This window comes from Streptomyces olindensis, from assembly GCF_040645895.1.
GTDB lineage: Bacteria > Actinomycetota > Actinomycetes > Streptomycetales > Streptomycetaceae > Streptomyces > Streptomyces olindensis.
Map to the genome: position 1 here is coordinate 1 of NZ_JBEYZD010000082.1, position 41562 is coordinate 41562.

At 70.8% G+C, this 41562-nt stretch carries 39 protein-coding genes and 2 pseudogenes; 24 read left to right on the forward strand and 17 right to left on the reverse strand.

Features of this window, described 5'->3' with window-relative positions; translation table 11 throughout:
- Positions 1 to 62: 62 nt before the first annotated feature.
- The 4 genes and pseudogenes from ABZ948_RS34895 to ABZ948_RS34905 form a co-directional block, all read right to left on the reverse strand.
- Positions 63 to 1571, reverse strand: coding sequence for a GMC family oxidoreductase (locus ABZ948_RS34895; RefSeq protein ID WP_359766471.1), 1509 nt, complete (start codon positions 1569 to 1571; stop codon positions 63 to 65).
- 91 nt (positions 1572 to 1662) lie between these two features.
- Positions 1663 to 1941, reverse strand: a pseudogene (locus tag ABZ948_RS41005) (putative antibiotic biosynthesis monooxygenase); the annotation flags it as partial.
- Between the two features lie 90 nt (positions 1942 to 2031).
- Positions 2032 to 3471 (reverse strand): aldehyde dehydrogenase family protein, encoded by a 1440-nt coding sequence (locus ABZ948_RS34900; RefSeq protein ID WP_359766473.1) that lies wholly within the window; start codon positions 3469 to 3471, stop codon positions 2032 to 2034.
- A 231-nt stretch (positions 3472 to 3702) separates the two neighbouring features.
- Positions 3703 to 6462 carry an ATP-binding protein gene (locus ABZ948_RS34905; protein WP_359766475.1) on the reverse strand — a complete coding sequence of 920 codons (2760 nt, stop codon included), beginning with the start codon at positions 6460 to 6462 and terminating at the stop codon, positions 3703 to 3705.
- 237 nt (positions 6463 to 6699) lie between these two features.
- Between ABZ948_RS34905 and ABZ948_RS34910 the strand changes: the two genes are divergently transcribed.
- From ABZ948_RS34910 to ABZ948_RS34920, 3 genes are all read left to right on the forward strand, one after another.
- Positions 6700 to 7437: a LamG domain-containing protein gene (locus ABZ948_RS34910; protein ID WP_359766477.1), complete on the forward strand. Its 738-nt coding sequence runs from the start codon at positions 6700 to 6702 to the stop codon at positions 7435 to 7437.
- Positions 7438 to 7492: 55 nt separating this feature from the next.
- The gene (locus ABZ948_RS34915; protein ID WP_359766479.1) at positions 7493 to 8029 is read left to right on the forward strand and encodes a RidA family protein; all 537 of its coding nucleotides are present in this window, start codon (positions 7493 to 7495) and stop codon (positions 8027 to 8029) included.
- A 151-nt stretch (positions 8030 to 8180) separates the two neighbouring features.
- A complete protein-coding gene (locus ABZ948_RS34920; RefSeq protein WP_435857733.1) occupies positions 8181 to 8735 on the forward strand; it encodes a DoxX family protein in 555 nt (184 codons plus the stop codon).
- Between the two features lie 66 nt (positions 8736 to 8801).
- Here ABZ948_RS34920 and ABZ948_RS34925 read toward each other — a convergent pair whose 3' ends face one another.
- Entirely contained in the window at positions 8802 to 9074 is a 273-nt protein-coding gene (locus ABZ948_RS34925) for a DUF305 domain-containing protein (RefSeq protein WP_359766480.1), read from the reverse strand.
- A gap of 399 nt (positions 9075 to 9473) precedes the next feature.
- Entirely contained in the window at positions 9474 to 10217 is a 744-nt protein-coding gene (locus tag ABZ948_RS34930) for an IclR family transcriptional regulator (protein ID WP_359766481.1), read from the reverse strand.
- Positions 10218 to 10308: 91 nt separating this feature from the next.
- Between ABZ948_RS34930 and ABZ948_RS34935 the strand changes: the two genes are divergently transcribed.
- Genes ABZ948_RS34935 through ABZ948_RS34950 form a run of 4 tightly spaced genes read left to right on the forward strand, consistent with a single transcriptional unit; the run spans position 10309 to position 14121 of the window.
- Positions 10309 to 11424 carry a cupin domain-containing protein gene (locus ABZ948_RS34935; protein WP_359766483.1) on the forward strand — a complete coding sequence of 372 codons (1116 nt, stop codon included), beginning with the start codon at positions 10309 to 10311 and terminating at the stop codon, positions 11422 to 11424.
- Entirely contained in the window at positions 11421 to 12257 is an 837-nt protein-coding gene (locus tag ABZ948_RS34940) for a fumarylacetoacetate hydrolase family protein (RefSeq protein WP_359766485.1), read from the forward strand. The genes ABZ948_RS34935 and ABZ948_RS34940 overlap by 4 nt, the downstream gene beginning before the upstream one ends.
- Positions 12254 to 12961, forward strand: coding sequence for a maleylpyruvate isomerase family mycothiol-dependent enzyme (locus tag ABZ948_RS34945; protein WP_359766487.1), 708 nt, complete (start codon positions 12254 to 12256; stop codon positions 12959 to 12961). The genes ABZ948_RS34940 and ABZ948_RS34945 overlap by 4 nt, the downstream gene beginning before the upstream one ends.
- 38 nt (positions 12962 to 12999) lie before the next feature.
- Positions 13000 to 14121, forward strand: coding sequence for an NAD(P)-dependent alcohol dehydrogenase (locus ABZ948_RS34950; protein ID WP_359766489.1), 1122 nt, complete (start codon positions 13000 to 13002; stop codon positions 14119 to 14121).
- On the opposite strand, the gene ABZ948_RS34955 is transcribed toward ABZ948_RS34950, so the two are convergent.
- Positions 14099 to 14251: a hypothetical protein gene (locus ABZ948_RS34955; protein ID WP_359766491.1), complete on the reverse strand. Its 153-nt coding sequence runs from the start codon at positions 14249 to 14251 to the stop codon at positions 14099 to 14101. The two genes, ABZ948_RS34950 and ABZ948_RS34955, sit on opposite strands and share 23 nt — an antisense overlap.
- Before the next feature lie 61 nt (positions 14252 to 14312).
- Entirely contained in the window at positions 14313 to 16259 is a 1947-nt protein-coding gene (locus tag ABZ948_RS34960; protein ID WP_359766493.1) for an alkyl/aryl-sulfatase, read from the reverse strand.
- 117 nt (positions 16260 to 16376) lie between these two features.
- Between ABZ948_RS34960 and ABZ948_RS34965 the strand changes: the two genes are divergently transcribed.
- Positions 16377 to 16934: a PadR family transcriptional regulator gene (locus tag ABZ948_RS34965; protein WP_359766495.1), complete on the forward strand. Its 558-nt coding sequence runs from the start codon at positions 16377 to 16379 to the stop codon at positions 16932 to 16934.
- Here the strand turns inward: ABZ948_RS34965 and ABZ948_RS34970 are convergent.
- Positions 16831 to 17577 (reverse strand): transposase, encoded by a 747-nt coding sequence (locus ABZ948_RS34970; RefSeq protein ID WP_359766497.1) that lies wholly within the window; start codon positions 17575 to 17577, stop codon positions 16831 to 16833. The two genes, ABZ948_RS34965 and ABZ948_RS34970, sit on opposite strands and share 104 nt — an antisense overlap.
- A 419-nt stretch (positions 17578 to 17996) precedes the next feature.
- On the opposite strand from ABZ948_RS34970, the gene ABZ948_RS34975 reads away from it, so the two are divergent.
- Entirely contained in the window at positions 17997 to 18563 is a 567-nt protein-coding gene (locus tag ABZ948_RS34975) for a hypothetical protein (protein ID WP_359766499.1), read from the forward strand.
- 460 nt (positions 18564 to 19023) lie between these two features.
- On the opposite strand, the gene ABZ948_RS34985 is transcribed toward ABZ948_RS34975, so the two are convergent.
- The 3 genes from ABZ948_RS34985 to ABZ948_RS34995 all read right to left on the reverse strand — a co-directional run bounded on the left by ABZ948_RS34985 (position 19024) and on the right by ABZ948_RS34995 (position 23739).
- On the reverse strand, positions 19024 to 20550 hold the full coding sequence (locus ABZ948_RS34985; protein WP_359766501.1) for an RICIN domain-containing protein: 1527 nt from the start codon (positions 20548 to 20550) through the stop codon (positions 19024 to 19026).
- A 121-nt stretch (positions 20551 to 20671) separates the two neighbouring features.
- Entirely contained in the window at positions 20672 to 22642 is a 1971-nt protein-coding gene (locus ABZ948_RS34990; RefSeq protein ID WP_359766502.1) for a ribosome-inactivating family protein, read from the reverse strand.
- Between the two features lie 170 nt (positions 22643 to 22812).
- Entirely contained in the window at positions 22813 to 23739 is a 927-nt protein-coding gene (locus ABZ948_RS34995) for a hypothetical protein (RefSeq protein ID WP_359766504.1), read from the reverse strand.
- A 344-nt stretch (positions 23740 to 24083) separates the two neighbouring features.
- Between ABZ948_RS34995 and ABZ948_RS35000 the strand changes: the two genes are divergently transcribed.
- Complete coding sequence (locus ABZ948_RS35000) at positions 24084 to 24392, forward strand: transposase (protein ID WP_435857736.1); 309 nt, start codon at positions 24084 to 24086, stop codon at positions 24390 to 24392.
- On the opposite strand, the gene ABZ948_RS35005 is transcribed toward ABZ948_RS35000, so the two are convergent.
- Positions 24346 to 25176: an ABC transporter ATP-binding protein gene (locus ABZ948_RS35005; protein WP_435857737.1), complete on the reverse strand. Its 831-nt coding sequence runs from the start codon at positions 25174 to 25176 to the stop codon at positions 24346 to 24348. The genes ABZ948_RS35000 and ABZ948_RS35005 overlap by 47 nt on opposite strands.
- 328 nt (positions 25177 to 25504) lie before the next feature.
- Between ABZ948_RS35005 and ABZ948_RS35010 the strand changes: the two genes are divergently transcribed.
- From ABZ948_RS35010 to ABZ948_RS35020, 3 genes and pseudogenes are all read left to right on the forward strand, one after another.
- On the forward strand, positions 25505 to 26038 hold the full coding sequence (locus ABZ948_RS35010) for a 2,4'-dihydroxyacetophenone dioxygenase family protein (protein WP_359766505.1): 534 nt from the start codon (positions 25505 to 25507) through the stop codon (positions 26036 to 26038).
- Positions 26039 to 26089: 51 nt separating this feature from the next.
- A pseudogene (locus ABZ948_RS35015) lies at positions 26090 to 26515 on the forward strand (MFS transporter); the annotation flags it as partial.
- A gap of 62 nt (positions 26516 to 26577) precedes the next feature.
- Complete coding sequence (locus ABZ948_RS35020) at positions 26578 to 27324, forward strand: phosphotransferase family protein (RefSeq protein ID WP_359766507.1); 747 nt, start codon at positions 26578 to 26580, stop codon at positions 27322 to 27324.
- A 177-nt stretch (positions 27325 to 27501) separates the two neighbouring features.
- On the opposite strand, the gene ABZ948_RS35025 is transcribed toward ABZ948_RS35020, so the two are convergent.
- From ABZ948_RS35025 to ABZ948_RS35035, 3 genes are all read right to left on the reverse strand, one after another.
- Complete coding sequence (locus ABZ948_RS35025; RefSeq protein ID WP_359766509.1) at positions 27502 to 27651, reverse strand: hypothetical protein; 150 nt, start codon at positions 27649 to 27651, stop codon at positions 27502 to 27504.
- Between the two features lie 124 nt (positions 27652 to 27775).
- Complete coding sequence (locus ABZ948_RS35030; RefSeq protein WP_359766511.1) at positions 27776 to 28357, reverse strand: glycosyl hydrolase 53 family protein; 582 nt, start codon at positions 28355 to 28357, stop codon at positions 27776 to 27778.
- 502 nt (positions 28358 to 28859) lie between these two features.
- Entirely contained in the window at positions 28860 to 29273 is a 414-nt protein-coding gene (locus tag ABZ948_RS35035; RefSeq protein WP_359766513.1) for a hypothetical protein, read from the reverse strand.
- A 405-nt stretch (positions 29274 to 29678) separates the two neighbouring features.
- Between ABZ948_RS35035 and ABZ948_RS35040 the strand changes: the two genes are divergently transcribed.
- On the forward strand, positions 29679 to 30965 hold the full coding sequence (locus ABZ948_RS35040) for an MFS transporter (RefSeq protein ID WP_359766515.1): 1287 nt from the start codon (positions 29679 to 29681) through the stop codon (positions 30963 to 30965).
- A 110-nt stretch (positions 30966 to 31075) separates the two neighbouring features.
- Here the strand turns inward: ABZ948_RS35040 and ABZ948_RS35045 are convergent, their stop codons facing one another.
- The gene (locus ABZ948_RS35045; RefSeq protein ID WP_359766517.1) at positions 31076 to 32032 is read right to left on the reverse strand and encodes a LysR family transcriptional regulator; all 957 of its coding nucleotides are present in this window, start codon (positions 32030 to 32032) and stop codon (positions 31076 to 31078) included.
- 139 nt (positions 32033 to 32171) lie between these two features.
- On the opposite strand from ABZ948_RS35045, the gene ABZ948_RS35050 reads away from it, so the two are divergent.
- The 10 genes from ABZ948_RS35050 (at position 32172) to msrA (ending at position 41486) form a co-directional block, all read left to right on the forward strand.
- The gene (locus tag ABZ948_RS35050) at positions 32172 to 33152 is read left to right on the forward strand and encodes a fumarylacetoacetate hydrolase family protein (RefSeq protein WP_359766518.1); all 981 of its coding nucleotides are present in this window, start codon (positions 32172 to 32174) and stop codon (positions 33150 to 33152) included.
- The gene (locus ABZ948_RS35055) at positions 33149 to 34117 is read left to right on the forward strand and encodes a cyclase family protein (protein ID WP_359766520.1); all 969 of its coding nucleotides are present in this window, start codon (positions 33149 to 33151) and stop codon (positions 34115 to 34117) included. The genes ABZ948_RS35050 and ABZ948_RS35055 overlap by 4 nt, the downstream gene beginning before the upstream one ends.
- 149 nt (positions 34118 to 34266) lie before the next feature.
- Positions 34267 to 35430, forward strand: coding sequence for an FAD-dependent oxidoreductase (locus tag ABZ948_RS35060; protein WP_359766522.1), 1164 nt, complete (start codon positions 34267 to 34269; stop codon positions 35428 to 35430).
- A complete protein-coding gene (locus ABZ948_RS35065; RefSeq protein ID WP_359766524.1) occupies positions 35427 to 36455 on the forward strand; it encodes an amidohydrolase family protein in 1029 nt (342 codons plus the stop codon). The genes ABZ948_RS35060 and ABZ948_RS35065 overlap by 4 nt, the downstream gene beginning before the upstream one ends.
- Positions 36456 to 36469: 14 nt before the next feature.
- Positions 36470 to 37408 carry a VOC family protein gene (locus ABZ948_RS35070; protein ID WP_359766526.1) on the forward strand — a complete coding sequence of 313 codons (939 nt, stop codon included), beginning with the start codon at positions 36470 to 36472 and terminating at the stop codon, positions 37406 to 37408.
- 121 nt (positions 37409 to 37529) lie between these two features.
- Complete coding sequence (locus ABZ948_RS35075) at positions 37530 to 38501, forward strand: fumarylacetoacetate hydrolase family protein (RefSeq protein WP_359766528.1); 972 nt, start codon at positions 37530 to 37532, stop codon at positions 38499 to 38501.
- A complete protein-coding gene (locus ABZ948_RS35080) occupies positions 38498 to 39247 on the forward strand; it encodes an SDR family NAD(P)-dependent oxidoreductase (RefSeq protein ID WP_359766530.1) in 750 nt (249 codons plus the stop codon). The genes ABZ948_RS35075 and ABZ948_RS35080 overlap by 4 nt, the downstream gene beginning before the upstream one ends.
- Positions 39248 to 39319: 72 nt before the next feature.
- Entirely contained in the window at positions 39320 to 39937 is a 618-nt protein-coding gene (locus tag ABZ948_RS35085; protein WP_359766532.1) for a TOPRIM nucleotidyl transferase/hydrolase domain-containing protein, read from the forward strand.
- Positions 39938 to 40036: 99 nt separating this feature from the next.
- Entirely contained in the window at positions 40037 to 40828 is a 792-nt protein-coding gene (locus ABZ948_RS35090) for a GNAT family N-acetyltransferase (protein WP_435857738.1), read from the forward strand.
- Between the two features lie 142 nt (positions 40829 to 40970).
- Positions 40971 to 41486, forward strand: coding sequence for a peptide-methionine (S)-S-oxide reductase MsrA (msrA, locus tag ABZ948_RS35095; protein ID WP_359766535.1), 516 nt, complete (start codon positions 40971 to 40973; stop codon positions 41484 to 41486).
- Positions 41487 to 41562 lie beyond the last annotated feature (76 nt).

Here is a 41562-nt window from a genome sequence, read left to right on the forward strand (position 1 = left end):
CTGCGCCGTCCTGCTCTCGCTCAGCGTCGCCCTGCCGCCGCTCACCCGTTCGGCCGACCGGCTCAGATCTGGCGTGCGATGTGTTCGGCCGCGGCGATGACCGTCAGGTTGGTGGCCACCGAGGGCACGTCCGGGAAGATCGACGCGTCCACGACCCGGAGGGCTTCCACGCCACGAACCGCGCCGAGGTGGTCGGTGACGGCGGTCGGGTCGTCGTCTGCGCCCATCGGAGCGGTCGAGGTGGGGTGGTGGTAGGTGTCCAGCGTGGCGAGCATCGTCCGCTCGATCGACTCGTCCGTGTCCGCCTCCGCGCCCGGGTTGAGCTCCTGACTGATCAGGCCGGACAGCGGTGCGGTGGCGCCGATGCGGCGGGCGAGCCTGATGCCCTCCACCATGCGCCGGCGGTCCTCGGGCTCGGCCAGGAAGTTGAGGTCGATGCGGGGGGCCGCCGCCGGGTCCCGGCTGACCAGGGTCAGGGTGCCCTGCGAGGCGGGGCGCACCAGGCCGACGGCGAGGACGAAGCCGACGCCGGTGGGGCTGGTGGAGTGGTCGAAGAGGTGGGTGGCGGTGACGTGGAGGTCGAGTTCCCCGGCGCCGGCCAGGGAGCTGGCGGTCCACACCTTGGCGCCGATGACCGGGAGGCCCTCGCCGATCCGCTCCGGGTCGGCCGCGTAGGCGTTGTAGTAGAAGGGGTGGTCCTGCAGACGCAGGCCTACGGGCAGGTCGGAGACGACCGGGATGCCGAGCGCGCCGAGGTCGTCGGCGGGACCGATGCCCGAGCGCAGCAGGATCGCCGCGGTGCCGTACGAGCCCGCCGAGAGGATGACCTCGCCCGCCCGCAGCTCGGTGCCGTCGGCCAGCACCACGCCCACCGCCCGGGGCCCGTCGAAGAGCACGCGGTCGACCAGCGTCTCGGCGCGGATCTCCAGTTCGGCGCGGACGCGGACGTCCTTGGTCAGGTAGGCCATGCCGGTGTTGATCCGCACGTCGCCGTTCACGTTCATCGGGTACATGCCCACGCCTTGAGGGTCGGGGCCGTTGAAGTCCTCGACGAACGGGATGCCGTGCGCGACGGCAGCGTCGACGAACGCGCGCTGCATGGCGCTGATGTCGTCGCGGCCGAGCTGCTTGATCGGCAGCGGGCCGGTGCGCCCGTGCAGGGCGTCATCGCCCGCGTCCGTGCTCTCCACGGCCTTGTAGACGGAGAGCAGGTCCTCGTACGACCATCCCTTGAGGCCGTGTGCCGTCCAGCGGGCGAAGTCCGAGGGCAGGGCGCGCAGCGTGCACGAGCCGTTGACGGCGGAGCTGCCGCCCAGCACCTTGCCCCGGTACGCGGCGACCGGGTGGCCGATGTAGCCGGGCTCGCTCTGATAGCCCCAGTCGTGCCCGGTGAAGGCGCCGAGCAGGCTTCGGTCCCGGACCGGAGCCGGGTATCCGTCGGGTTCGTACGACGGGCCGGCCTCCAGCAGCAGGACGCGCCGTGTGCCGTTCTCGCTGAGACGGGCGGCCAGCACGGCGCCTGCCGAGCCTCCGCCGACGATGATGGTGTCGAAACCGCTGGTGGTGGACATGGGGGTTGCTCCTTAGTGATGTTGTGCCGTCCTCGCGGATCCCCCGTTGGAGCCGGGCCTGGGGGCGGTCCGTCGGCGAACGGCAGCGACGCTACGGGCGTGAGGCGTCGTCGGAATCGGTCGAGGTATCGGTCGCACGAGTCGGGGAATCGGTCCGGTGACCGGTCACCGCGGGGCCGGTGGGCCGCAGCCGGCAGCGCAGCAGCCGACTGACGGCGGGCATCGCCAGGTAGGTCTTCGCCGCGCTGGACGGCACGGCGAAGACGGCGGTCCGTGCCGCCGGCGGGTGCCCGGTCAGGCGCGGCCCGAGCAGGCCGTTGCCGGGCAGGGAGATCCGGAAGATGCCGATGCCGGAACCGACGGCCGTCTTCCACCGGGGCGGAGTCTGTCCGGCCCGCCAGGACCGTCGGCTGCCGCGCGGTCAGGGGAACGCCGGTCACGGGGCTGTTCCTGGGTTGGATCAGGCGCGCGGAGCCGGGTGGACGAAGTGCTTTGTCTCCTGGAACTCCTCAAGGCCCCGCAGGCCGTTCAGGCGGCCCAGGCCGGACTGCTTGAAGCCGCCCTCCTCGAACTGGTCGTGCACCACGGCCCAGGTGTTGGTCCACACCGTGCCGGCCTTGATCTCCCGGCCGACCCGCAGCGGGCGGTCCACATCGCGCGTCCAGACCGACGCGGCGAGGCCGTACTCGGTGGCGTTGGCGCGTTCCACAGCCTGGTCCTCGGTGTCGAAGACCTCGAAGGTGGCGACGGGCCCGAACACCTCCTGCTGCACGATCGGCGTGCTGAGGTCGGTGACCTCGACCAGGGAGGGTCGCAGGAAGGCCCCGTCACGCTCGCCCCGGACGACGATGTCGGCGTAGGCGGCGGCGTCCGCGACCATGCGCTCGACGCGCTCCGCGTTGCGTTCGTCGATCATCGCGCCCATCTCGCTGGCCGGATCGTCGCCCGGGCCGACCTTGACCGCCTCCAGGGCCTGGGCGAGCCGTCGGCGGAGCTCGTCCGCGATGCCGCGCTGGGCCAGCACGCGGCTGCCCGTCATGCAGAACTGGCCGGCGAAGGTGGTGATCGCCTTGACGAGGACGGGCACCGTGACGTCGAGGTCCGCGTCGTCGAAGACGAGCATCGGGCTCTTGCCGCCGAGTTCCAGGGAGAGCGGCTTGAGGGTGGCCGCGGCAGACTCCATGATCTTCCGGCCCACCACCGTGGAGCCCGTGTAACTGAGGACGTCGACATCGGGGGACGAGACCAGCAGCGGGGCGCCCTCGTTGCCGGACTCGGTGAAGATGTTGAGCACGCCGGCGGGAAGGCTGCCGGTCTGCTCGACGAGTTCACTGATCAGGCCGCCCACCAGGCCGGTCTGGCCCGGAAGCTTCATGGCGACGGTGCAGCCCGCGGCGAGCGCCGGGGCGAAGGAACGCACGGCCAGCACGACCGGGGAGTTCCACGGAACGATGACGCCGGCGACGCCGGACGCCTCCCGCAGGGTCATCGAGTACATGCCGGGCCGCACCTCGGCCGCGCCGCCGTGGTCGGCCAGCGCGAGGGCGGCGTAGTAGCGCAGCTTCGGAATCGTGAGGTCGATCTCGAAGGCGGCCTCGCCCAAGACCTTGCCGTTCTCGCGGGCGAGCAGGGTGATGAACTCCTCGCGGCGGGCTTCGAGGCGGTCGGCCATCTCGAACAGCGCCTTGGCCCGCAGGTGGCGGTCACGGGCCCAGTCGGTGGTGTCGAAGGCGCGCCGGGCGGCGGCGACGGCGGCCTTCGCCTCCTCGGCACCGCCGTCGGCGAAGGTACCGAGGACCTCTCCGGTGCCGGGGTTCAGCGACTCGGTGTGCAGGGCGGAGTCGACCCACTGTCCGTCGATGTGGTGGCGGGCGTGCGGGAGGGGGGTGGAGGTAGCCATGGGGCGACGCTTCCTTTTCTCGTACGCGGGGCGCGGGCGGCACTCAGGGCCAGACCGGCCGGAAGGCAGGAACCGGGTCGGACCTGTGCAGCGCGGGCGGGCGGCTGCCGGCTGAGCGCGCTGGTCCCCGGTGGACCGGCCGGGTGGCCGGACTCGGCCACGCTACGAAGATCCACCGCTGCTGAAATCGGTCACCGTATCGGTCACCGGCACAGGCCGCTGATCAGCCCGTCAGCCGGTCATCCGCAGGTCGCCTTCGAAATCGACTCGGGCGAGGTCGGCGCGCGAGGCGATGCCGAGCTTGGGGAAGACGTTGGACAGATGGTGGCCCACCGTCCGGGGGCTGATCAACAGCTGCGCCGCGATCTCCCGGTTGGTGAGCCCTTCCGCGGCCAGTCGGGCGACCCGGAGTTCCTGCGGGGTGAGGATGCTCTCGCCGCTCTCGGGCCCCGGCCTGCCGCGGTGCAGTTGCTGACCGGTGAGTTCCTGCTCGGACAGGGCCCGGTCGAGCAGGGGTGTCGCGCCCAGGCGCCGGAACGTCTCGGCCGCCTCGGCGAGTTGGACACGGGCGTCGGTGCGGCGGCGCGAGCGGCGCAGCCACTCGCCGTACAGGAGACGGCTGCGGGCGAAGGAGAAGGGGCGGGACGCCGCGCCGGGGACCTCCAGCGCGCGCCGGAACCACTGCTCCGCGTCGGGACCGGGAGTGAGCAGAGCACGGGCGAGGTGGGCGGCGGAGCGGGCCCAGGGGGCGCTCGTGTGCTCGGCCCAGTCCCGCAGCAGTCGCGCCTGGGGTTCGGCGGCCTCGGGCTGCCCGGCACGCAGCGCGGCCTCCATGGTGTCGAGAGCGGCCAGGACGGCGAAGGTCGGGTGGGCCGCGTCGTGTCCGGGCTCGGTGAGCCGGAGCAGGCGGTCGAGTGCCTCATCGGCCCGGCCCGCGAACAGCGCCGACATGCCGAGGTACCAGTGGGCCGCCGCGCTCAGGGCGCGCACTCCGCGCGGGATGGAGTCGTCGAGGGTGTGGGCCGCGGCCTGGGTGACGGTCCGCTCGTCGCCACGCATCGCCGCCAGCCAGGCCAGGCAGTTGCGGCACTGGGAGGCAAGGTGGTCGGCGCCGATCTCCTCCGCCACCCGCAGACCCTCGGTCGCGTTCGCGGTCGCCTCGGCCCATCGGCCCTGGACGATGTCCAGGGTCGCGGTCTGGGCGAGAGCCAGCGCCAGCACACCCACCGCGTCCGTGTGCCGCAGCTCGTCGGTCTTGGCGCGCAGCGCGTCGGCCAGAGGCTGCTCCAGGCCCCAGGCCACTCCCAGCGGTGTGGGCGGGATCAGCCGCCAAGGGCTGGACGAGAGCCGGGCCAGAATGTCGTCGGTGAGCGTGGCCGGGGCCGACGCGGAGTCCGGGGTGCCACTGGTCCCGACGGTCCACCAGGTGCGCAGCACCGGCAGCAGGTCGGCGTCCGGGAACCGGCTGTGCCGAGCCAGTTCGCCGAGTCGGCACAACGCCGCGGCCTGTAGTTCGGGACGGCCGGCCGACCAGCCGGCGCGCACCGCGAGACAGCCCAGGACGAGCGCCCTGCCGGGATCGGGCAGCAGCTCCATGTCCTGCATCAGAAAGCGGTGGGCGCGTTCCTGATCCCCGCGGGCGAATTCGATCACTCCCCGCAGCCCGCCGCTGAGTTCGGCCACGGCGGACTCGGAGGACATCTGTTCCGCGCTGTGCAGCAGCTTCCGCGCCGTGCCGACCTGCCCGGCCTCCCAGGCCGCCTCCGCACCGCGGGCCAGTCGCCGTACGGCGTCACCGCTTCCGGGCGACAGCGCCGCCGCCTTGCGCAAGGCACGCGCGGCGGTGGCGCAGCCGCCACGGCCCCACGCACGCTCGGCCGAGCGCTCCAGCAGGCGGGCGACGTCCTCGTCGGCCTGCTCCGCGGCCGCGGCGAGATGCCAGGCGCGCAGCTCGTCGGCCTCGTCGCCGGTCACCGCCTCGGCGAGCGCCCGATGGGCGGCCCGGCGGTCGCAGAAGGGCGCCTCCTCGTAGACGGCGGCACAGATCAGCGAGTGCCGGAACCGGATCCGGTCGCCGTGCGCCGTGAGCAGGCCGGAGTCCAGCGCCTGCTCCCAGGCGAGGGCGTCGACGCCGAGGATGCCGCCCGCCCGGTGCAGGGTCGGGCCGTCGCCTCGGTCCTCGGCGGCAGTGAGGAGCAGCACGGTTCGGGTCTCGGGGGCCAGGGGCTCGATGCGGGCCCGGAAGGCACGGCGCAGCCTCGGCCCGACCGGGACCTGCTCGCTCAGCGGGGCGTGGGCGGAGGTGTCGGCTTCCGCCAGAGTGCAGGGCAACTCCTGGAGGGCCAGCGGATTGCCGCCCGCCGCGCGGACCGTGCGCTGGATCAGGGCCTCGTCCGCGCCGGGAGTGGCGGAGGCGGCGAGGAGGTGCCCTTCGGCATCGTCCAGTCCGCGGATCTCCAGGGACGGTACCCGCTCCCAGTTCCCCAGCGTCGGATCCGTGTGCGCGGTGACCAGGAGGGCCACCGGCTCGGCCTGCACCCTGCGGGCCACGAAGGACAGACACTGGGCCGTCGGCTCGTCCAGCCACTGCCCGTCGTCCGCCACGACGAGCACCGGACGCTCCTCGGCGAGCTCGCTCATCAGCGTCAGCACGGCGGCGCCGATCAGGAAGCGGTCAGCCGTGTCACCGCTGAAGCCCAGTGCGCCCCGCAGAGCCCGGGCTTGGGGCGGAGGCAGCGTGTCGATCCGGTCCGCGACCGGCCACAGCAACTGGTGCAGGGCCGCGAACGCCAGCTTCGACTCCAGCCGGGTGCCCCGGCAGGTGAGCACCGTGAACTCCGGCCCGGCGGCGTCGACCGCGTAGTCGAGCAGGGCCGTCTTGCCGATGCCGGGATCGCCCCACAGCACGAGGGCTGTTCCCTGCCCTGCGCGGGCCCGAGCGAGGGCCCGGTCGAGAACCGCCTGTTCCTGGTGCCGTCCAAAAAGGTCCATGTGCCGGAAAGGCTACGTGACCCACCTCTGGTCGAGGACGTCACCCCACGTGCCGTTCCGTATCGGTCACCGCATCGGTCAGCGTCGTGGCCATGGCGGTCGGCATGGGTGGTCCAGAGCGTGGATACAGCGTCACATTCTGTCACTCAGAAAAAGTTCTCCCGCTCACCAGAACACTTGGCAGTCTTGCAGTGGAGCTGACCCCCAACTCCCCGTCCAGACGGAGGTTTTCCGCACATGAAACGTCCCGGCCGACCCACGGCCTCCCGCCGCACGCTGCTCAAGGCCGGCGCCGGCGCCGCGCTGACCACCGCCGCGACCACCGGAGCCACCCTCGACAAGCCGACGAAGGGCCACACGGTGTCCGGCTATCACCTCTCGGGCGTCTCCCTGAAGAAGACCTTCTACAAGGGCCGCCCCGCTCATGTGATCACCATGCCGAGCTCGGAGTACCAGGACCCCGAGACGGAGGTCCTCACCGACCGGGACTTCATGGCCTGGCAGGAGCTCGACTTCGGCGACGGCACGATCGACGTCGACGTCGCGGGCGTCCTCGCGCCGGACGCGCCGTTCTACGCCCGGGGTTTCATCGGTGTGGCCTTCCGTATCGGCACCGACCCGGAGATGAGCTTCGAGAGCATCTATCTGCGCCCCACCAACAGCCGGGCCGAGGACCAGGTGCGACGGAACCACAGCATCCAGTACTGGGCCTACCCCGACCACCCCTTCGGGCGCCTGCGCCAGGAGTCGCCGGAGAAGTACGAGTCGTACGTCGACATCGAGCCCGACGCGTGGACGCACATGCGGATCGAGGTCCGCGGGGCGCAGGCGAAGCTGTTCGTCAACCACGCCGACCAGCCCTCGCTGGTGGTCAACGATCTGAAGCTCGGCGACCGGCAGCGCGGCGGCATCGGCCTGTGGATCGAATCGGGCACCGTCGGCTACTTCTCGCGGCTGCGAGTCAGGGAGGCCTGATCCTCGTACCGACGCCCATTCCTGGTGGCACCATCCCCCCTCATCTGGAGCAGCCATGATTGATCGTCGTCTCCTTCTCACCGGCGGCGGTGCGGCCGCTGTCGGTGCCGTCACCTCGACCGCCGTCGCGGCCGACGGCAGCCCGGCGTTATCTCCGGACGGGCAGGGCGTCCGTCCCGGAACACAGAGCGGCATCCACCACATCACCCACCCCGAGGGTCTCGCCCCGGGAGTCGGCTACAGCCACGTCGTCTGGGGCACAGGCCCCGTCGTGTCCATCGCCGGCCAGGTCGCGTTCGACGAGTCCGGCAAGGTGGTCGGTCCCGGCGACCCGGCCGCTCAGGCCCGGCAGGCGTTCGAGAACCTCCGCCGTTGTCTGCGCGCGGTGTCCGCGGACTTCCGCGATGTCCTGTCCCTGAACATCTACGTCACCGACATCGCCCACATGCCGGCGATCCGCGCGGCCCGCGACAGGGTGATCGACCCGCACCGGCCACCCGCCGCCACGGCGGTTCAGGTCGGCGCGTTGGCCCGGCCCGAACTCCTGCTGGAGATCCAGGCGCTCGCCCTCGCCGACGCGGTCACGGGATAACCCCGGCATCCAGCACGCCCACCCCCGTCGCGACCACGACCGGCAGCCATACGGCCGGCCAGGCCGGGTCGAACGGCTGGGGCACCGCCTCACGGCCCGGCTGCCCCAGCCGCACACGGCTGCCCGCTTCCCCGTAGAAAGGATCTCTCCAGTGAACCCGCCCCCTGGCACCGCCCCGGCTCTCGCCACGACGTCCACCACAGCGCTCGCCCCTCCCCGGCACCACACCTACGACACCGGCCTGTTACTGCTGCGTGTGTGCCTCGGCCTGACCATGGCCGGGCACGGCACGCAGCACCTGTTCGGCTGGTTCGACGGAGTCGGTCTGGAGGCGACCGGGAAGTCCTTCTCGGCCAGCGGCTATCCGGTCGGCGAGTTCATGGCCGTCACGGCCGGGGCCTGCCAGCTGCTCGGCGGGCTCGGTCTCGCGCTCGGCGCGCTGACCCCTCTGGCCGCGGCCATGGTGGTCGGCACGATGATCAACGCGACGGCCGCCAAGTGGGACGGCGGCTTCTTCCTTCCGACGGGAATGGAGTACGAGTTCATGCTCGCGGCGACCGCGGCGGCGCTGGCGCTGACTGGTCCCGGCGGCCTGGCCGTCGACCGATTCCTGCCCGGCCTGCGCGCCCATCGGGTGCGGTACGGAGCCGCCTCGGTGGCGCTGGGCATCGCGACAGGCGCGGCTGTCCTCCTGACGCGCACCTGAACGGGCATCGCCGTCCGGCCCCGGCCGCCGGACGGCGATGCCCGCTCCCCGCGTCCGGCCGCGCGATCACAGCCGTCTCACCGTCGCGCCGAGTGCCGTGAGCATGGCCGCCATCAGATCGAGCTCCGGCTGATGACCGGTCAGCATGCTTCGCGCCGACCGCGGTACCTGCTCCGCCCGGGCGGTCACGGCAGCCGCCTCGGACATCTTGGCACCGCCCCTGTGATGCTCGGTCATCAGCCCGAGGGACTTGTGTGCGGGACCATGCCCCATCCAGGTCATGGGCGGCTCCTGCGAGGACTTGGGCAGACCCCAGGCGTCGAGCCGGCCCAGCAGCATGCCGCGCCGGCGTGCCCACAGCGGCGACTCCCCACCTCCGCCTCGCAGCTGTGCCAGGCCCCGCTCACGTGCGCTGATGACGTGCCGTTCTGGTCCAGCTGTCCGAGGCGCCCGGGCACCGTTCGGCGCGTGCCGTGGTCTGCAGCCGCAGCGGACGCCCCCCTGGTCGACTCACTGGAGCGCCGGGGACTGGTCGCCCGGGAACGCAGCAGCAGCGACCGCCGCTCCTGGTGCGTCGTCCTCACCGACGAGGGGCTCGGGCCCCTGGACGACGCCTGGCCGCTGCACGCCGCCGGGGGTGAGAGACCACTTCGCCGCACACGCCACCCCCGAGCAGGCCCGGACCCCCGCCGACCGCGGCTCCCCACAGAGGGGGCGGTGGTCCCCGGTCGGCGGAGGTCAGGCCCGATTCTCCAACTCGTGCTCGATCGCCGAGGCCGTGGCGGACAGGGCGCTCACCCAGTGCGGGAGCCGGTCGCGGCGGAAGCGGGCCGTCGGCATGGCGAGTGCCACGGCCGCGGACAGGTTGTGCGAGGCGGACCGGACGCGGACGCCGATCGCGGTCAGTCCGGTCTCGGTCTGCTGGTCGTTGATGGCGAAGCCCCGCTTGCGGACCCGGGCCAGTTCGCGGCGTAGTCGGGGCAGGTCGACGGCGGTGTCACCGGCGTAGAGCGCGGTGAGCTCCTCGGCGGGCAAGGCGGCGAGGAGCGCCTTGCCGCCCGAGGTCAGATGGGCGCGCAGTGACCGGCCGGCCCGGGTACCCACCCGCAGGATCTGCGAGGACTCCGCCGTCGCCACGATCCGGGCCTCGGTACCGGCCTGCACGAAGAGGTTCACCGACTCCCCTGTGTCGTCGGCCAGTTCGCGCATGCGAGCGAGCGCCACCTCCCGCAGCAGCATCACCGGGGCCGCAGTGGTGACCGTGGGCCGCAGAACCCTGCCCGACTGATAACGCCGATCGGGCAGTTGCTCCGCGAAGTCCCGGTAGACGAGCATCGCCAGCAGCCGGTGCGCGGTGGACGGCGAGACCCCCAGACGTTCCGCGGCGTCGCTGACCCGCATGGGCCCCTCCTGCTGCAGCAGCGTCGCCAGGTGCAGCGCATGGTCGACCGAGGCGATCGGGTAGGGCGGCTCATTCTTCATGACAGAAAAACTTATCCCTGACAGCAGAAGCGCGGCAATGTTGCCGGTGCAAGCCGTCCCACTCGTACTGCTCAGGACTGGGAGTCCAGGCATGACCACCACCCCGTCTCCGGTGACCATCCGGACCACCGGCGGCCCAGGCCACCCCGAACCCACCCCCGAACTCCAGGCGCTCTACCGGCGGTTCGAGTCAGAACTTCTCGTGCCGCTGTGGGCCGAGATCGGCGAACTGATGCCCACCGAGCCCCGATCGAAGGCACAGCCGCACCTGTGGCGCTGGCGGAACCTGCTGCCCATGGCCGAGCAGGCCGGGGATCTCGTACCCGTGGGGCGCGGCGGTGAGCGCCGGGCCATCGCCCTGGCCAACCCGGGCCTGGGCGGGCACCCCTTCGCGACGCCGACGCTGTGGGCGGCGATCCAGTACCTCAAGCCGCACGAGGACGCCCCGGTCCACCGTCACACCCAGAACGCGTTCCGTTTCGTCGTCGAGGGCGAGGGCGTGTGGACCGTCGTCGACGGCGACCCGGTGGCCATGCGGCGCGGGGACTTCCTGCCGCAGGCCGGCTGGCACTGGCACGGTCACCACAATCGCAGCGACCGGCCGATGGCCTGGGTCGACGGGCTGGACATCCCGTTCCAGCACTACACGGAGGCCACCTTCTTCGAGTACGGGACCGACGACGTCGGCACCCGCGAGGCCCCGGAGTACTCCCGCTCGGAGCGGCTGTGGGCGCATCCGGGCCTGCGCCCGCTCACGCACCTCACGCCCTCGCCGGCCACCCCGCTGCTCGCCTACCGCTGGGAACACACCGACCGGGCCCTCGCCGAGCAGCTCGCGCTGGAGGCCGAGGGGGTCCCGGCCACCACCGAGCCGGGACACGCCGCCATCCGCTACACCAACCCGACCACGGGCGGGGACGTCCTGCCGACGCTGCGCACCGAGTTCCACCGGCTCGCGCCGGACACGGCGACCGCCGCCGTACGGGAGGTGGGCTCGTCGGTGTTCCAGGTCTTCGACGGCACGGGCGAGGTCACGGTCGGTGGGGCCCGCTGGACGGTCGAGCGCGGAGACCTGTTCGTCGTCCCCTCCTGGACCCCGCTCGGCCTGGCGACCGACACCGGCCTCGACCTCTTCCGCTTCAGCGACACCCCCGTCTTCGAACGGCTCCACCTCGACCGCACGTCCCAGGAAGGAACCCACGCATGAAGCTGGCTACCGTACGCACAGCGGACGGACTGCGCACCGCCCGAGTCGAGAAGGGACAGTACGCCGACCTCGGCCCCGGCGACGTGGGCGCCCTGCTCGCCCACGACGACTGGCGGACCCGCGCCGCGGCCCCGGGCGGAGCGACCCTGGCGGTCGAACCCACTGACCTCGCCCCGGTCATCCCGCACCCCGGCAAGATCGTCTGCGTGGGACTCAACTACCGCACCCACATCACCGAAATGGGCCGCGAGCTGCCCGAACACCCCACGCTGTTCGCCAAGTTCCCGGACACGCTCATCGGCCCCTACGACACCCTCACCCTGCCGCCCGAGTCGCCAACGGTGGACTGGGAGGCCGAACTCGTCGTGGTCGTCGGCAAGCGGGTGCGGCGCGGCGACCGAGCCGCCGCCGAGGCGGCCATCGCCGGGTACACCGTGATGAACGACGTCTCCATGCGGGACTGGCAGTTCCGCACCAGGGAGTGGCTGCAGGGCAAGAACTGGGAGGCCAGCACCCCGCTCGGCCCCTGCCTGGTCACCCCCGACGAGCTCGCCCCGGATGCCGCGATCAGCTGTGAGATCGACGGGGAGTCCATGCAGAAGTCCACCATCGCCGACCTGCTGTTCGACGCCGCCGATCTGGTCTCGTACATCTCGACCATCGTCACCCTCAACCCCGGCGACCTGATCGCCACCGGTACCACCGGCGGTGTGGGCCATGCCCGCAAGCCTCCCCGGTACCTTCAGGACGGCCAGACCCTGGTCACCGCGGTGGAGGGCATCGGCGCCCTGTCCAACCCGGTGCGGCGTGACCCGGAAGGCACCGCCGCATGATTACGGGCACACCGGCCCGCAGCCTGCGCTGGATGGCCGAGGGCCAGGCGTACTTCCTCACGCGGCTGGAGCCGGCCAGCGACGAGGAACTCCAGGGCCCCAGCCGCCTGCCCGGCTGGTCGGGCCGGCACCTGCTGTCCCACCTCGGGTACAACGCGAGGGCCCTGGGGCGGCTGGTCCACTGGGCGGCGACGGGCGAGGAGACACCGATGTACCCGGGGCCGGACGCGCGGGCCGAGGAGATCGAGGCGGGTGCGGTCTGGCCCGTGTCACGTCTGCGCGCCTTCGTCGCGGAGGAGCACGACCGGCTGGCCGCCGCCCTGAACCGGCTGACCGGTCCGCAGTGGGACGCCGAGGTCGTCACCGCCCAGGGGCGCACCGTCCCTGCGCGCACCGTCCCCTGGCTGCGCGGCCGAGAAGTGTGGATCCACGCCTGCGACCTGCCGTTCGGCGGCGACTTCGCGGACTTCCCGGCGGACTTCCTCGACGCCCTGATCGAGGACGCGCTCACTCGCCGCCGCACCGCGCAGGGCCTGCGGCTCCAGGTGCGGGCCACCGACCGGGGCAGCCGTACCGACGGCAGCACGGGCGTGGTCGAGGGCCCCGCCGCCGACCTGGCCCGCTGGCTCACCGGACGCGGCACCTCCGGACGACTCCGTACGACGGCAGGCGCACCGCTGCCCGAGCTTCCGCCGTGGCTGTGACCACGCGGGGCACGACCACCACCGAAGGAGGACCGAAGATGAACATCACCGCTGCCCTGGTGGCGGACGAGAACGCCCCTTTCGAACTCACCGAAGTTCGCCTGGACGACCCGCGCCCGGACGAGATGGTCGTCCGCATCACCGCCACCGGTCTGTGCCACACCGACCTGAGTGTGCGCCGCCAGGCCACGCCCTTCCCGCTGCCCGCCGTGCTCGGCCACGAGGGAGCGGGGGTGGTGGAGGCCGTCGGCTCGCAGGTCGGCGACTTCGCACCCGGAGACCGCGTGATCCTCAGCTACACCTCCTGCGGAGCGTGCGTCGGCTGCCGGGCCGGCCGCCCGGTCTACTGCGACCACTGGGTGCGGCTCAATCTGCTCGGCGGCGCGCGCCTGGACGGCTCGGCGCCCCTCTCCCGGCCGTCCGGGGACCCCGTCCACGGCCACTTCTTCGGCCAGTCGTCCTTTGCCACCCACGCCCTGGTGCACGCCCGCGCGGCCGTGAAGGCGCCGGACGACCTCGACCTCGACGTGCTCGCGCCGCTCGGATGCAGTGTGCAGACCGGTACCGGAGCGGTGCTGAACGTGGCCCGGCCGGAGCCGGGCAGCACCCTGGTCGTCTTCGGTGCCGGAGGCGTGGGCCTGGCCGCGGTCATGGGCGCGAGGCTCACCGCCGCCGCCCAGGTGGTGGCCGTGGACATCAACCCCGGACGCCTGGAACTGGCCCGCGAACTGGGCGCCACCCACCTGATCAACAGCGCGGAGACGGACGCCGCAGAGGCGGTCCGGGAACTGACCCGCGGGGCGGGTGCCGACTGTGCCGTCGAGACCAGCGGCCGCCCGGCCGTGCTGGAGACCGCGATCTCCTCGCTGGCGTCGGCGGGCGCCTGCGTGGTGGTGGGCGCGCCTCCGCTGGGCACCACAATTCCGGTGAACGTTCCCGACCTGCTCGGGCGGGGGATCCGCCTGCTGGGCACCAATCAGGGCGACGCCGACCCGCAGCGCTTCCTGCCGCGGCTGATCGACCTGCACCGCGAGGGGCGTCTTCCGTTCGACCGGCTGATCCACCGGTTCCCCTTCGAGGAGATCAACGAGGCGGCGGCACGGGCCCTGGACGGCAGCGTGATCAAGCCCGTCCTCGTCATGCCGCCGGTCGCCGGCTGACGTGCCGCCCCGTGCCGTGATGCAAACAGCGGTTCCCGCCGTCCAGCTTCACGTGGTCGTACGAGACCTCGCCGCCGTCGACTTCGGTCACGGACGCCGCGATGCGCTGCTTCTCTCCGTCCTCGGTCAACCTCGGGTTGTGCGCGGTGCTCGCCGTGGCGGGCGCCTTCCTCTCCTCCTGACGCTCCGGTTCATCGGAGGTTCGGGACGACGACCTCGAACGCGCCGGTGAACGTGTCGAGCAGGCCGAGCAGCGTGTCGAGGTCCGTACGGTCGCCGTCCACTCGTGCGGTGTCCTTCGCAAGCAGCTCGTCGAGGGTGGCCGCGCCGTACGCGAGGTCGGCGAGTGCGGCGTGGCGGATACGCAGGGTGCCGGTCGGCGTCTCGGTGAACGGCGGCCGCGCGTACCGCAGGATGCCGTTCTCGACGATCAGCAGGTATCGGTCTTCGGTCTGGCCGGGACGGTCGCCGCTGATCACGAGCCCGATGCGGAGCCGGGCCGCCGCGGCGCGCGGGCCGTTGAGGCGGATGGCCAGGTAGTCGAGGATCATCTCGGGAGTCATGCCGGTCACGAGGTCAGGGCTGGCGCCGCCGAGGGGCCGCCCGCTCGGGGTGCCGTGGCGCAGTTCCTGGGCGCCGACGAGGTAGAAGTTGCGCCAGGGCGCCGCCTCGGCCAGGTAGCCGAGCTGTTCGAAGACATCGGCCTGGAGCAGGCGTGCGGGTCGGTGGTCGGGGTCGGCGGCGAGGGCGTGCCCCAGCAGCTCGGCGGCCCATCGGTCCTCACCGGCGTCGTGGGCGGTGCGCGCATGGTCGACTACGGTGTCGATTCCGCCCATCAGCTCGACGTAGCGGCGGCCGGCCTGGGCGGGCGGCAGCGGGTCCAGATTGGCCGGGTTGCCGTCGAACCAGCCGAGGTAGTGCTGGTAGACGGCCTTGACGTTGTGGCTGGTGGCGCCGTAGGTGCCGCGATTGGCCCAATAGGCGTCAAGCGGTTCGGGCAGCTCGATCAGCTCGGCGATCTCGTTGGGCGTGTAGCCGTGATTGGCCAGGCGGAGCGTCTCGTCGTGGAGGTAGCGGTACAGGTCTCGGTGCATGCCCAGCAGCTCGGCGATCTGCTGCTGCCCCCAGACCGGCCAGCCATGGCCGATGAACATGACGTCCGAGGCATCCCCATACAGGCGCAGCGCCTCGTCGATCGCGTCGCTCCACGCGACGGCGTTCCGCACCGGGGCACCGCGCAGGGTGTACAGGTTGTGCATGTGGTGGCTGATCAGCTCGGCCATGCACAGCGCCCGGCGCTCGGGCAGATGGAAGTTCATCTCGGCGGGCGCCTCGGTGTCAGGCACGTACTGGAAGACGAACCGCACGCCGTCGAGCACCAGCTCCTCACCGGTACGGGTCACCTCGTGCGTGGGCCGGATCAGCGACTTCCGGCCGGTCGCCACGGCGGCGCAGCTGCCGTTCATGACATGCCCGCGGGCGCCCTTCGGCAGCGCACCACCGAACATGAAGCCGGAGCGGCGGCCCATCGCGACACCGGCCGAGACGTTCTCGCTGACGGCGTGCTCGTAGAAGCCGACGGGAGCCACCACCGGAACCCGCCCGGCCCGGACGTCCGCCTCGTCGACGACTCCCTTGACGCCGCCGAAGTGGTCGATGTGGCAGTGCGTGTGCACGACGGCGGTGACCGGGCGGTTGCCGAGGTGGCGGCGGACCAGGTCCAGGGCGGCCGCGGAGCTCTCGACACAGGTGAGCGGGTCGATGACCACATACCCCCGCTCGCCGGCCACCACGGTCATGTTCGCGGCGTCGTAGCCGCGGACCTGGTAGACGCCCTCGGTGACCTCGAAGAGACCGTGGTTGCGGTGCAGCTGAGCGATGCGCCACAGGCTGGGATGCACCGTTGCCGGCGCCTGGCCGTCGACGAAGTCGTACGTCGTCAGGTCAAAGACCACCCTGCCCGTGGAGTCCCGGATGACCGGGGGCTCGATGGAGGCGATCCGGCCACGCCGCACATCCTCGAACGCCCGCCGGTCTTCCCACGGCAGTCCGGCCACCGCGGCAGCGTGCCGTCCGGTCGTGGTCGAGCCGGCCTCACGTGCCGCACTGTCGGCGACCGGGTCGGGCAACTGCACCATCGTTCTCTCTCTTCTGCTTCACCAGGCAACTGGATACCTCGAAACAAGGTATCTGGTGTGATGTGACCGTAACACCTCGATACGTGGTACCTCGACGCACCGTGCGACGATGGTGGCGTGTTGGAGCTATTGATCCTGGGGCACCTCGCGCAGGGGCCGCTGCACGGCTATGAGCTGCGCCGCCGGGTGGAACAATTGTCTGGTCATACTCGGCCGGTCAGTGATGGCAGCCTCTACCCGGCGATCAACCGCATGGTGAAACGCGGCCTGCTGACCCGGCGCATCGAGCCGGGCGCGGTAGCCGCCCAGAGGTACGTGCTGACCCTGACCGACGCGGGCCGCGACGAGCTGCTGCGGCGCCTGCGTGACCCCGCCCAGCACGAGATCACCGACCACGCCCGCTTCTTCACAATCCTGGCGTTCCTGTCCCTGCTGCCCGATGTGGAAGAGCAGCACGCGGTGCTGCACCGACGCCTGGAGTTCCTCGAGACGCCCGCGAGCTTCTTCTACGACGGCGACCGTCCGCTGCGCGCGGAGGAGCTCGCCGACCCATACCGCCGCGGCATGCTGCTCACCGCCCGCGCCATGAGCCGCGCCGAACGCGCCTGGCTCCACGAGATCCTGGACGGCGAGCAGGGCATCGCGGCGCCCGCGCAGGCGGTGAGCAAACGGTGATCGGGCTGTCATTCGCCTCCCGGACGGCCTGATGAGCCGGTCGATCACGCTGGCCGATGGCTCCGGGTTCCGGCCCTCCTGCTGGCGGGGCAACTCCCGCAGAAGGCCGTTGAGTTGGGCGAAGATGCCGTCGGACTGCCACTTGGCGACGTAGCTGTAGATCGTGTTCGGGAAAGTTCGGAAAATCGTGCGGCAGGTAGCTCCACTGCACGCCGGTGCGGTCTACATACAAGATCGCGTTCATGATCTCGCGCAGGTCATGCTCCGGCGGCAGGCCGGCCGAAGCCCAGGGCCCGGCCGCAGCGCTCATGGCGCCAGGCGGAAGCAGCCGGCTCGACCGACCCCAGCGGGCATCGGGCAGATCACTCGGAGACGCGCGACGGTCGGTCATGACCTGGATGTACTGCCGGTCGGGGGCGTGCGCCCAGGCGGGTGTTCTGCCTCGCTGAAGCACGGAACGCATCCGGGCGTCCTGGGATGAGGCCGGCGCAGGTTGGGGATGGACCGGACGGGAAGCGGTTACGTTCACCCTGCTCGTGGGAGTTCTACATGTTGATGGCTGGCACCGGCGTCTACGCGGTGCACGCGGGAAGCGCTGTCTGGGTGGGGGGCACGGCCGTCGCGGGTCTGGGCGCCACGGCATGCCTCACCACATGGCTTGCCTTCCGCGGGAAGCGACTTCGAACACGGCCCTGACTTGCCCCACGTACGACTGCCCCTTCGTTGGTCGCCATAGGGTCGATCGCTCAAACTTCCCTACGTTGCTCTGCGGGACGCGGTGAGCCCTTCGTATGGTGCAGCCACCCAGGGGTGCCGGGTGTGGCTTTCAAACTTCTGCCGTTCGAGGCTTCCATCGACTGGCCACCCGGCGCCCCACGACGACTCGGCTGCCAATGAGGAATTGCGAATGATCGCTCCGTACGGCGTGTCCAGGACCAGCACCCGCGGGACGCGGCGGCAGCGGCCGGGCTGGCCCGCATCGAGCGGCTCACCCGCCGGGGCCCGCGGGCGGCGCTCGCCCGGCACCGTGCCGGTACGGCATTGGCCGCCGCGGTGTGCGCGGTGGCCGCCGTCACGGTGGGCGTGGCCGTTCTCACCGACGACGCCGACGGACAGCCGGGCCAGCACACCGCCGCACCGTCCTCACCGGCCGAACAGGCACGGCGGATCGCCGAGCGCCTCGCAGCCGAACGCGAGAAGGACCTGGCGGAGCAGCGGGAGCGGGAGACGGCCCGCCGGGTGGAGGCAGCCGAAGCGCTGGCCCGCGCGCTGCGGGCACCGGGCCTGCGCCCGACGGTCCACGGGGCCTCTGTGGAGGTTGCCTTCACCGAGGGGCTCTTCTCCGAGGGCGCCCAGCTCACCCCGGAGGGCACCGACCGGCTCGCCGCCCTCGGCGAGCGGCTGGCCGGACGCGAGATGAAGATCGAGATCTACGGCCACGCCGCCACCGTCCCTGGCGCCCCTCGCAGCGGCGGTTCGGTCACCTCCCTGTGGCGCGCTGGTCGCGGCCCAGGAACTCGGCGCTGCCAGCGGCAAACCCCTCACCGCGTTCACCACGGCCAGCGCGACGCGCCGTACGGGAGCGCGGCGCAGGACCGTACGGTCACCGTGATGATCACGCCTGACTGACGGCTCCCTTCTCCAGCAGTTGCCCGGCGAAGACCAACGCTCCCTGCACCAGCGGAAGTTCGGTGAGCACGGCGAACTCCTCAAGGGCCGACGTCCGCCCCTGCGGAGATCCTTCGGCGGACCGAGCGCGCACGCCCCCATGACCGAAGCCGCCGCTCGCGGCACCGGCCCCAAAGGGCGGGTGCGCGCCGCCGTTTGGAGCAGGTGCGGAAACTGCATGAGCACGGTCGCAATCAAGGCGGTCGAGGTGCGGGCCTCGGACTTCTTCGGGCCCGACATGACCGACGGCGGGCACCTGGCCGCGCGGGCCATGCCACAACTGCTGCGCGGCAAACGGTCTCCACGCTCGGGGATCCAGACGCCCCGCACAGCTGGAGCTGTCTCCCCGATGTGGCCAGGGCCCTGGTCGAGGTCGCGGGAGCACGGGCGAAGCGGGATGGCGCTCGTGCCTCTCGTCCGGTCAGCGACGGCTCCACAGCTGATTGCTGCCGCCCCAGCACCAGTACAGCTGGATCTTCGAGCCGTTTGCCGTACCGACGTCAGTCACGTCGAGACACTTGCCGGACAGGTCGTTGGTGATCGTTCCATCCGTCTTGAAGGTCCAGCGCTGGCCCGGTGTCGCGTTGCACGTCCACGAGACGACACGCGTGCCCTCGGCGGTGCCGTTGTTTTCCGCGGCCAAACACTTGCCAGCGACGCGCAGCTCACGAGCCGCGGTGTAGGTGTACTTCTGGTCGGGATCGTCGATACCGCAATCGCGAATCTGCTGTTGGGTGCCGATAGGCCCGTTGTCGGTGTTGTCGAGGCACCGGCCGGAGCCGCGTCCGACAATGCGGCTCGGGCGGGTACGCGCTTTGCCGTCTTTGGCCGGGGGCGATGGCGAGACGCTACGGGGCGCCGGGGTGGGCGACGGCGAGACGCCGGAGTCGGCATCGGCAAGCGGCGAGACGTCGCTGGGGACGGGCGTGGGCGTTGGAAGGGGCGGGGAGTCGAAGGGCCAGGCGGCATCGGGGGATGAGAAGGGGGAAGGGGAGATATCGCGTGCGGCCGACGTGGACGTCGGCTCCGACGGCGTGCTGCTGAGGTTGACGCCGACCACCGCCGTGACGGCCAGCAGGATCACAGCGCCCGCCGCCCAGACCGGCCGTCTCCGCAGGGGCGCTCGCCACCCCGCGATCTTGCGCTGGTCTTCCTGGTGCGCCGGCCCGGCCGGGTCCCGCTCCCCCGCGATCCTGCGCCGATCCAGGTACTCTCGCCCGCCCCAGCCCAAAACTCCCGTGGCCAGCACGACAGGCGACTCGTCGGACAGCGTCAGGCACGCCGCAGTCTCGCTGCACCGCGCACACCCCGCCAGATGCCGCTGCAGATCCTCCGGTGCCCACTCCTCCGGCGACCGCGTCGCTGCCTCCAGCAGTCCCAGGTAGCCACGGCACTCCTCATCCGAGTCCGCCACCTCGGCCGCGTACACTCCCTGGCAGCACTGGCGGAATGCTTCTCTGACCCGGGTGACCTCCCACTCCCTGGTCACCTCCCACGGCCTGCCTCCGGCGTCGCTCTTGGTGTGCAGTCCCTCGACCTCCGCCGCCCAGAGCAGCTCCGCGTCCGCCGTCGGCATCTGCTGCAGTGCCCGCAGCGCGAGCGGCGGCTGTTCCGGGGCGATGTGCTGCTGCGCCACCCGCTCATACAGCCAGATGCTCAGCTCCGTGCTGAGAGGCTCACCTCGCCCCTGCATCTGCCACCTGCCCGCCATCTCGAGCACGGCCATCAGCAGCAGTGGCAGCCACGGCAGTTGTTCGCCCTGCCGCCGCCACTCGATGCCCAGCGTGAATGCCTCGTACGCCAGCTGCACGGCCTCCGCGGGGCTCGTCGTGCACAGGGTGGCGTAGCACAGGACCGCTTCCCGGTACTCCTCCAGGAGCTCGTCTTCGGGGCGCGCCCCCTGCACCGAGACCTGCGGCACTGCTGGCGGCAATGACTGGTTGGCCATGGAAGTACCCATTCTGGAAACGCACATCGACTGTGTTCGCAAGGGCGCAATCGGTCGGCGAGGACGCCCGCTGCCCTACCTGTCGGGACTGTGCTGGAGGGGTGGGGCAGCGGGGTCGGGATCAGGCGCCGAACAGCCCGGCGATCAGGGACTTGTACCGTTCGTGCCCCTTGGCGTTGGGGTGGTACGCGTCGTGGAACGCGGGGGCGACGGAGATCGGCTCGGTCAGGAAGGGGTCATTGCCGCAGATGCCGTGTCCGTCGAAGACCGGCTGGACATCCACGAACTGGATCGATCGCTTGGTCTCCCCGCCGACCTGCGCCACCACCTTCTGGATCGTCTGGTTGAGCTCCACGGCAGCGTCGTTCATCGCCTTGCGCGCCTGCGGGGTGGGGTTGAAGTTGCCCTGGACTATCTCGCACTGGCCTTGCTCATCGAACAGCTTGGGATATCCGAGGACGACGACGCGGGCATTCGGTGCGGCGTTCAGGACCGCTTCGTAGGTCTGCTTCAGCATCCCTCCCAGGGCGGTGCGCATGATCAGAAAGGACCGGTCCAGCGCGGTGCCGCAGGTGGGCGATGCCTCCCCCGGGGGACCGACATGGGGCTTGACGCACTCGGTCATCGCGTTGGCGAACTCGACGTCGTTGCCGCCGATGGTGAGCGTCACCAGGTCCGTGTCCGGGGTCAGTGCCGCCAGCTGCCCGTCACGGACGTTCTGCGTGACCGCTCCCTGGCACGCGGCGAAGGTGAAGCTGCCGATGAAGCCCTGCGGCCCGCCGTATTCCTTGGCGGCCAGAGCGCCGTAGGCCTGTTCACTGCGCTGGCAGTTGTCGTTGTGGTTGACCGAGGCAGGCGGGTTGATCACTTTCAGGTCGGGGCCGGGTGGCGTGATCGTTTTGTCGTTGGGCAGGTACGGCGCGGCGCCGGTGCCTGCCGAGTAGGAGTCGCCGAGGGCGACGTAATCCATTTTCGTTGCTGCCTGCTCCCGCGTGCCGTCAGAGATGCAGTCGGGCGTCTCTCCGTCCGTCAGGCAGCGACGCGGGGGGTCGCCCTGGGGCGGCCGGCGCGGGGCCTCGCCGCCCAGGGGCGGCGTGGCCGGGCCGCCGAGGGCCACCTGCAGGACTTGCGCCGCGGTCCCGGCGTTGTCGACTATGCGGTTTCCGACCTGGCGGGAGCCGCCCCCGTTGTTGCGCAGGATCTCGCTCAGCTTGCCCCAGTCGTGAATGGACTCATCGTCCACGCCGGTGAGTTGATACTCCTGGCCGCCCGACCAGGCGTTGTAGACGTTGCGGCTGAGATCGCGGAAGCGCGTCGCTTCCGAGATGCCGACGATCAGGGTCTGGATCGCCCGCGCCGGCTCCTGGGCGTTGGTGCTTTCGTCCACGTTGACGGTGCTGCACAGGGTCTTCACCGCGCTGTCGAAGGCCGTGGCCCCGAGCTGGACGCCGCCGAGAGCACGGTTGGCATATCCGGACGAGCCCAGGGTGTTGTAGTCCTCGGGGAAGTTGCGGGACCACTGCCAACGGTTGTCCGCGGCACGCTGCTTGAACTCCTCTGCGAGGTTGTACTTCAACGGCTTGTCGCCGAAGGGATCTGCGCAGTAGAACTGCGCGACGTACAGGTTGCTGAGGCGGACCACCGCATGCAGCTCCTGGCCCTCTGGGGCCGTGATGACGATGTCGGCGAACTTCTTGTTCTGCCCGGGGTCGGTGAAGTCGACGGCCAGCGTGGGGACTTTGCCCCCTCGTCCGGCTCGGCTGGGGTCGGGAATCTGCTCGCGTCTGCCGTTGGCGTGTGTGGTGATCGTGTCCCGCAGGGCTCTGATGAAGGCCCCGTAGCTGTCAGCCCCGGGCTGCCCGTAGTCGAGGTCCCAGGTGACCGAGGAGTAGCTCTCGTCCGGGGCGGCCCACTTCGGGGGGTCGGCGGCGTTGGCCTTGTCCTGGAACTGGGGAACCACCAAGGCGGCGCCGCCCAGCAGCGTGGCCCCGGCGAGGGAGAGCGTCAGAAACTTGGCGCTCAGCAAGCGGGAACGGCGTTTGCGCGTACGGCTGTCGGGCGCCGGCCCGGCAGCGGGGGAGGTCAGGTTCATCGGTCCCTCCGTGGAACCTCGAGTGAGCGTCAGGATCGGTCCTGTGCCGACCGGCGCAACCTACGCGCGCCTCTGCCCGGCTCGCCTCGGCCTGCAGGCCGACGGCTCGCCTCGGCCTACAGGCCGATACCCGGCTGCGACGTCAATTGATAGATGCCGGTTCCGATGGCTCAGCGGCGGTTGCAGGTGTTCGGGTCCAGGTTCCGCTCCCTCTTCGCCTCTCTGCCTGCGGGCACGTCGGTGTCAAGGATCACGTCGGCGACGGCCTCGATGTAGTAGCCCTCCGAGTAGATCTTGTTGTAGTCCCGGCCGCGCCAGGTGTTCACGGGGGGGTGGACCACGGGATCGGGCTTGCCGACAGAGAAGTTGAAATCGCCCCTCCCGGTGGCCCACTGGTACGACTCGACCTCGAAGATTGGGGCCACCCGCACATGGCGCTCCCGCGGGACCCAGAACGTGGCGAGCTCCGTGCACGGCGCAACGGGTTGCCTGAACGTCTCCGTGCGAGTCTTGGTCTTCTCCCAGCCCCACTCCCGGCTGAAGCTGCCCTTGACGCTGGCCGAGACGATGCCGTAGGAGACGTCGAAGCTGACCTCGGCTCCGACGGTGTTCGTGGCGTGCCTCTTGCTGGTGTAGGTGTTGGTGATAGTCCGCTCGTCCGTTTGCGAACCGTGGTTGGAGTACCAGGTGGAGGACTGGACCTCTTGGCCATCTGCGTCCCAGGGGTCACCGAGCTGCGGGTAGCTGCACCGCCCGCTGAAGATCTCCCACTTCCCATAGGGCTTCCAAATGGTGTACTTCAAATTGCTCTTCATCGTGGGCCCGGGATAGACGGTTTCCATGTAGTCCTTCTGGAACTTCAACTCGCCGGTCTCGACGTTGTAGGCGGCTGCGACGAGCCCTTCCGGCTTGTTGCCGCACAGATGGTGCAGCAGCCAGTCGGTGTTGCCGGGATCCACGCCCTTGATGTTGGTCGCGCCGCCCGGGGTGTTGGCCGAGGCGAAACCGGCGACGGTCAGCAGGCCGGACGCGGCCAGGGCGGTGGCGCCGACGATCAGGGCGCTCTTCTTGAGGGTCGACTTGCGAATGTGTCTCATGGGACAGGCATTCCTCGGATCGGGAAGTCAGGGGTTGTGTGAGGCGGTGCGGGAGTGGGGCCTCGGAACAGAACAGTGCTCCAGTGCGTTGGAGGCCGTTCCTCTGAGGTGGGTGTGATTCAAGACTCGCTCCGGTTAGGGCCCCTCCAGCTGACGTACAGGAGGCAGCCAAGACGGATCCAATTCACGTACTGTGGCGACCTGATGACACGGATTCGATATCCGTGTTGACTGACCCTCAGTGGGCGGTTTGTGAGTTTTTATGTGGCTCTGTCATCGCCTGATGGTGTGGCGGCGGGGCGGAATCTGCCGGTCCGGAGTTGTTGATCTGGTGATGTGACCGGGTGAGTGAACGCAAGCCGTACCCGAGTGACTTATCGGACGAGCAGTGGTCGTTGATCGAGCCGGTGATCACCGCATGGAAGGACCGGCACCGCTCGGTCAGCGGCCACCAGGGCGCCTACGACATGCGGGAGATCGTGAACGCGATCCTGCACCAGGGGCGGACCGGCTGCCAATGGGCCTATCTCCCGCACGACCTGCCGCAGAAGAGCGCGACCTACTACTCTTCGCCGCCTGGCGGGACGACGGGACCGACCAGGTCATTCATGAACTCCTGCGCTGCCAGGTCCGGGAGCACGCCCGCCGATTAGAGGACCCGACCCTGGTGGTCCTGGACACCCAGAGTGTCCACGCGGCCGCCGGAGTCCCCGCCGCCACGAGTGGCCACAGCGAGCGCAGCCTGCCGGCCTCGGCGGAGGCGACCTTCACGCCGCCGCCGCTCGCCTCCCGTGTGAAGTCGTCGACGGTGGTGTCCGCGAGCAGCCGCCCACGGCCGATGATCACCAGATGGTCCGCGATCATCGCGGTCTCGCTCATCAGGTGCGAGGAGAGCATCACCGCCCGGCCCTCGTCGGCCAGCGAACGCAGCAGATTGCGCACCCACAGCACGCCCTCTGGGTCGAGGCCGTTGACCGGCTCGTCGAGCATGACGATCGCGGGGTCGCCGAGCAGGGCCGCCGCGATACCGAGCCGCTGGCCCATGCCGAGCGAGAAGGCCCCGACCCGCTTACCGGCCACGCTGGTCAGCCCGGCCAGTTCGATGACCTCGTCCACCCGGCGCCGCGGAATGCCGTGCGTGTACGCGAGCGCCATCAGATGGCTGAACGCGCTGCGGCCGGGGTGGACGGACCTGGCCTCCAGCAGGGTGCCGATCTCGCGCAGCGGTGCCATGTGCTTCGCGTACGACTTGCCGTTGACCGTCACCGAGCCCTTGGTGGGGGAGTCCAGGCCGACGATCATGCGCATGGTGGTGGACTTGCCGGCACCGTTGTGGCCGAGGAAGCCGGTGACCTCACCGGGCTTGACGGTGAAACTCAGCTCGTCGACGACGGTCTTGTCGCCGTACCGTTTGGTCAGCTCACGCGCTTCGATCACGGGTGTGGGCCTTTCCCTCGGACTCGGCCGGGCGAGCGCCGCGGCCTGTGCACTCGACGTTAGAAGCGCGGCCGGCCCGAGCCCTGGGACCACGGGGGACACTTGACCGCCCGAGTGGTACGGCGGTGCCACTCGCCGCTGATCACCGGTACGCCTCAGGTAGGACACCCCGGCGGGTAGGCGGGGGAGCCGGCCCACCGCCGCGCACTGGAGGTCGTGGAGACGGCGCATGTCCCAAACAGGCAATCCGCCATGTCTCCCACGGGAAAGACCTGGCCACGGCTCTAGGGGTTCACTGTCGGCCACCTCGACGAAAAGGAGCCGAAACATGCCCGAGGAAGCCAGGTCGGAATTCTGGAAGGGCCTCAAGCCGATCACCGACTCGGTGAAGCCCGACGCGCAACCGGAGGTCTATCTGTCCCAGGTGACCACCGACGACGACCGGTACTACGCACCGCTCAGCGAGACCGTCGGCTCGCGCCCGCTGTGGATCAACGTCAAGGACAACTCCTGGGCCGACATCCTCTGCGCCAAGCAGGCCGGACTCGTCAACCGGCACTACCACCCGCACGAGGTCTTCGCGTACACGATCTCCGGCAAGTGGGGCTACCTGGAGCGGCCCTGGACCGCGCGGGCCGGTGACTTCGTCTACGAGGCCCCCGGCGAGGGACACACGCTGGTGGCCTACGAGAGCGACGAGCCGATGAAGGCGTTCTTCATCGTCAAGGGTCCGTTGATCTGGCTGGACGAGGACGGCAACACCACCGGCTACTTCGATGTCCACGACTACATCGAGCTGTGCAGGAACCACTACGAGAAGGTCGGCATCGGTGCCGACTACGTCAACTCACTCTTCCGGTGACCCCGGCCCTACCGCTCGAACGAGGTTTCGATGCCACGTATCCGTCCCCGCATGCGGCCCGAGGCAGAAGCGTCCGCGGCCACCGGCACCACTGCCCGCCGCTATGAGAACCGGCTGCTGCTGATCCTTTTCCTGGCCTTCGGATTCGTCTTCTTCGACCGCCAGGCGTTGCCGTTCCTTGCCCCGTTCATCAGCAAGGAAATCCATCTGTCCAACACCGAGCTGGGCACACTGTCCGGAGTGCTGGCACTCACGTGGGCACTGTCCGGGCTGGTGGCCGGCCATCTGTCGGACAAGCTCGGCAGACGCAAACCCATTCTGATCGCCGCGGTGGTCCTCTTCTCCTGCTTCTCCGCGGCGGGCGGGCTGATGACCGGCTTCCTCGGTCTCCTCGTCGCCCGGGCCCTGATGGGCGTGGCGGAGGGAGCCGTGCTGCCGCTGGCCCAGTCACTGATGGTGGAGGCCTCCCGGGAGAGCCGTCGCGGGGCACGCGACAAACCCGGCGACGTCGGCGATCATCCCCGGGATACTGGTCGCCCATGGATGAGGTCGAAGTCGTCGTCGCCCATTCCGAGCGCGCGACTCTGCGCGTCGGCGACGTGTTCTTCAAGGTGGACGCCGATCAGGCGCGCATTGACGTCGAAGTCGAGGCGATGTCCCTCGCGCCGGTCCCGACCCCGGAGGTCCTGTGGCGCAAGCCGCCCGTGCTCGCGATCGCCGCACTCCCGGGGACGACGCTTGGGCGCCTCGGCGGGCCGTCGGCCGGGTCGCCGGCGGCGTGGGCCGCGGCGGGCGCCGCCATCCGGAAGCTGCACGAAGCGCCGCTGCCGCCCCGGCCGGGCAGGGCCGGCCGGAGCATCGTCGCGCTGGCGGCGGAACTCGACGACGAGTGCGAGTTGCTCGTGACGAACGGTGTCCTGCCCGCCGACCTGGTCACCCGAAACCGCCAGGTCGCCGAGGCCGCGCTCCGGCCGTGGACTCCGGCGTTCACGCACGGCGACCTGCAGATCGCGCACGTCTTCGTCGACGGCGACGAGGTCACGGGCATCATCGACTGGTCCGAGGCGGGCCAGGGTGATGCCCTGTACGACCTCGCCACCTTCACGCTCGGACACGAGGAGCACCTCGACGACGTCATCGCCGGCTATGGCCAGGAAATCGACCTCGACGTGATCCACGCGTGGTGGTCGTTGCGAAGCCTGCTGGCAGTTCGCTGGCTGATCGAGCACGGCTTCGACCCGTTCGCGCCGGGCTGTGAGGTCGACGTGCTGAGATCCCGGATGTGAAACCGAACTCGAACTGCTGGTTGGGGCACTGTTGGCGGTCCGCTGTACGAGCCCTGCGCCGGCGGTGGTGGAGGCCCCGTTGATCTCGGCGGCCTTGCCGCTGTGCCGGGCCAGCAGGATGTGGGGGCCCGGGCCGCTGGGTGATTCGCCCAGCTGGGCCTCCCACCTGGTGTTGGATCAGCGCACGCCGACCGCGAACGGCGTGGTCGGCGCCGTGTCCAGCGGCCCGGCGGTGGCCGGTGCCTGTCCCGCGCCGAGCAGGGACAGGCCCACGCCCGTCGCTCCGGCCGCGCTCAAGCTGAGGAACGTCCGTCGTTGCATGGTCACGGGATGACTCCTGGGTGGGGGATGGGTGGAGCGTTCGGCGTTCCCCGCAGTTGCCTCGGACCGCGTGCCAGGTGGAGTGCGGAACACCACCCGAAGGGCCGGCGCGACCGGGAAGCGACGGAGGCTATGAGATGGTCGAGTCGTATGCGCCGCGTGCGGGAACGACGTCGATGACCGCCGTGACCGGTCCTGTGCGGGTCGTCCCGGTGACCGTCACCTCACCCGGCCTGTCGGTCGCGCCGGGTGGCAACGGCTGCCATCGGACCGGGACGCTGGTGATCCTGTTGTTGGCGGTGGTGAGCATGCGGATGGAGGAGGGCAGCCTCGGAGCGGCACCCACCACGGTGGCGGTGTAGAAGGTGTCCTGGAGGATGTGCTTGGCGCGGCTGGCGTTGAAGACGTTGATGGACGCGTGCGGCTCCCACGTGTTCGCCAGTCCGGGCACGGCCCGGAACATCGGCTGGTAGCCGGCCGGCTCCCACACCAGCACGCCTGAACCGCGGTTGTCGACCACGTCGTTGGCGGCCTGGAACACTCTCCGGATGGCGTCCGCCTGGCCCTGGATCGTTCGGGGGAACGGTGAGTTGGGCACTGGCGAGCCCTCACCGCCCGATGCGGGGTAGGCGGTTTCGGCTACGTCGATCTCGTAGCCGGGATGGGTGGTGGCCATGGCGTTCAGATTGCGGTCCAGCGCCTCGGGGGGCAACTGCTTGTCCCGTGCCGAGCAGGTACATGCCTACGCCCGCGGCTTCGGCTGCGCTCAGGGGCAGGAAGCTACGCCATTGCAGGGTCATGAAGGCTCCTGGTGTGGGGGTGTGAGGAGCGTTGCTCGATCAGGCGCCGGAAAGGGGAATCGGTGATGCTGCGGCGGTGACGCTGACCGAGGTGGTGGGGGGAGTGACCGTGGGGGGTGGTCAGGTCGGCGTTTTGCGCACAGTGGAGGACGTACCGGCCTTGCCCGTGGCAGCGACCGCGGTGGCGATCGATGTGGCGTGGTCCTGCGAGCGGAGGCACGGCGAGCCGGTGAACACCGGCCGACCGGTGACTCGATCATGGCGAAAGCCCCTCGCGCCCATCTGATGGGGGATGAGAATTCCGCGGAAGCGCCGCAGAGGTGCTTCTCCTTTCACTCGTCGTGCGCCGGGGTGCTTTTGGGAGCGTTCCCATGGGGCTTGCAACAGTCAGAGTCCCGATCGGGTGCCTATCTGTCAATCATCGGAGCCCAACTCTGTTGCCTTCGACGCGCATTCGACAGATCGCAGTGCGGCAGGCGCTGTGTGGTGTCTCCGCGGTCCGCCCGGTCCCGCCCGCGGCGGTCCGTCGTCAGCCGTGACCGACGCCTGGTAGTGCTCGGCGATGCCCGGCAGGTCCCAGGCCTGGAGCGGGTTGCGGTCAGCCTCCGTGTCCAGATCCTGCTGCCGCGCGCGGAATACGGTCACCGCTCCCCGCGCCAGGTCTGCCACCTCGATCCACCCCTTGGGGGTCAGGGGGTGCGGCGACACCCAGAGCGCGTCGTACAGCGGCGCGAATCCGCGCCAACGCAGCGCGGTGCGCAACGCGCGCCGCCGCGTGCTCTCCCGTTCCCGACGGAGAAGGCGATCAGTGTCCACTGTCCGTCCCATGAGTCGGGTTGCGTCGTGAATGCGAATGCCGTCGGCGGCAATGGAGCGCGCTGCGTTCCAGACCGACCGGCACCGAGTCAGCACTCCGTCAACCCCGTGCTGGTTCCGTGCTGACTTCGAGGGCCGGGGACGGGCCGGTGTCGGAACACCGTAGGAACGCGCAGGTCAGGGGCACATGTGGTGGGCAGCCCATTCACGGCATGGATGGTGCGGATACGGGATCCCGATCGCGCAGAGGATGGCGACCGGGCACCCGGCTGTCCATAGTCGTCCCTACCCGCACGCCGCTGTCCGGATCAGCCGCCGCATGCGGCTCTCCGCCGGCATGCCGAGCACCGTCGGTGCCTGTGAAAACGCGTGCCCTCTCCCTTACACCGTCCCCGGTACACCGTCCCTGGAGTCGCCATGCCCGGTTCCGTCCCCTCGCCGTCCTCCGCCGCGGCCGACGACGCCGTTCCGTCGCCCGTCACTGTCTCGGGCCCGGCCCATCTGTTGCGCGTGATCCTGCTGATGGCGGGCAGCTGTCTGCCGATCCTCGGAGCGGTGCTGATCGCTCCGGTGCTGCCGAAGATGGAGGACCACTTCGCGTCGGTCCCGGGGGCCAAGGCGCTCGTTCCCCTGGCGCTGACCGTCCCGGCGCTGTCACTGGCACTGCTGGCGCCGTTCGCCGGGGTGATCGTGGACCGGCTGGGCCGCAAGCGCCTGCTGATCGTGGCGACCGCCCTGTACGCCGTGTTCGGCACGGCACCGCTCTGGCTGGAGTCGCTGGGCGCGATCATCGCCAGTCGCGCCCTGGTCGGTGTGGCCGAGGCCGCCATCATGACCTGCTGCACCACCCTCATCGGCGACTACTACAGCGGTCGGCAGCGGGTGAAGTACCTGACGCTGCAGACCATGTGCGCCTCGATGTCGGCCACCGCCTTCTTCGTGCTCGGCGGCGCCGTCGGCTCGGCGGGCTGGCGCATGCCTTTCTGGATCTACGCCGTGAGCCTGCTGATCGCCCCGCTGATGGCCGTCGCCCTGCCCAACCCGGCGGCCGGCCCAGCCGCCGACGGGGCCCCGGCCGCCGACGAGGCCCCGGCCCGGGCGGAGACCCGCCGGGCGTTCCCCTGGCGGCAGTTGGCGGGCATCTGCGCCCTCACCTTCTTCGGCGCGATGGTCTTCTACACCGTCCCGGTGGAGATGGCGTACCTCCTCGACGACGTCGGGGTGGAGAGCTCCGGTGTGATCGGCATGGCCACGGCTGCCGCGAGTGCTGCCACGGTGGCCGGTGCGATGTCCTTCGCCCGCCTGAAGCGCTCTCCGGAGCCGGTGCTGCCCGTCGTCTTCGCCCTCTGCGCGGCCGGTTTCAGCGTGATGTTCCTCGCGGGCAACGCCCCGCTGCTGGTCGTCGGAGCGGTGATCAACTGCCTGGGCACCGGCATGTTGTTGCCGGCCCTCCTGACCAGTGCCATGTCCCGGTTGGCGTTCGAGGACCGGGGCCGGGGGACCGGTCTGTGGACGGCGGCCTTCTTCGGCGGGGAGTTCGTCTGCCCGCTGGTGCTGCTCGCCGTGGAGTCGCAGGTCGGCAGCCTTTCCGGTGCGGTGGGTCTGCTGGGGCTGGCCGCCGCCCTCGTCGCGGCGGGACTGGTGGCGGCCCGCCGCCGCGCGGGCGCCGCGGCGCCCCGGCCGCTGCTGGAACAGTCGTCCTGAGGGGCGGATACTCCCGCCTGCCGCCTGCCGCCTGCCGCCTGCCGCCTGCCGCCTGCCGCCTGCCGCCTGCCGCTGCCGGCCGGGGGTGGCGGCAGCGGCACGGTGCCCGGTCACCCGCCCTCCGCACCGGGTGCGGCCGTCGCCCCGGCGGCCGTCGCCCCGGCGTTCGTCAGCGTCGCGCCCACCTCCGCGGCCTTCTGCCGCAGCCAGATGTGGGCCGCGTCCTGGGTGTGTACGGGATGCCACCACAGTGCTTCCCGGACCGGAACGGCCTCGAAGGGGCAGGGCAGGACCCGCACCGCGGCGGAGCTGACCGCTGTCCGGGCCAGATGTTCCTGGATCATCGCGACCCGGCGGGTGCCCTCGACCATGTGCGGCAGCAACTGGAACGTCTGCACCGAGACCTCCACCCGGGGGCTGATGCCGATCATGCTGAGCTGGCGTGCCACCGGTGCGTCGTAGGGGCGCTGGTAGACGGCCCAGGGAAGGCGTGACAGCTGGTCGAGAGTGAGTTCGTCGCCGATCTCGGGATTGTCGTCGGCGACCAGGCACAGCCAGCGGTCGCTGAAGAGTTCGACGGCGGGGAGGCCGTTGATGACGCCGTGCGGCATCAGCAGTCCGTCGGCCGTGCTCAACACCGTCGCGGGATTCTCCACGACGGAGGGTGCCGGGTGCTGGAAGGTGAACCGGATGCCGGGTGCCTCCCGGTGCACGGCGCGGGAGAGCGCGGCGCCGAACACGGCCACCCCGTAGTCGGAGGCGAGGAGCGTGAACTCGCGGGTCTCGGCGCCCGGGTCGAAGTCGGCCTGACTCGAGAAGACCCGCTCCAACAGGTCGCAGGCGGTCGCGCTGCGATCGCGCAGGGCGGTGCCGAGCGGCGTCAGCTCATAGGAGTTGCCGGTGCGGGCGAGCAATTCGTCGTCGAAATGGCGGCGCAGCCGGGACAGCGCCGCGCTCATCGCCGGCTGGCTCAGACCGATGCGCTCCCCGGCCCGGGTGACATTGCGTTCCTCCAGCAGCGCGCGCAGGGCGACGACCAGATTGAGATCGAGTCGGGACAGATTCACCAGACACCACCCAGCAGCAAACGGGACCATCCACCGCGTGGGGCCATCCACCACGTGGATATATCAGATCCACAGGATTGATCTCCGTGATTCGTCGATGAGCGTCAGAGTAGACCGCAATTCAGCGGGAGGACATCTCATGGCAACACTCGCGCGCCCTGCCGGCCCGTTCGCGCTCGGCACGTTCTCGGCCCCGGACGGGGAGCCGTTCCCCGGCCTGCTGACCATGGACCGGGTCCTCGACCTGAGCCGGACCCTGGCCTGGGAGCCGTCCGGCATACGCGCCGTTCTGGAGCGGTGGGAGGAGGCCCTCCCGGTCCTGCGCACCCTCGCGCACGAGGATGCCCTCGACTGGCGGCCTCTGGACGGCCTGCGGGTGCACGCACCGGTCGAGCCCCGCCAGATCTTCCAGTCCGGTGCCAACTACCGGCAGCACGTGATCGATCTGGAGGTCGCCCACCGCGCCCCCGACGACCCGCGCAGTGTCGAGGAGGCCCGCGCGGAGATCGCCGCCGTCATGGACCGGCGGGCGGCGGAGGACCTGCCGTACGTGTTCATCGGCCTGCCCAGCACCATCGCCGGCCCGTACGACGACGTCGTGCTCCCCTCCTGGGCGAAGAAGCCGGACTGGGAGCTGGAGCTGGCGGCCGTCATCGCCAAGCCCGCCTACCGGGTGTCCGCCGAGGAGGCCCTGGAGTACGTCGCCGGGTACACCATCGCCAACGACCTCACCGACCGCGCCACCGTCTTCCGCCGGGACATGCCCGCCATCGGCACCGACTGGCTGCGCTGCAAGAACGCCCCGGGCTTCACCCCGCTCGGCCCCTGGATCGTCCCCGCCGAGTCCATCACCGACCCCGGTGACCTGCGAGTCACGCTGAAGCTCAACGGCGAGACCATGCAGGACGAGTCCACCAAGGACATGCTCTTCGGCGTCGCGCGGCTGGTGTCGTACATCTCCCGGACCGCCCGGCTCCTGCCCGGCGACCTGGTGCTGACGGGCTCCCCGGCGGGCAACGGCATCCACTGGGGGCGGCTGCTGCGCGAGGGCGACGTCATGGAGGGCTCCATCACCGGTCTCGGTGTGCAGCGCACGCGTTGTGTGGAGGAGAAGGCATGACGCCGGACCGCACCGACCCTGAGGGCGCGATCGCCGAGGCCGCCAAGGAGTACTCCAACTGGGGCCGTTGGGGTGAGGACGACGTGCTCGGCACGCTGAACTTCCTCGACGAGGCCAAGCGGCGCGAAGGCGCGGCCCTCGTACGCCGGGGCGTCAGCTTCTCGCTCTCGCAGCGCTTCGACATGAACGGCCCGCAGAAGGGCTGGCGCCGCCGCACCAACCCGGTACACACCATGCTCGACACGGGCACCGACGCCGCCCTGGGCAACCAGGGCTTCCCGCACGGCATCGGCGGCGCGGACGACGTGATCGCGATGCCGTTGCAGTGCTCGACCCAGTGGGACGGGCTCGGGCACATCTTCGACCACGGCAAGGCATGGAACGGACGGGACGCGGAGAAGGTCGTCACCTCCGACGGCGACCTGGTCACCGGCATCGAGCACATGGCGCCTCACGTGGCCGGTCGTGGCGTGCTGCTGGACGTGGCCAGGGCCATCGGCGGCGACGGCTCCCCGGAGCTTTCCGACGGTTTCGCGATCACCGAGGAGCACCTGACCGCGACCGCCGAGGCCCACGGCGTGCGCGTCGGCCGCGGGGACATCGTCCTCGTCCGCACCGGGCAGCTGGCCCGTGCCAAACGCGACGGCTGGGGCGACTATGCGGGCGGACCCGCGCCGGGCCTGTCCTTCACCACCGCCGGCTGGCTGCACCGCACCGAGATCGCCGCGATCGCCACCGACACCTGGGGCTTCGAGGTACGGCCCAACGAGTTCGACCACGCCTTCCAGCCCCTGCACCAGATCGTCATCCCCAACATGGGCCTGCTGATCGGCGAGATGTGGGACCTCGACGCGCTCGCCGAGGACTGCGCGGCCGACGGCGTGTACGAGTTCTGGCTCACCGCCGCGCCCCTGCCCATCACCGGGGCCGTCGGCTCACCGGTCAACCCGATCGCCGTCAAGTAGCCCTCGCGGCCCCCGGACGCGCTCCCTCGGACAGCGACGGAGCATCCGGCCCGCACCCCACCCCCCACCTTCTGGCCCGCGCCCTCGGCGGGCGAGCCGCACCCAGCCGCCCCGCACCGCGCGGCCCAACCCCGGGAGGTATCCCCGACATGGCTGACAACCCCACCCTCTCCCAGCCTCCGGCTGGAGGGAGTCCCTGCGTCCTGGTCATCGGCGGGGGCGCCTCCGGCAGCGCCGTCACCATCCTGCTGCGCCGCGCCGGCATCGCCGTCGACCTCATCGAGGCGAAGCCCGACTGGAACGCCACCACCGGCTCCGGCATCACCCTCCAGGGCAACGCCCTGCGGGTCCTGCGCGAACTGGGTGTGTGGGAAGAGGTGGAGGCCTCCGGATACCCCTTCGGCTCGCTGGGCGTGACCGCACCCGACGGCACCGTCCTGTTCGTCGCCGAGGACATCCGAACCGGCGGCGAGGACCTGCCCGCCACCCTCGGCATGCAGCGCCCCCGGCTCCAGCAGATCCTCATCGACGCGGTCCGCGCCTCCGGCGCCGGCGTTCGCCTCGGCACCACCGCCGTCGCGCTGGAGCAGGACGCCGACGGCGTCGCGGTGCGCTTCAGCGACGGCGGCGAGGGCCGCTACGACCTGGTGATCGGCGCCGACGGCCTCAACTCCGCCACCCGAGCCGCGATCGGTATCACCGACAAACCCGAGCCCACCGGCATGGCGATCTGGCGCGTCGCCGCCCCCCGCCCCGAGACCGTGACCCGCACCGACCTCGCCTTCGGCGGGCCCGCCTACATCGCCGGCTACTGCCCCACCAGCGAGAACACCCTCTACGCCTATGTCGTCGAGGCATGCCGCGACCGCGCGTCCATCGACCCGTCCAGCTACGCCGACGAGATGCGCCGCCTGGCGCGGGCCTACGGCGGGGTCTGGCGGGAGATCACCGAGCACATCACCGACCCGGAGAAGGTCAACTACACCTGGTTCGACCGCCTGCTGGTCGAGGGCTCCTGGCACCGGGGCCGGGTCGTGCTCATCGGCGACGCCGCCCACTGCTGCCCGCCCACCCTCGCCCAGGGCGCGGCCATGTCCCTGGAGGACGCCTCCGTGCTCGCCGAACTGCTCACCAGCGGACGCGACTGGGACGGCGAACTGCTCCAGACCTACCACGACCGCCGCGTCCCCCGGGTGCGCACCGTGGTCGAGGCGTCCGTGCAGATCGGTCAGTGGCAGTTGGACGGCGTGCGCGACGCGGACATGGCCGGGCTGATCGGCCGCACCATGAACCTCCTCAAGGAGCGCCCATGACCACCGAGGCATCCTGCGCGCCGACCATCGACGTCCACGCCCACCTCCTGCTCCCCGAGGTCGAGGAGGCCGTCGCCAACCATCCTGGCCTGGGCGAGGCCCGCGATCTCGACGTCCGCCGCAACGGCCACGCCGCCCTGGCGGTCAGCGGTCCCATGGTCGGCGAGCGGGTGCCCCGGCTGACGGACGCCGCGGTGCGCCTGGCGGCCATGGACGAGGCCGGTGTGGACGTCCAACTGGTGAGCCCCTCACCGAACCACTACCACTACTGGGCCGGGCCCCGGCTGGCCGAGCGGGTGTGCGGGCTGGCCAACGAGGGCACCGCCGCCCACTGTGCCAAGGCCCCCGACCGGTTGCACGGCCTCGGCCTGGTCCCGCTCCAGCACCCCGACCTCGCGGTCGCTCTCCTCGACCACGCACTGGACCAGGGACTGAGAGGCGTGGAGATCTCCTCGCACGCTCCAGGGCCCGGCGGGACGCGGGAGGTGGAACTCTCCGACCGGCGTCTCGGGCCCTTCTGGACCCGCGCGGAGGAGACCGGCGCCCTGGTCTTCCTGCACCCGTTCGGCTGCACCCTCGACGAGCGCCTGGACCAGTGGTACCTGTCCAACACGGTCGGCCAGCCCACCGAGAACGCCGTCGCGCTCTCGCACCTGATCTTCTCCGGTGTCCTGGACCGCCATCCCGGGCTGAAGCTGATCGCGGCACACGGCGGCGGCTACCTTCCCACCCACATCGGCCGCTCCGACCACGCCTGGCGGGCCCGCCCCGACGCCCGGGCCTGCGCCCACGAGCCGAGCAGCTACCTGGAGCGGCTGTACTTCGACTCCCTCGTGCACGACCCCCATGTGCTCCGAGCCCTGATCGGCACCGTCGGAGCCGACCGGGTGCTGCTCGGCTCCGACTTCCCGTTCGACATGGGCACCGAGGATCCGCTGAGCGCGCTGCGCGCCGCCGATCTGCCCGACCAGGACTTCCACGCGGTGCGGGGCGGCAACGCCGCCGCCCTGCTCAACCTCGTCTGAGGAGGAACCCCCCCATGAGCAACCGCCTGCTCACTCATCTCCGGCACGTCGACCTCGCCGTGCCCGACTACGACAAGCAGCTCGACTTCTACGCCGGCGTCTGGGGCCTGACCAAGGTCGCCGACGACTCCGGCATCTCCTTCCTCGCCGCCGAGGGCAGCCCCGAACAGTACGTCGTACGGCTGCGCCAGGCCGAGGAGAAGCGCCTCGACCTCGTTTCCTACGGAGCCGCGAGCGCGGCCGACGTCGACACGCTCGCCGACCAACTCCTCACGGGCGGCGTGCAGTTGATCTCTCAGCCGGGGAAGCTCGACACCCCGGGCGGCGGTTACGGCTTCCGCTTCTTCGACGTCGACGGCCGCACCATCGAGGTCTCGGCCGACGTCGAGGCCCGGCAGCACCGCAGGCTCGAGGAGAAGGAGTCGATCCCGGTCCGCCTGTCGCACGTGGTGCTCAACTCTCCCGACCTGAACAGGACGAGGGAGTGGTACGAGACCCACCTCGGCTTCCGCCTCTCCGACACGCTCAGCTCGCCGCACATGGGCGAGGTCATGCACTTCATGCGGATCAGCAACCAGCACCACTCGATGGCGATCGCGCAGGGCCCGCACACCGCGCTGCACCACGTCTCCTTCGAGATGCGCGGCCTGGACGAGTACATGCGCGGCTCCGGCCGGGTCATGCGGGCCGGGTTCAGGAAGGTGTGGGGCCCCGGCCGCCACATGGCGGGCGACAACACCTTCACGTACTTCCTCGACCCGCACGGCAACACGGTCGAGTACACGACCGAGCTGGAGGAGCTGGACGAGGACACCTGGCACCCGCACGTCTACGACTTCTCCCAGCCCGAGGTCACCGACCAGTGGGGCACGGCGAACCCGATGAACGAGCTGGTCGCCAAGGAGTCGTTCAACGACCCTGACCGCGGCTGCTTCGTCGCCCCGCCGGTCTGACCGGCGAGACCCCCGGTCTCCGGTCTCCGGGGGCGCGGTGGCCCCGTCCACCGCCTCGACTCCCCGCGCCGCGCCCCCGGCCTCCGTCCCCGCCCCTCACGCCGACGACAGGAACATCGCCATGCGTTTCGCCTCGTACGAGTACCAGAACCGACGACATGCGGCGGTCGTCGCCGAGGACGGCACGCTGCGCCCGCTGCCCGGTGTCCGGTCCCTGACCGGACTGCTCGCCGAGGGAGGCGGCCTGCCGCACCTGCTCGACGCGGGCGCCGCTGCGATCGGTGCGCCGGCCGGCCCCCACGTCTCCGACGTACGACTGCTGCCCCCGCTCCAGCCGCCCACCGTGCGGGACTTCGTCACCTTCGAGGAACACGTCGAGGGCGTACGGCGGTCCGTGGACGGGGCCGCCGGAGTCCCGGAGCGGTGGTACGCCGCCCCGACGTTCTACTTCGGCAATCCCTACGCGGTGTACGGCCCGCACGACGACATTCCCATGCCGCCGGGGTCGAGCGTGCTCGACTTCGAGCTGGAGGTCGCCGCCGTGATCGGCACCGAGGGCCGCGACCTCACCCCCGAGCAGGCCCGCGACCACATCGTCGGCTACACGGTCTTCAACGACTGGTCCGCCCGTGACCTGCAGTCCGCCGAGATGAAGGTCGGCCTCGGCCCGTGCAAGGGCAAGGACACCGCCACCACCCTGGGCCCGTACCTGGTCACCGCCGACGAACTGGAGGAGCACCGCGACGCGGACGGCTTCCTGCGCCTGGCGCTGACCGCCGGGATCAACGGCGAGGTGGTCGGCGAAGACCTGCTGTCCAACATGAGCTGGACCTTCGAGGAGATGGTCGCCTACGCCTCGCGGGGAACATGGGTGCGTCCCGGCGACGTCCTCGGCTCGGGCACCTGCGGCAACGGCGGCTGCCTCGCCGAGCTGTGGGGCGTACGGGGCAGGCAGGACCCGCCGCCGCTCCAGCCCGGCGACACGGTCACACTCACCGTCGAGGGCATCGGCGCCGTCTCCAACACCGTGGTGACAGGGCCGGATCCGGTGCCGGTCCCGGTCGCCCGGCGCCGCCCCCGGGAGCGGCCGTGAGCGCCCTTCGGTCCCGGCGACTCCTCGGCAAGCTCGTGGTCGTCACCGGCGCGGCCCGTGGCCAGGGTGCCGCGGAGGTCGAGACGCTGACCCGCGAGGGCGCCCGCGTCATCGCCACCGACGCGACCGAGGCGCCCGGTTGCCGCCGCCTCGATGTCACCAGCGAGAAGGGCTGGGCGCGGCTCGCCGCCGAACTGCGGGAGGCCTACGGACAGGTGCACGGCCTGGTCAACAATGCGGGCGTCACCTGGCGCGCCCGCATCGACGACGTACGCCCCGAGGACATGGCCCGCGTCCACGCCGTCAACGTCACCGGTCCCCTCCTGGGCATCCAGCACCTGCTTCCGCTGATGCGCGCGGGCGCGTCGATCGTGAACGTCGGTTCGTCCGCGGCGCTGACCGCCCACTACCCGGTCGCCTACACCGCCAGCAAATGGGCGCTGCGCGGACTGTCGAAGACCGCCGCCATGGAACTGGGGCCGCGCGGCATCCGCGTGAACACCATCCACCCCGGCTTCATCGAGACGGAGATGACCGCCTCCGCCGCGCCCGCGTTCCGCGAGGCGAACCTCCGGGGGACGCCGCTCGGCCGCACCGGAACCGTCGACGACGTCACCCCGCTCGTCACCTTCCTCCTCTCGGACGACGCGGCCTTCATCACCGGCGCGGAGATCCCCGTCGACGGCGGCCTGACCGCGCACGGCGGCGCCAAACCGATCTCGGACGCCCTGCGCGGGGACGCCTGAACCCGGGCCCAAGCCGAGGCAACGCGCGGAAATTCCCTCGCGCTGTGAGGCGAACTGACTGAGACTCGCCCCATGGCTGACATGGGGGCGTTCCGGGACGCGGTCACCGCGTGGGCGGCGGGTGGCCCGGAGGCCCCCGCGTACGAACTGGCCGCGCGGCTGCCCGTCCGGACGGTCGTGCTGCTCGAAGGGCTGAGCGACGTCGCGGCGGTCGACGCCCTGGCGGAGAGGCGCGGCCGCGACCTGGCGGCGGAAGGCGTCTGCGTCCTGTCGATCGGCGGTGCGATGAGCGTCGGTCGCTACGCCCGGCTCCTCGGTTCACCCGGTCTGGGTCTCCGCCTCACGGGGCTGTGCGACGAGGCGGAGCGTCCCTACTACGCCCGCGGCTTCGAACGGGCGGGTGCGGCGCCCCAGGGCTTCTTCGTCTGCGCTGCGGACCTGGAGGACGAGCTCATCCGCGCGCTCGGCGTGCCACGGGTGGCGGAACTCGTCCAACAGCAGGGCGATCTGCGGCCCCTGCGCACCTTCCTGCGCCAGCCGGCCCAGCAGGGCCGCGCCGCGGAGCAGCAGTTCAGGCGCTTCCTCGGAACGAAGAAGGGCCGCAAGATCCACTACGGCCGTGTCCTCGTCGAGGCGCTCGACCCCGACCGCGTTCCCGCTCCACTCGACGACCTGCTCTGCAGCCTCTGAAGGCCGACGGGCGGAGTCCGAACTTCCGGCGGGCATGGAGCGTTGTACCGGACGCGAGATCGCACACACGACACAGCGAGGGGGTTTGCCGTGACGGACATGACGGCCGCGGTCGAATCGGTGGAGCAGCTCTGCACGGGCTGGCGCGCCATGGTGCTCGACCGGGACGAGAACGCGGACGTGCGGGACCTCCCGGGCATCGCCGTCCGCTGGGCCGACTGCCGCTTCGCGTTCTGGAACGCGGTGACACTGACCGACGTCGGCGCGGACAGGGCGTTACTCGAACAGCGCCTCGGCCAAGTGGCGGACGTCATGCGCTCCAAGGAACAGCCCGGTTTCCTGTGGCTCTTCGAGGATCTGCTCGCGGACGACGCACGCGCGGCGCTGGACGAGGCGACGGAGCGCGCGGGCCTGGCCTACGCCTTCCCCGGCACGGGCATGGCCGGCGACCTGCTGCCGATCCCGGAGCCGCACCATCCCGACCTGACGTTCGAGCGGGTCAGCACCGACGAACAGCTGCGGGCCTACGCGGACATCAATGCGCGCGCCTATGGCTTCCCCCTGGAGGAGGCCCGCGACGGCATCGCGGGCTCCACGCTGTGGAAGAAGGAGGTGTACGCCTACCTGGCTCTGCGCGACGGCGCGCCGGTCGCCTGCGCGGCGACGGTCGAGGCGGAGGGCCGCCTGTTCGTCGTGCTCGTCGCCACCGAGCCGGACGCGCAGCGCCGGGGATACGGCGAGGCCGTGACCCGCAAGGCGCTGTACGAGGGCGCCCGCGCCACCGGACTGGCCCGGGCCACCCTGCACGCGACCGCCGCCGGAGCACCCGTCTATCCGCGGATCGGCTTCGAGCCGAACACCCCGATGCGTTTCTACTCACTGGCCGGCTGAGGGGCCGAGCCGCACGCACCGTGCCGACGGCGGGAGGTGCATCACCTGTCAAGATGGTGACAAAGGGCGTGGCCGGCTCTGTGTGCGAGGCTGGTTCCGCTTGGACATACGCCGACATACGCCGAGAGAAAGGTGGCGCGTCATGAGCGACGTCGAGGAGAGGGCGCTGCTGGCGGGTGGCTGCTTCTGGGGCATGCAGGAGCTGATCCGGTCGCTCCCCGGGGTACTGCGCACCCGGGTGGGCTACAGCGGCGACGACGACAAGCCCCGCCCCACCTACCGTGACCACGGCAAGCACGCGGAGTCGATCGAGATCGTCTTCGATCCCACGGCCACCGACTACCGCACGATCCTGGAGTACTTCTTCCAGATCCACGACCCGACCACGAAGAACCGGCAGGGCAACGACATAGGCCTCAGCTACCGCTCCGCCATCTTCTACCTCGATGAGGAACAGCGCCGCGTCGCCCAGGAGACCATCGCCGATGTCGAGGCGTCCGGGCTGTGGCCGGGTTCGGTGGTCACCGAGGTCGTACCGGCCGGCCCGTTCTGGGAGGCCGAACCGGAGCACCAGGACTACCTCCAGCGCTACCCGGACGGCTACACCTGCCACTTCCCGCGCCCGAACTGGCGCCTGCCCAAGCGCGAAGAGTCCTGATCATCGGGCGAGGGCGGTGCCGCCGGCACCGCCCACCCGGAGGCGATCTTCACCCGCGTCGCCAGCTTCCCCGTGC

What these genes read in the sequence shown, in the direction of transcription:
- ABZ948_RS34895 (WP_359766471.1), bottom strand. Translation starts at nt 1,571, where the DNA reads ATGTCCACCACCAGCGGTTTCGACACCATCATCGTCGGCGGAGGCTCG.
- ABZ948_RS34900 (WP_359766473.1), bottom strand. Translation starts at nt 3,471, where the DNA reads ATGGCTACCTCCACCCCCCTCCCGCACGCCCGCCACCACATCGACGGA.
- ABZ948_RS34905 (WP_359766475.1), bottom strand. Translation starts at nt 6,462, where the DNA reads ATGGACCTTTTTGGACGGCACCAGGAACAGGCGGTTCTCGACCGGGCC.
- ABZ948_RS34910 (WP_359766477.1), top strand. Translation starts at nt 6,700, where the DNA reads ATGAAACGTCCCGGCCGACCCACGGCCTCCCGCCGCACGCTGCTCAAG.
- ABZ948_RS34915 (WP_359766479.1), top strand. Translation starts at nt 7,493, where the DNA reads ATGATTGATCGTCGTCTCCTTCTCACCGGCGGCGGTGCGGCCGCTGTC.
- ABZ948_RS34925 (WP_359766480.1), bottom strand. Translation starts at nt 9,074, where the DNA reads ATGCTGCTGGGCCGGCTCGACGCCTGGGGTCTGCCCAAGTCCTCGCAG.
- ABZ948_RS34930 (WP_359766481.1), bottom strand. Translation starts at nt 10,217, where the DNA reads ATGAAGAATGAGCCGCCCTACCCGATCGCCTCGGTCGACCATGCGCTG.
- ABZ948_RS34935 (WP_359766483.1), top strand. Translation starts at nt 10,309, where the DNA reads ATGACCACCACCCCGTCTCCGGTGACCATCCGGACCACCGGCGGCCCA.
- ABZ948_RS34940 (WP_359766485.1), top strand. Translation starts at nt 11,421, where the DNA reads ATGAAGCTGGCTACCGTACGCACAGCGGACGGACTGCGCACCGCCCGA.
- ABZ948_RS34945 (WP_359766487.1), top strand. Translation starts at nt 12,254, where the DNA reads ATGATTACGGGCACACCGGCCCGCAGCCTGCGCTGGATGGCCGAGGGC.
- ABZ948_RS34950 (WP_359766489.1), top strand. Translation starts at nt 13,000, where the DNA reads ATGAACATCACCGCTGCCCTGGTGGCGGACGAGAACGCCCCTTTCGAA.
- ABZ948_RS34960 (WP_359766493.1), bottom strand. Translation starts at nt 16,259, where the DNA reads ATGGTGCAGTTGCCCGACCCGGTCGCCGACAGTGCGGCACGTGAGGCC.
- ABZ948_RS34970 (WP_359766497.1), bottom strand. Translation starts at nt 17,577, where the DNA reads ATGCCGTGGCGCCCAGACCCGCGACGGCCGTGCCCCCCACCCAGACAG.
- ABZ948_RS34985 (WP_359766501.1), bottom strand. Translation starts at nt 20,550, where the DNA reads ATGGCCAACCAGTCATTGCCGCCAGCAGTGCCGCAGGTCTCGGTGCAG.
- ABZ948_RS34990 (WP_359766502.1), bottom strand. Translation starts at nt 22,642, where the DNA reads ATGAACCTGACCTCCCCCGCTGCCGGGCCGGCGCCCGACAGCCGTACG.
- ABZ948_RS34995 (WP_359766504.1), bottom strand. Translation starts at nt 23,739, where the DNA reads ATGAGACACATTCGCAAGTCGACCCTCAAGAAGAGCGCCCTGATCGTC.
- ABZ948_RS35010 (WP_359766505.1), top strand. Translation starts at nt 25,505, where the DNA reads ATGCCCGAGGAAGCCAGGTCGGAATTCTGGAAGGGCCTCAAGCCGATC.
- ABZ948_RS35020 (WP_359766507.1), top strand. Translation starts at nt 26,578, where the DNA reads ATGGATGAGGTCGAAGTCGTCGTCGCCCATTCCGAGCGCGCGACTCTG.
- ABZ948_RS35035 (WP_359766513.1), bottom strand. Translation starts at nt 29,273, where the DNA reads ATGGGACGGACAGTGGACACTGATCGCCTTCTCCGTCGGGAACGGGAG.
- ABZ948_RS35040 (WP_359766515.1), top strand. Translation starts at nt 29,679, where the DNA reads ATGCCCGGTTCCGTCCCCTCGCCGTCCTCCGCCGCGGCCGACGACGCC.
- ABZ948_RS35050 (WP_359766518.1), top strand. Translation starts at nt 32,172, where the DNA reads ATGGCAACACTCGCGCGCCCTGCCGGCCCGTTCGCGCTCGGCACGTTC.
- ABZ948_RS35055 (WP_359766520.1), top strand. Translation starts at nt 33,149, where the DNA reads ATGACGCCGGACCGCACCGACCCTGAGGGCGCGATCGCCGAGGCCGCC.
- ABZ948_RS35060 (WP_359766522.1), top strand. Translation starts at nt 34,267, where the DNA reads ATGGCTGACAACCCCACCCTCTCCCAGCCTCCGGCTGGAGGGAGTCCC.
- ABZ948_RS35065 (WP_359766524.1), top strand. Translation starts at nt 35,427, where the DNA reads ATGACCACCGAGGCATCCTGCGCGCCGACCATCGACGTCCACGCCCAC.
- ABZ948_RS35070 (WP_359766526.1), top strand. Translation starts at nt 36,470, where the DNA reads ATGAGCAACCGCCTGCTCACTCATCTCCGGCACGTCGACCTCGCCGTG.
- ABZ948_RS35075 (WP_359766528.1), top strand. Translation starts at nt 37,530, where the DNA reads ATGCGTTTCGCCTCGTACGAGTACCAGAACCGACGACATGCGGCGGTC.
- ABZ948_RS35085 (WP_359766532.1), top strand. Translation starts at nt 39,320, where the DNA reads ATGGCTGACATGGGGGCGTTCCGGGACGCGGTCACCGCGTGGGCGGCG.
- ABZ948_RS35090 (WP_435857738.1), top strand. Translation starts at nt 40,037, where the DNA reads ATGACGGCCGCGGTCGAATCGGTGGAGCAGCTCTGCACGGGCTGGCGC.
- msrA (WP_359766535.1), top strand. Translation starts at nt 40,971, where the DNA reads ATGAGCGACGTCGAGGAGAGGGCGCTGCTGGCGGGTGGCTGCTTCTGG.